The organism is Bacillus sp. FSL R9-9410 (assembly GCF_038050385.1).
Lineage (GTDB): Bacteria > Bacillota > Bacilli > Bacillales > Bacillaceae_G > Bacillus_A > Bacillus_A cereus_U.
Genome location: NZ_JBBOTV010000001.1, coordinates 3802192 through 3859862 on the forward strand (window position 1 = coordinate 3802192; position 57671 = coordinate 3859862).

The window sequence follows — 57671 nt, forward strand, 5'->3', positions numbered from 1 at the left end:
AAGAAGCACATTTCATATGTACTAAAACTTATTCACATTAATTTAAAACAATCCATTTAAATAAAAAGAAGATGCTCTACAGATTTTTAAGTTTATCACAAATCATTTTTTGGATAGTGCTTGAATAAAAAATACGAAACTAAACATATAGGAGCTAAAACAACTCGAAGGATATTTCACATGGTGAACTACGTGGCAACACCCTTCACTCTACAATAGTTTGCTAAAGTAATCAAGTGAATTGTATTGATTTAACACACAATTCACTATTTAGGTACTCTCATTTCCCTATAAATATATATTTACAAACAAAGAAACGTAGCGAAAATGCTACGTTTCTTTGTTCATCGTTTCGGTGTATGTTTATGATTCTTTAAAAAAGGAAGCGGGAATTGCTTACGAAAATGCTCTTTAATCATATACTCTACGCCGTTCTCAGTATTAGAACGTGTAATCCAGTCTGCGGCTTGCTTTAACTCTACAGGAGCGTTCCCCATTGCTACCCCAAGGCCAACATTTTCAATTACCTCTAAGTCTTCTATGCTATCTCCAATCGCAACCATTTCACTAAGGTTAATATTTAAATGCTCCCCAAGTAATTGTAAACCGCGTAGTTTTGATACATTTTGAGGGAGAATTTCTATATGCCTCGCATCACACTCGATGTACTCTACATCTTGAAATGCCTTTCTTAACGTATTCATCCCTCTTTCTTTTTCACCTTTCGTATGGAAAACGATATCAATTTTTGGTGCAGCTACTGGATGATCACGCAGTGCATCCCCTAGCGAATCTACAAATTGAACCGGATAAAATAATGGATCTGCGCTTGATAATACAGTACGCGCAATTAAGTTTGGTGTATTTCTCTCACGATTCCCAATTGAATATCTTTCATGAGAAATGCGAACATTACAATCAAAATGCTCTAACACTTGCACAATATTAAAGGTTTTCTCTTCAGATAATCTCCTTTGAGCGAACGGCTTATCTAACGTTGCTGAAATGAAAGCTCCACCGTGTGTAACTAATATAGAATCTAATTTTAACGCCTTCGCTATTTTATGAGCAGATTGAAAATTACGATTCGTAAATAATGTAACGTATACATCTTTTCTTTTCACAAAGTCAATTGTCTCCCGTAACCCTTTAGCAATTTTTCCGTTGTTGTATAGTAGTGTCCCATCTATATTAAGAGCTAGTAAGCGATAAATCATGTCGCACTCCCCCTCTTCGCTGTTGTACTCTATCCATAATTTATGAAATAAATGTAGTAAATAGAACGAGTTAGAATTACTACTGTAAATTTGGTTTACTATATACATATACGACGGGCAAAGGAGATAGTACAATGCAGGCACCACCTTCTTTTTATGAAGGCGATACGTTAGAGGTCGCAAAGAAGTTACTCGGACATAAACTCGTTCATATTGTAGACGGCATAAAGCGAAGCGGAATTATTGTAGAAGTAGAAGCATACAAAGGTCCAGATGATAAGGCCGCTCATAGTTACGGAGGAAGACGGACTAATCGAACAGAAGTAATGTTCGGCGCACCAGGACATGCTTACGTATATTTAATTTACGGTATGTATCATTGCTTTAACGTAATTACAGCATCAATCGGCACCCCGCAAGGAGTTCTTATTCGTGCTCTTGAACCTGTAGACGGAATCGAAGACATGACACTAGCGCGCTACAACAAAACTGACATTACGAAAGCTCAGTATAAAAACTTAACAAATGGCCCCGGAAAACTATGCCGCGCACTCGGAATCACTTTAGAAGAGCGCGGCGTATCACTTCAAAATGATACGTTACATATTGAATTAGTTCCTGAAGAAGGCCATTTATCATCCACACATAACATACTAGCTGGTCCTCGTATTAATATTGATTATGCAGAAGAAGCCGTTCACTATCCATGGCGGTTTTATTATGAAAAGCATCCGTTTGTTTCAAAGTAAAGGAACTATCCTATAAGTTGGTTTCACTGACTTATAGGATAGCTCTTTTTTTGCATAAAAAAATCGCCCCACCCTGTATATTTACAAACGATCAAACCAATAGAAATACGAAGGCGGTTTCGTATTTCATCACACATCGAAAAGCCGAAATCCGGGATTGGATTTCGGTTTTGTATAGATAGAAGGAACCATTTTCTCTCCAAAATTCCCAAATGCAGTTCACCTCCGAAGAGGAACCTAAAAAAATATTAATTTTTTTATGAATTTTTTAATGCATTGTAATTATCTAAATTGAATTTCGACATAATGAAAGTTCCTGTTGGAGTTAAAAGTTGAGAAATAGATTGTATGACATGAGGTAATTGCGCTGGCTCAATAGGATGTGATAGTAGGATGTACTGGAATTTTTCATCTGTAAATAACTCGTGTAACTTGTCATACTCACTAGAAGTTGTAGGACCTACCCTATTTGCAAGAGCTGCCGCTTTTTCATTAACTTCTGCACCGAATGTGGAAACTGCCGGGTAACGCCTTTTCATTTCTAATAAAGTTGCACCACATCCAGCTCCTATATGAAGAATATTTACTTGATCAGGCGCAAATCGATCGACAATTGCTAGTAAATCATAATGAATGTATAAACTTTCACCATAAAATCCCCATTTTTCATACAATTTTATATTATTTGCATGTAAAACTATGGAAAAGTTAACACTGTCTTCTCTCCACGATACACTTCCATAGTGATGAATAAATGTATCTTTACATAAATACAATTTATATCCCTTTTCAAACATTCTTAACGACAAATCATCATCTTCATAATTCCCTGGTGTAAATCGTTCATCTAATACTCCAACTTCATCTAACACTGATTTTTTTATAAGCATACAAAATCCTATTAATTTCATACGTTCTTCCCATTTATTTTTATCACTTTGATTATATAAAGTTGCAAAATTCTGCATCCCTTGCATATCCTTATAAAAGGTTTGTATAGCAGTATAGTAAGCAGCATTATTAGTGACGGGTCCTACAGCTCCAGTATCTTCGTTTTCATACAAACACCGAATTAAGTTCCTTAACCAATTTTTAGTTACGACCACATCATTATTTAATAATAGAATATTATCACCTTTTGCCTTTTTAATTCCCTGGTTGCATCCCTTTGGAAAACCCATATTTTCTGCATTTTCCACTAGTATAATATCCAATTGTTTTTGTAACCATTCTACAGTACCATCTGTTGATGCATTGTCCACAACTATTAACTCATACTCTTGTTCCACTGTATAAGTTCTAATACTTTGGATGCATTCTTTTGTGTATTGTAATTGATTATGAGTTAATATAATTATACTTGTGAGCATGAATCAGACTCCTCTCAGCAACCGAAATAATTATCTAGTATTATTAAATACTATTTTTTGAATAAACCATCAAAATATTTTCTATTATATTCAATACTTGGATTATTAGGTATGAACTGTGCAGCTTGTTCGTTGTGATAAATTGCCTTTTCATATTCTTTTATTCGATCATAACAAATACATAGTTGAATATGCGGCAACCATGTATGACACTCTTCCCGGACAAATGGAGAATCTTTTGACCTTGGTCCGTCAATTGCGGCATGGTACCAATATATTGCTTTGGCATATTCACTTTGTTGCAAAAATACACGTCCTAAGTGGCAACAAAGTTCTCCTCTAGGTGTGTCATACATAAATGATTGTAAACACGAATGTATAGATTTTTTTAAGTCCCCCAGCTCTAAGTAACATTCGGCTCTTTTTAAACAAGCTTGAATATTATCTTCAACCCAACCCTTTTCTTCATCTAAAAACCTTGAATACCACTTAACAGCCTTATCATATAATCTGTGATCCTTACATTCATTTGCATAATAGTACACATCGCGGGGGCTAAACTCTTTTCCACTCTCAAGATGTTTTTCATATATTTTTAAATTACGATTAGTATATGCTTTTTCTTTTTTATGACTTACCCCTACATCACTATTTATAAGATTTCCATACACCTCTAAATATTCATGAACAAATCCATACCATTGAAAATTTTTACTTCTGTTGACTAATCGATATCTCCTTAAAGAATGCGTTGGATTTCCTTCTATATCAAAAGTTAAATAATATTTCATAGATACTGCATCCGTACTACGATCTAATGTATGTTTTAACTGTAGCAATTTCTTTCCATCATCCGTACCTATTATGTCATCTGCGTCTAGCCAAAGAATATATTCTTTTGTAGCTTTAGAAAATGCAAAATTTCGTGCCGCTGAAAAATCTTCAATCCATTGAAAATCATAAACTTTCGCATCGTACTTCTTCACAATCTCTTTTGTAGCATCTGTTGAACCTGTATCTACAATAATAATTTCATCCACAACACTTTTGACCGATTCTAAGCATTTTGATATAGCCTGTTCTTCATCTTTTACAATCATGCATAAACTAATAGTAATTGAGTTTTCCATCATATCCCCCCTACCCTTTTGATGTATATGTTTGGAGAGAAATTTATATTTCTTTTGCTTCAAAATTGGGGTTTCATTTTACAAATTAAACATAATGAGGCCTGCAGTGAAATTAGAGAGGGGAATTTCACGAGAAGATTGCGAACCAATGATAAAAACCGAAGCCTGAACAAGACTTCGGTTCTTTATATAGAGAATACATAATTTCGATTCCTTTTTACTCCGCACCTTCCGCGGCCGCAATATCATTCTCTAAGTTTTCTCTTGATAATTCAGCTGCCATAAAATCAGCTGTTTCAGGAAGTGCTAAATGCATATGAGCTTTTTGACAAATTTGTATCGTACAGTTTTCTACAACATAGTCGAAAACATGTCCGCCCCCGCTTCTTTCATCATCAATGTAATGTAAGTGGAAACCAGCTACACCAATACCTTGCGCGTAATCTGGTGTCCAAAATCCAGCTAGCGTACCTTCTGTATCTTTAAATGAAAAGATCGGTTGTGATTTCGTCACTTCAACGAGCGGCGTATACGGTTTTTCTTGTCTTGGAACAGTTCTCGTTCTTACTTCACGGAACGTACCATCCATTCGAATCGCATAAAATAAGTTTTTACTTGGCATTAATTCATGTAATAACGCTTCCACTTCTTCACGATTCATCGGACGCTCTACCGTATAACTCATTTCTTTTTCAAAAAACGTTACAGTCGCAAAAGGTGTTGTTTCTTCCAGGTCTACTTTTTCCGCTGAACCGTCTGAACGTAAATGATAAAATTCATTATCAAATGCGATCATTTCACCATCTAATTGATCAAATGTGCCGATGCCGAAATCACCACGTTCTTTTAGTTCCTCAAAGTTAATAACACCATCATATATACCATCTAATAGTGCAAGCATTGTAGATGTTTGATATACTTCATTATTCGTTTTCGTTCTTTTTGCATCAATATCAATTAATTGCGCAACAGTCATCTCACTCATGCCCCCATTAGTTTAATTGGTTTGGTAATAGTTTCTCGCTTAATTTAATGTTGTCACGATAGTCAATTGGAATATCAATAATGACAGGACCGTCTGCTGCTAATGCTTCTCTCAATACACCCTCTAATTCGTCTGGTGTATTGACACGAAGACCTAACGCCCCGAAACTTTCTGCATATTTCACAAGATCAACATCGCCAAACTCTGTAGCTGATGTTCTACCGTATTTCATCATTTGTTGGAACGCAACCATATCATATGTACCGTCTCTCCAAACGAGATGTACAACCGGTGCATTTAAACGTACCGCTGTTTCTAACTCCATCGAAGAGAATAAGAAACCACCATCACCTGACACTGAAACAACTTTTTTACCCGGCTCAACTAAAGTAGCGGCAATTGCCCAAGGAAGTGCAACACCTAACGTTTGCATACCGTTACTAAATAATAGTCTGCGTGGTTCATAAGAACGGAAACATCTTGCCATCCAAATATAATGGGAACCGATGTCACACGTAACAGTTGTATCGTCATCAATTAAAGAGCGAAGTGTACGAATGACTTGAAGTGGATGCGTAACACCTTCTGAAGCACGGTTTGGAACTTCTGCTTGCTCTGATAATTTTGCGCGTAATCGCTCTAAAACTGCTTCTGATTTCGTATTTAATACAAGCTTCGGTAATTTCTCCGCAATGCCATTTACAGTTAAAGCGATATCACCAATTAATTCACGCTCTGGTTGGTAATCATGATCGATATCCGCTTGGTGGTCATCAAGATGAATAATCGTTCTGTCTCCAAGTTTATTCCAGAATTTCGGATCATACTCAATTGGGTCATAACCGATAGAAATAACAAGATCCGCTTCCTCTAGTAAAATATCACCTGGTTGGTTACGGAATAATCCAACGCGGCCGAAGAAATGCTCTTCTAACTCACGTGAAATCGCGCCAGCTGCTTGATATGTTTCAACAACAGGAAGTTCTGTATCAGCAATTAATTCACGAACCGCTTTCGTTACTTCATTCGTGCTCGCTCTCATACCGAGTAAAATAACTGGTAATTTCGCTGATTTTATTTTTTCTACTACATATGTAATCTCATGTGTGGGAGCGATTCCAAGCTGTGGCTTAGAAAGCGCACCGATAGACTCTACAGTCGTTTCCGCAGTCATAACGTCTTGCGGAAGACTTACTAAAGTTGCTCCCGGATTTGTAGAAGTCGCACTTCGAAACGCATTACTTAATGCTTCTGGCACATTATCTGGATGCTCTACTTCTACGCTATATTTTGTGATTGGTTCGAATAGTGCAGCATTATCCATAGATTGATGCGTACGTTTTAAGCGATCAGTACGCGGAACTGCACCAGCTAAAGCAACAACGGGATCACTCTCCGCATTCGCAGTAACAAGACCTGTCGCTAAATTTGATGTCCCTGGTCCTGAAGTTACAAGACATACGCCCGGTTTCCCTGTTAATCTACCAATAGCAGCTGCCATAAAAGCTGCGTTTTGTTCATGACGACAAACAATTAACTCTGGTCCTCTTTCTTGCAGTACATCAAATACAGAGTCAATCTTCGCTCCTGGAATACCGAAAACATGTGTAACACCCTGTTTAATTAAACAATCAACAACAAGATCTGCTCCTTTTGTTTTTGTTTTCACGTCGTTTGCTTTTACACCTGTACTCAAACTAATCATCCCTTTATTTCATAATGTGTGTAATAAAGATTTTTAATTTCACCTAGTTAATTAACGTGGTGAAGTATCGTTTATCATTATATTACAAATGCATTATTTTTCCAACGATATGAATTTGACAGTTTTTTGACAACCTCTAAGGAATACGCTTACAAACCTTTGTTTATCCTAAAATAATATTTTTATATCTCCTCTAAAAATGCACGAAAAAATTCCATCTAATCACAGTATTAATAAGATTATAGTACCTTGCAAAGGACACTACTAAATGATATATTTGTAAATATTGGAATTCCCGATAATTGGAACGCACCTTATAATTCGTATCCCCCTTTTCAAAAGATAGGATTCTCAGCTGTAATTCATCATTTTATAAAGGAAAGTGATTGTTATGAACAAAAGTGAATTTTTGGAACAACTTAGTTCTTCCCTGCGGAATATGCCTAGTTTAGAAAAGAAAGATATTATTTCAGAGTATGAAACTCATTTTATCAGTGCTAAACAGGATGGGAAATCTGAAGAAGAAATTTCCAGGAAACTAGGAGACCCTAAAACTATTGCTAACGAACTTAATGTTTCCTATGCAATACAAAACGCGGACAATAAACGAAGCTTCAAAAATATGATAACCGCACTATTTTCTGTTATGAGCTTAAGTGTTTTAAAATTTGCCTTTATCATTATCGCCTTTTTCGTACTACTCTTTTTATTACCGATTCTTCTAGCACTTATCATTGCCACTCCATTCTTAATCATTTCACCTATTTTATTAATAGGGTTAGGATTTTTTAACGGGTTTCATCAAATCAGTTATTCCGATGTTTACAATGTGTTCATCGCTTTTTGCAGCGGTTTACTCATATCCGTCATATCTTACCAAATGGTAAAACATCTATACGCAACTTTAGTAAAGTATTTGAAATGGAATATAGCTATTTTACAAAGATAATAATGAATATAAAAGGAGATTAAAATGAAGAAGTATACTTTATATCTACTCATGTTACTTACAATTTTATTTCTATCAGCTTGTTCAAACAGTGCACAACCTAAGGAAGAAAACGATGTGCAATCTATTAAAGATGTAACGATAAAAATTCCAGAAACTATATTCACTTCCTCAAAAAAGAATGAAACGATTAACGAAGACGAAATGAAACAAAATATAAAAACTTATTTAGATTATAGCGGAGAGTTAGAGGAAAACATCGTTCCACTTTCATCATCTATGTCTGACGAGAATGTCACGGAATCCGACCGAGAGAAATTAAAGCAACTAGTAGATTTAGCGCAACAAAATGATGCGAATTTCCATGATTTTATTAGTAACAATACGATCCCTGATGATTACAAAAAACCTTCGAAAGAAATGTATGAATTCATTTCAGCATCTACGGCACTTTCAGTAGAACTAGAGCACGAATTAGACAAAATCGCGCAAGATGGTAACTTATTCAAAACTGATTTTTCTTTTACAAAACGCTTTGAGAAAGTTAATGGTAGAAAGCAAAAAGAAATTGAAAAGTTTTTGAAGGAAAAACATATTAGAACTGAGTATTTCAACAAGTAATGATATATGTAAAAGAGAAATTGAAAGATACATCATATATCCCCTTCAAAATAGTCACTAACACATGGCTATTTTGAAGGGGATTTTTTTGTGGAAGGACTATCAAATTTCCTACACACAAAAAAACGCCCCATACTAGGAGCGTCTTCCACTATTAAGCTTGTTGTTGCGCGCTATATAATTCTTCAAGTGGCTGCATAATGATTTTGTTAACGTCAGTGATAACGATGTTTAAACGTTGCTCAGTTTCCATTAACTTTGTGATTTTAGCATCTTGTTGAATGCGAGCTACAACTTCTTGTGCTTTTTGGTTATCTTCTCCAGTGATTTCTTGGCCTTGCATCATTTTTTGTTGTAAGCCAAGTTGCATCGTACGGAACTCTTCAAATAAGTTCTTTGACTCTGCATCTCCTTGTACTGCTGCGTAGCTTGCTTTTAATGTTTGGAAATCTTCGTTTTCAGCGATTGCTTTTTGTAATTCATATGCAACATCATGAATGTTTTTTGTCATTTTATTTTTCCTCCTTTAGAAGGCTAGCACTTTTCATGCGCACTGCCTTTTACGTGCCTTTACATAGGCACCTCTTCTTACCATATCAAACTATGCAAGAGATGTGAAGAAATTTCACTTTATTTCTATGTATTCGCTTTTATTACCTAAGGAACAGAAGTAACAACCCTTGCATAAGTCCAATCATTCCGCCTAATAATGCACCTAAATACGTAATCATTTTCAATTCATTTTTTGTTATGGACAAGACAAGATCTTCTAGTCTCTCTGTTGAAAATGTAGATACTTCTTGCTGGACAATTTCCGCAAGGTGTAGATTGTTTAGTATGCTCGCTACATTTTCTGTTCCCCACTTCAAGCCTTTCGTTACTGCGCTTGGAACTACTTTTTCAATAACTGTTTCTCGAACTGGTTCACATACTTGCTGCACAGACTGATTTAAAAATCTACTCACCGTTTCCTTTACTTTAACAGCTGACAATATGGAACTCACAATCATTTCTTTCTCTACAAACGTTTCTAATTCTTGTACGTCTCTTCCTTTTAACTTTTCCCATTCTTTTTGCAGTACATCAGTTAAAAGCCGCTCTGTTTCGTCTTGTCCTAAAAACTTAATTACTTCCGGCTGCACACGATCCACTAAACTTACATTTCCTAAAAACATACCGACTAAATTAAGCAGCGTTCCGCGAGAAGCGAAAAAGTCATCGATCATTTTTGAAAGGCGTGCCTTTCCTTCTTCACTTTCAAAAAAGCGAATTCCTCTTTTCAAAATAAAAGATGCTACATTTGGAATCGCATTCTCTACTTTTTCATGAACAGAATGAGGTAAAGCCTGTTCCCATGTATATGTATAGTACTCTGCTAAAAATGCATGAATTTTTTCTGTAATAACATGTTCGATTTTTTGAGTCGCCTCTTCTTCTACATGTGTTAAATTCCATTTTTCTAACATATCCCGTAACGATTGTTCATTCGTAATTACTTTATCAACTTCCACTTGTGTCCAGCGAATTAAACTGGCTTGAAACTCTTCATTTGTTAATTTCTTTCCGATTCCTTCTGGTGTTAACAAATGTTCTACAACCATTTTCCCTAATTGAACAGCAAGCTCATCACGACGCTTCGGAATTAACCCTGGCGTAAATGGAACTTGAAACTTCCCAATATAAATAGGACGATGAGGACGGAATAACATTTTTATTGCTAAATGATTCGTGTACCCTCCAATAATCGCCCCGAGTCCTGTCGTTGTTAGCATATTCAACCATATATTCATCATAATCAACCTTTCACTTCTCCAAAACTATAGCATATCATCATACGGACAAAAGTATAATGGTATAAAAACGTATTTGCAATATATAGCTTCGTCTATTATGCAAACATCTTATTACTAAAGGAGTGATTTCGTTGGTTCTTGGTCTTTTAACTTCTAAATTTCATCACGAGCAAATGTATTACACCGAAATCGCTAAGCGAGCTCGTCTTTATCATAACGTCGTTGCCCAATTCACACCGTTTAGCATTGATTCAAAGACAGATCTTGTTTCTGGTCTTATTTACGATACAGATACAGGAAATTGGATAGATCAAACCTTTCCCATTCCTTCATATATATATGATCGCTGTCATTTCAAGGAGGATAAAGAATTCCAACAAGCAAAATCGATTATTCATTCATTACGCAAACGTTCCTCGACTACTTTTTTAAATAACACTCTTATTAATCCAAGTGATTTACACAATCTTTTTCTTACTAATAAACGTCTTTCCCCTTACATCCCAAAAATAAAAAAAGGAACGGTCCAAGGAATTTTCAAATTACTACTAGAAACAAGAGATATTGTTATACGCCCTCTCAATATACACTCTAATGAAAATTTATATCGAGTCACTTACAAACATAAAACATTTCATATCGACACAATAAATGAACAGCATTGTACTTCTACTCAATTCAAACGGACAGATGAATTTATATCATGGTGCAAATCGAACGTACACTCATCCCATTATATGATCCATCCAATGTTACAACCTCCAAATCAACTATCATATCCAATTCATATTCGGACCATTATGCAAAAAAACAAAGAACAGAATTGGGAAGTACTCGGTCAATTCATACAAAAGTCTTCATTCCCAGCGCAATTTTTACTTTCAGTAACAGAGCGGTCCATGTTACATCCATTTTCCAAAATTAAATATTTACTTTCTTCAACTGGTGTTCAATTATTGAAAGATGCTTTACATGATGTTGTAAATGAAGTGTTTAAAACACTCGATCAGTCCTATTCGTCATTATTTGAATTAGAGCTTTCTACCATTATGGATCAAAAAGGTGCCATTTGGCTTATGTACGTCAATACGATGCCGTCTTACGAAGTTTATACTAGGTACAACGACGAACTGGCTGAACAAATTTTTCATGGTCCATTAAAGTTTAGCCGATTTACACCATAACGAAAGGAGGAAATCCCCGTTGAAAGAGCACATATATACATTAAGTATTTCAGATGAGAATCCAAATAGTATTACTTTACCTTACGTTTTTTCTATTACACCACCAATTACATCCCTTTCCTTTGGCTTACGTTATATTACATGTGAGAATATTAAAATTCATTATTCATTCACTCGAGAAATCATTATTGGAGAACAAATTGCAGCTAAACTTTTACTACCGCATTCAGCAACAATCCATGCCTTCATACAAAATCAAACCATTGTTTTCGGTCCATTAATCGGGATTTTCACAACTGGCTTTAACGATGATTCTAATTCTCCTTTAGGAAATCGTTCCATCTCTCTCGGTGAGCTACTAACACCACCATTCACATTGCAGCCATTTGTATTTGTCTTTGGCATTCAACATATAAACTGGGAAGAGGAAACCATTGAAGGGTACTTCTTTCAAGAAAGCAAATGGGTAAAAAACAAAGTCCCTTTACCAAATGTCATTTACGACCGTTTACCAAATCGGCAAGCAGAAAATTACAAACCTATCGTAAGAGCAAAAAAACGATTAGAAAGCGACTATGCGATTCCGTGGTTTAATCCGGGATTTTTCAATAAATGGGAAGTGCATCAACTTTTAATGAAAGAAGATTCAATTAAACAATTCTTACCACATACAGAAGTATTTCAACATTTTGAACAAGTAGAACGACTTCTCGGTACGTATAAGTACATTTATATGAAACCAATACATGGTAGCTTCGGAAGAAATATTCATCAAATACTCTATTCTCAAACTGATAATTGCTACTATTGTCGTTATCGTGAAAATGAACAAAACAAACTAAGAAAGTATCAATCATTAGAAGCCCTTCTTAACCATGTGTTAAAAGGACATGATTTAAAAAAGTTTATCGTACAACAAGGTATCTCACTGCTCCGCTTCGAAGGGCAACCCGTCGATTTTCGCATTCACACAAATAAAAACCATTTTGGTAATTGGGTAGTCAGTGCAATCGTCGCAAAAATCGCCGGCAAAGGGAGCTTAACAACTCATGTAAATAGCGGTGGTGATACGAAATTACTTCAGGAACTGTTTCCTGATTCAACAAAGCAAGTTCAAATTGAAAATAAACTAAAACAAACAGCCTTACAAATCAGTTATGCACTCGACCAACAAGTAACCGGGAACATAGGAGAAATTGGTTTTGACATCGGTTTAGACAACGCTGAAAATCCGTGGCTATTTGAAGCAAATTCTAAACCGGGGCGAACTGTATTCCAAGATGAAAAGTTAAAAGAACAAAGTGAACTTACGCGCCAATTATTTTATGAATATGCCATCTATTTAACTGAACATTCTTTGTGCGGTCCGAAAGAAAAAACATCTCAAATCCAATCGAATACTGCACCTAACACCGGGAATATCCCGTCCCCTATGATTAACTCGCAAATACAAAAACTTCCACCTCACTCATAAGGTGGAAGTTTTCTATTTATCCCGCTATTCGCCGGGCAGTAAAACTCCCACCTCAAAATTCGGCTGGAGCAAAGAAGTTAGGCGGGAGCCCTGCTGCCCGTAAACGCCCGATTGGTGAAGGCTGATAATCAGTGGGGGATGAACAAAACCCCCACTGATTAAAGTTTCACTTTATACAAACTTCACTACAACTTCCGTTTCCACATTACATACTCCGCAATAAAAAATATGATTGCAGTACTCATTTGAATTATTATGTGTTAAACCGTCTACCGCACTTAATAATTCCTGATCCATATATGCACTGTAATCATCTATGTAATCTACAGCTTTCCCATAATCTTGGAGTATTCCTTGGCAATTTTGACAAGAATATGTTTGTGATTCTAGCGCGTTGCAAAGCGGGCAAATTCCCATCGTGATTCCTCCATACGTTGTCGTTTAAAAGCCTGTAAAAAACCCTCTTTTTTTAGATGGAAGAGAGCATCTAGCCGTTCTTAGACGCGGTTATTTCCTTTTCCTGCCCCATCCTGGGTTAAAACAGAACTATGCAGTTGCTACCGATTTAATTTTCATTTTACTAAGCTGGAATTTTTCTCATTTTAATTATATTTTCGTTTAAAAACCTCTTTTTTTAGATGGAAGAGAGCATCTAGCCGTGCGTAGACACGGTCAGTTCCTTTTTCTGCCCCATCCCGAGTTAAAACAGAACTATTCAGTTGCTACCGTTTAATTTTCATTTTACTAAGCTCGAATTTTTCTCACTTTAATTATATTTTCGTTTAAAAGCCTCTTTTTTCAGATGGGAGAGGGCATCTAGCCCTGCGTAGGCACGGTCAGTTCCTTTTCCTGCCCCATCCCGGATTAAAACAGAACTATGCAGTTGATACCGATTTAATTTTCATTTTACTAAGCTTTAATTTGTCTCACTTTAACAAATCATAAGTTAAGTAAGCCAAGCTTGTTATACAAAGAAAAAACACATATGATTTCGCTATTAGTTTAGCCTTCTTTCTTAAAAATACAACGATTATTCTTATTTCATAATTTACGAAATGATGAAATATTTTTTACAAAATTTACAAATTATTATTTTGTATATCTTTCTAGGTAACATCCATACTATGAGTACAAACTTAATTACCGATGGATTAGCGCCAACGGGGCGATAATCTGGTTCAAATCCAGCTAGTCCAACCAAAAAAACTTTTATAACTCTAAGGAGGATATATTCCTATGGCAAACCAAAGTTCTTACAATCAATTAGTAGTACCAGGTGCAACAGCAGCAATCGATCAAATGAAGTACGAAATCGCTCAAGAATTTGGTGTACAATTAGGAGCAGATTCTACGGCTCGCGCTAACGGTTCTGTTGGTGGAGAAATTACAAAACGTTTAGTTGCAATGGCTGAGCAAAGCCTTGGCGGATTCCAAAAATAAATATATATGGCAAAAAGGTCTCAGGGCATATGCCCTGAGACCTTCCTTAATTTACTGCAACATTTGTAAAAACTTCTTCGTTCGTTCTTCTTTTGGATTTGTAAATACATCTTCCGGTGTACCTTGTTCGACAACGACACCGCCATCCATGAAAATAACACGGTTCGCAATTTGATGAGCAAAGCGCATTTCATGCGTTACAATGACCATCGTCATTCCTTCTTTAGCAAGTTCTTTCATAACCTTTAAAACTTCTTGAACTAGCTCAGGATCAAGTGCTGACGTTGGCTCATCAAATAGTAAAACTTCAGGCTCCATCGCAAGCGCACGAGCGATTCCAACGCGCTGTTGTTGTCCACCTGATAATTGGAACGGATATAAGTCTACTTTATCCGCAAGACCAACTTTTTCAAGGACATAGTTTGCTTTTTTCTTCGCTTCTTCTTTCCCCATCTTTTTCACTGTAACGAGCCCTTCCATTACATTTTGAAGTGCTGTTAAATGAGGAAATAGATTATGTTGCTGGAATACCATACCTGTTTGCGTACGAAGATTTACAATATCTTTCTTCAATACTTTTTTAGAGAAATCGAGCTCTTTATTGCCGATGCGAATGTTACCAGCGTTCGGCGTTTCTAACACGTTGAGGCAACGTAAGAATGTCGTTTTACCCGACCCAGATGGCCCGATAATAACAACTACTTCACCCTTCTCAACTGATAAGTCTATATGTTTTAGTACGGTATTATCTCCGAAACTTTTTTGTAAATGTTGAATTGAAATCATAAAAACAAAAACTCCTTTTATGAAAGGGTTATTTTAGAGTATAACGTTCTGAACGTTTTTCTAATATTTGTTGCACGATAGATAATAAGAAGCAAATTACCCAATAAATTAGACCTGCTTCGAAATAAACAATTAAAAACTCATAGTTCATTGCCGCAATTTCCTGCGCTTTTCGGAACATTTCTGTTACTAAAATTAACGACGCTAATGACGTATCCTTCAATAAACTAATAAATGTATTCGAAAGCGGCGGAATAGATACACGCGTTGCTTGCGGTAAAATAACACGTTTTAATGCTTGCGGATATGTCATCCCAATTGTATAAGCTGCTTCCCACTGTCCTTTCGGAATAGAAAGAATAGAAGCACGAATAATTTCAGATGCATATGCACCGACATTTAATGAAAAACCAACAATTGCTGCTGTATATGGCTCAACCTCAATATTAAGAGTTGGAAGACCATAGAAAATAATAAATAACTGTACAAGAAGTGGCGTTCCGCGAATGATAGATACATAGATACGAGCAATCCATTGTAAAATACGACTACCTGAAATACGCGCGAGCGCTGTTAACGTCGCAAGTATAATACCGATAATAAATGTAATAAGCGTTAACGGAATTGTCGTAAAGACAGCTTCCTTCAGCATAGGCGAGAAGGAAGTTTGCATAATATCTATCCATGTAGACAATCGATCTGAGACAACTGCACTACTTAGAAACATTTTCACCGAACCATTTTTTCGTTATTTTGTCATACGTACCATCTTTTTTCATATCTTCTAACGCTTTATTTACTTCTTGTACAAGTTTGTCGCTACCTTTACGGAATAAGAATCCACTTTGTGATGCTTCTTTTTCTGTATCTACAATTTTAATTTTTGCATCTTTTTTCATTTCTAAATAGTTTAACACTGATAATTTATCATTGATTGTGAAATCAACGCGGCCAGAACTTAATAATTCAGCTGCTTGGCTAAATCCTTCTACACCCTCGATGTTCGCACCGTTTTTCTTAGCGATATCTGCGTAGTTACTCGTTAAAGATTGTGCTCCTTTTAATCCTTTTACATCAGCAAATGTAGCAGGCTTATCTTTATCTTTTGCGATAACTAATGCTGCTGAAGAAGAAATGTATGGACTAGAGAAGTCATATTTCTTTTGGCGATCTTCACGAATACCAACTTCGTTCGCAACCATATCGAAACGTTTTGCATCTACTCCTGCAAGTAAACTATCCCATTGTGTTTCTTTAAATACAGGTTTTACACCTAAACGTTTTGCAACTTCTTCTGCTAATTCAACGTCAAATCCAGTTAATTTATCCTTTGAATCGTGGAACGTAAATGGTGGATATGTACCTTCTGTACCAATTACAAGCTCACCGCTTTGTTTTATCTTCTGTAACGCATCTTGACTAGCTGTATCTTTTTTCTCTTCTTTGCCGCAGCCCGCTACAATCCCAATCGCTAATGTAGTTACTGCAAGCACTGAAAATATTTTTTTCATGATAGTAGTCCTCCAAGTATTCTGATAGGAATTTAAAAACTATATTGATTGTATGCAATTTCGAACAATTTTTCAATGAAAATGTTCTTATTTAGTTTATCCTTTTTCTTCATAATCAAACAAAATGGAAAAATACCGCTACATACAAAAAATAAGTAACATTTTTTAATATAGCATTTATAAAGAAAAAGGTAAAACAATACTTACTTATTTATAAGTTTTTCAGCCGGTGAAATATATTAACTTCTGAGCGGACAATCCAATCAAAAAAAGAACTTGCGAAAATCGCAAGTTCTTCTAAAAATTAAGCGCTCTGGTTTCCTTCCATTTGCGTTTTGTACATATCGTAATAACGCCCGCGCTTTTTCATTAATTCGTCATGCGATCCTTTTTCCAAAATCGTTCCTCTATCGAGCACAATAATTTGATCAGCGCTCTTAATTGTTGAAAGGCGATGAGCGATAATAAACGTCGTTCGTCCTTTCTTCACAACTTCTAGCGCTTGTTGAATCATCGCTTCTGTTTCGGTATCAATGCTGGAAGTCGCTTCATCTAAAATTAAAATAGCAGGATCAAAAGCAAGTGCCCTAGCAAACGATATAAGCTGACGCTCTCCGGTTGAAAGCGTACTTCCTTTCTCCGTAATTTTTTCATCTATATTGTTTGCAAACCTTTCAGCACCAACATCACGTAACGCCTTTATGATGCGATCTTTTGAAATTTTTTCATTTTCTAAGCTTACATTGGATGCCACTGTCCCGCTAAATAAAAACGGATCTTGCAGTACGATCCCCATATGTTTACGTGTTGCTTGTTTCGGCATCTCTGTTACATCGTGACCATCAATCGTAAGCTTCCCTTTTTGAAATTCATAAAACTGAAAGAGCACATTCATAATGGAACTTTTTCCTGATCCAGTATGGCCGACAAGTGCCACTGTCTCCCCTTGTTTCGCTTCAAAAGAAATATTTTTTAACACTTCATCTTTTCCATTGTAAGAAAACGAAACATTATCGAATTTCACATTTCCGGTTAAGCGAGGCATACGTTCTTCTTCTACTGCCTCTCCCTTTTCCTCTAGCAATTCAAAGACACGCTCTGATGCAACACGCGATTGCTCTAAGTTAGCAAGTTGGTTCACCATGTTCGTAATTGGCGAGAATAACCTCGTTAAATAATCGACGAAAGCATAAAGTATCCCGAGTGAAACGATGCCCGAAGCGCTTAATGAAGCACCACCGAAATACCAAATTACACCTGTAAAAGCGATGTTTCTTAATACAGACACTAAATTATGCGAAGTTGCTGCATTTAAATTTAAAATTTTATTTTGATATTTAAAATAATCGCCATTGAGCTCTTCAAATTCCTTCTTCGTTTCACGCTCTTGACGAAATGCTTGAATAATTGGCATCCCTTGAATCGATTCATTCACCGTTCCGTTAATATCCGATAAACGTGAACGCATTTTATGATTGTATACAGACGCATACTTTCTATACATAATCGCCCAAACAATTAAAATTGGGATGATAAGTAAACATAGCGCCGCCAGTTTTACATCAAGTAAAAATAACGCAGCGAAAATCCCGATAATATAAATAATGCTAGAGACGAATGTCGCAAGTACCGTTACATATAAATCACGAATTGCCTCTGTATCATTCGTTACACGCGATACAATTTTCCCTGCTGGTAAATGGTCAAAATAACGAATTGGCAACGTTTGAATATGGGAAAAGACGTCTTCCCTCATAATTTGAATAATTTTGTTTGCCGCCTTCTGTAAGAAGAACTGCTTTCCGTATGCAAATAATGATACGACTACTAATAAAGCGAAATAACCACCGCCAAGTAATAGTAAACGATTTATTTCCGGTTTATAAAACGCAAATACTTCTTCTTTCGTTAAGGCTTTCGTTTTATACACTTGCACTGCCTTACCACTTTGTACTGTAAGCACATCGCCCTTAACAGAACGACTTCCTTCAAGCGTTATTTTATTCGGCACAAAATAGTACTGAAAACCAACTTGAATCACTCGGACTTCTTTCCCTTTTTTCTCACCTTCTTCGAAGCGATCACTTCGCTTATACAAGGCGCCATTATATGAAACTGCATCCTCACTCTTTTCTGTTTCATACCAAGGTCTCTCTATTCCAACGATATGCTCATCAATCATCGTTTTTGCGACGAAAGGACCCGCGAGTTCTGCAATAACAAAAACAAATAGCATCGCCATCGCTGCAAAGATTGGCCTCTTCACTTTCATCGCATATTGAAACAATCGTTTTGAAACACTCATATTTTCACCCCGCTATCCGTACTTTCACTTTCACCTTGTTGTCTGTCGAGCTGCTCAGCATACCAGCCCCCATTTCGAACGAGTGCTTCATGCGAACCTTCTTCAATAACTTCACCGTTATCCATAACGAGAATCCAATCAGCATGCTGCACCGCTGACAAGCGATGCGTCGTTATAATCGTCGTCTTCCCGCTTCTTTCTGTTCGTATATTTTCAATAATTGCTGCTTCTGTACGAGCATCAACAGCTGATAAAGAATCGTCCAAAATTAAAATTTCTGGATTTTGAATAACAGCCCTCGCAATAGAAATCCTTTGCTTTTGTCCACCTGATAAAGAAACACCTTTTTCCCCAACGAGCGTTTCTAAACCTTCTGGTAAAAACTCTAAATCCTTTTTAAACGCAGCTATTTCAATCGCTTTTTCAAGTTCTTCTTCAGTCGCTTCTCTGTTTCCGAATAAAATATTTTCCTTCGCTGTTTTTGAGAATAAAATGTGTTCCTGAGGTACATACCCAATCCAGCTAAGTACGTTATCATTCGGAATTTTATCGAGCTTCACATCAGAAACTGCAATATCCCCTTCTCCAAGTGGATATTGACGAAGAAGCTGACGAACGAGCGTCGTTTTCCCGCTTCCTGTTTTCCCAACAACTCCAAGTGTGTCTCCCTGTTTTAATGAGAACGAAACATTTTTTAAATTTGTTTCAATTGATGAAGGATATGAAAAAGTAACGTTATCAAATTGAATGTAATCTGGCTCTTTTACAACCTTTGGATCTTTCGGATTCTTTACATCTGGTTCATAAGCTAACGTTTCATTTACACGATCTAACGAAGCATTTCCTCTTTGCATAACATTAATCAATTCACCAATTGCAAACATCGGCCAAATCATCATCCCTAAATAGACGTTAAAAGAAACAAGCTCCCCAAGTGTCACTTTTGACTGAAATACGAGATATGCACCGTACACTAAACCAATTAAATAACTAAGACCGACGAGCATTTTCACAGTCGGCTGGAATAGCGCATCAATTCTTGCTACTCTCATATTTTTCTCGTATACGTCATCTCCTAAATGATGAAACCTTTCTTGATCAGCATTCTCCTGTACATACGCACGAATAACGCGTACACCCGCAATTGATTCCAGCACTTTATCGTTCATATCTCCGAACGCATCTTGTGCGACTGTAAATCGTTCATGCAATTTCTTTCCGTATCTATTCATCGCAAACGCCATAATCGGAAGCGGTATAAGCGCAGCAAATGTTAGCTGCCAACTAATTGAAAAGCCCATCATACAAACGATTGTAAGCATATATAGACTAGAATCAACGAGCGTTAATATACCAAAACCTGCTGTCATGGAAATTGCTTTTAAATCATTTGTCGCTCTCGCCATTAAATCGCCAGTACGATTTTTTTGATAAAACGTCGGTGTCATCTTAAGTAAATGCCCCATAAATTTTGAACGCATCGTTTTCTCAAGTACGAACGCACCGCCAAATAGTTGGTGCTGCCAAATGAAAGTAAGTACATACCCACCAATCGTTACCCCAAATAAAATAAAAATATATTGCATAATTGCCTCGTTCGTTAAGGCTCCTGTTTTAATATTATCAATTGTAATTCCTAACACTTTCGGAGGAATTACCTCTATCACGTTTACAATTAAAAGTACCCCAATTGCGATACTATACCTTTTCCAATGCTCCCTAAAAAACCAGCTTAACTTTAGTAATACTGAAAACAATATAACCTCTCCTTTCTCGTTCTCATTTGACCCTCATTTTTTATCCGCTATCCAAATCCATCACATTTACATTTCGTAAGCCATACAATTTCATCACATTTTTCCACCTTCCAAATTCTGATTTTTTATAGTAACAAGGAAAATAAAGTAAAAATTTAATCAGTGGGGTTTTGTTCATTCCCCACTGATTATTAGCCCACACCAATCGGGCGTTTACGGGCAGCCCGACTCCCGTCCCAACTTCTTTGCTCCAGCTGAATTTTGAGGCGGGAGTCTTACTGCCCGCAAATAGCGGGATAAACAAAAAAAAGCATACCGCCGCTTGACGATATGCAATAGAATGCATAAAAGCGTACGTTACGATATACGCAACGTACGCTTCTCATAGGACAAAAAGGTCCTATATATCCGCACGGGTTGCGTAATGATATGAATGTTTTCCGCCATTTAACAGAGCTAAGCCCATTACATTTACGATTACAATCATTACGCACACCCCCTTCATTTATTTTCCATTTATAATCTTACAACTTTATTGAGTATTCTGTCAATTATTTTTTTCGCTTTAGAATAAAATAATCTTTTATCACAAAAAATGAAGGTGATGCATTCTACTTATAATTCAGTTTAAAATAAGAGAATCTTCTGTAAGAAAGGGCATACAAAATAAAAAAATAATAAGAAACCGTTTTCACAAACATTTCATTTGAAAAATATTATCAAACCACCTACAATCACCTTATACTCACTCTTACAAGTTGCTATTTTAGGAGGACTAATCATGACAACTAGCAATACGTACAAATTTTATTTAAACGGAGAATGGAGAGAAAGCTCTTCTGGTCAAACAATCGACATTCCATCTCCATACTTACACGAAGTAATTGGGCAAGTACAAGCAATTACTCAAGGAGAAGTGGATGAAGCAATTGCATCTGCAAAAGAAGCTCAAAAATCATGGGCTGAAGCTTCTCTACAAGATCGCGCAAAATATTTATATAAATGGGCTGATGAGCTCGTAAATATGCAAGATGAAATTGCCGATATCATTATGAAAGAAGTCGGTAAAGGATATAAAGATGCGAAAAAAGAAGTTGTTCGTACAGCTGACTTCATTCGTTACACTATTGAAGAAGCTCTTCATATGCACGGAGAAAGCATGATGGGCGATAGCTTCCCTGGCGGAACGAAATCTAAACTTGCGATTATCCAACGCGCACCACTTGGTGTTGTATTAGCAATCGCACCATTTAACTACCCAGTAAACTTATCTGCTGCAAAACTTGCACCAGCACTTATTATGGGTAACGCTGTTATCTTCAAACCAGCAACTCAAGGTGCAATTAGCGGTGTTAAAATGGTTGAAGCACTTCATAAAGCTGGCCTTCCAAAAGGTCTTGTAAACGTAGCTACAGGACGCGGTTCTGTAATTGGTGACTACTTAGTAGAACATCCTGGTATCAATATGGTATCGTTCACAGGTGGTACAAACACAGGTAAACATTTAGCGAAAAAAGCTGCAATGATTCCACTTGTATTAGAACTTGGTGGTAAAGACCCTGGTATCGTTCGTGAAGATGCTGACTTACAAGATGCTGCAAACCATATCGTAAGCGGTGCATTCTCTTACTCTGGTCAACGTTGTACAGCTATTAAACGTGTACTTGTACACGAAAATGTAGCAGACGAGCTTGTTGGCTTATTAAAAGAGCAAGTAGCTAAATTATCAGTTGGATCTCCAGAACAAGACAGCACAATCGTCCCATTAATCGACGACAAATCTGCTGACTTCGTTCAAGGTTTAGTTGATGACGCTGTAGAAAAAGGTGCAACAATCGTTATCGGTAACAAACGTGAGCGCAACTTAATTTATCCAACATTAATCGACCACGTAACAGAAGAAATGAAAGTTGCTTGGGAAGAGCCATTCGGCCCAATCCTTCCAATCATCCGTGTTTCTTCTGACGAACAAGCGATTGAAATTGCTAACAAATCAGACTTCGGTCTGCAAGCAAGTGTCTTCACGAAAGACATTAACAAAGCGTTTGCAATTGCTAACAAAATCGACACTGGTTCTGTTCAAATTAACGGACGCACAGAGCGCGGCCCTGACCACTTCCCATTCATCGGTGTAAAAGGTTCAGGTATGGGCGCACAAGGTATTCATAAGAGCCTTGAGTCTATGACACGTGAAAAAGTAACTGTATTAAACTTAGTTTAATCTTATATGTAGAAGCTGATCTAATTTTAGATCAGCTTCTTTTTAGTTCAAAACCGTATCCATCACCAATAACGAACTCTTCCCTATAATCTGATTATTACCATATCCATTGACGTATAAAAATACATTTGTTACTCTTAAGTACGTTAATTTAATATTTAAATCCTCATTCGTATCTCGGTGAGGTAGAGGTTGCAATCATTAAAAGTATCATTTCAGGAGATGTAGTGGCATTGATGAAGGAATGAGAAAGGAATGGTTGCCGAAGTAAGACGTGCCCACCATGCGCACTTGCTGGGTCTGCATTTAATAAGTGCAGAACTGTCACAAACGTTTCGTTTGTGGAGAGCTATCGAGAGGTATGTCGTGGGTTTCTTATAAGATAGAAAGCATGTAGCGGCAAATTACGTGCTTTTTTTGTTTTGTTTGGAACTTCTCTTCCTTACCAGGAAGACATACATATCTCCTCGCTTGACTTGGTTATACTAACTTTGGAGGTATTTTCTATGCAACAAAAAAAATGGGGCTTTTGGGTACTAACAGCTTTCGTTGTCGGCAACATGGTTGGCGCTGGTATTTTCATGGTGCCAAGTACGTTGGCACAAACAGCTAGCCCTCTCGGTGTCACTTTAGCTTGGTTAACAACAGGGTTTGGTGTTTTAATGCTAGCTCTTGTTTTCGGTAATTTAGCAATTCGTCGTCCTGATTTAACGACAGGACCACAAAGTCATGCATATGCTTTATTCTCAACACCAAAAAGAAAGAAAATGGCTGGTTTCAGCATAGTATGGGGATATTGGGTTGCAAACTGGGCAAGTAACGTTGCCATCATTACATCTTTCGCGGGATATTTATCGCTCTTCTTCCCGGTTATGAAAGATACACGACTATTGTTTTCAATCGGCTCTTTCAATATAGAAGTTGGAAAACTACTTACATTTACTATTTGTTCTATTTTACTATGGGGCACTCATTTAATTTTAACAAACGGTGTAAGCGGAGCTGGGAAACTAAACTTCTTAGCAACAACAACGAAAGTAACTGGATTCCTTCTATTCATCATTGTTACGTTATTTGCGTTCGAAGCTTCTAAATTTGGACAATGGTACACACCGATGATTGATAAAGAAGGCGTATCACACGGTCTCCTTTCACAAGTAAATTTAGCTGCTCTTACAACACTTTGGGCATTTATCGGAATTGAATCAGCCGTTCTTTTATCAAACCGAGCTACTTCTCCCAAAACGGTAAAACGTGCAACAGTTGCCGGTTTACTAATAACAGTTGCAATTTATTTAGGAATTACAATTTTAACAATGGGTGTACTTCACGTTGATAAATTACAAGCTTCTGAACGTCCATTAGCAGATGCATTAAATGCTGCAATGGGTCACGGCGGCGGGAAACTTATGGCATTACTTGCTCTTACTTCCCTATTCGGTTCAATATTAGGCTGGATTTTATTAAGCTCAGAAGTACCTTATCAAGCAGCAAAAGAAGGTTTCTTCCCTTCCTTCTTCGCAAAAACAAATAAAAAAGGAAGTCCGATTCATTCACTACGATTAACAAACATTATGTCGCAAGTGTTCTTATTCTCAACATTATCAGGAACAATTGCGGAAGCTTATACATTCGTTATTACAGTATCAACTTTAGCCTATCTCATTCCATATCTCGTTTCACCAATCTTCCAGTTAAAGCTAGTCGCAACTGGTGAAACATACAAAAATGAAATGCGGGCAAGAATTACGGATGGCATAGTCGCAGCAATCGCACTTTGCTATGCACTATGGGTTATTAAAACAGGTGCATCCGATATAAAAACATTCCTTCTCGGGATTGGTTTATTCGTAATTGGCTTTGCCTTCTATCCATTAATGAATCGTGATCAGAAAAAAAATAACGAAAAGAAAAACGAGCAAGTTGCATAACGCAATTTGCTCGTTTTTTGCTTAATAAAACATATATAATAGAAAAAAGAGGTGAAAAACATGTCAATCGAATCACTATGGAGCTCTCGCTTTCAACAACATATTCAAAATGCCATCACATACTTTGCACGTATGATTAACGGTTTGCTATATAGCTTCATCTTCGTCTCATGTGTAGGTGCATATTATTACGCAAAGTTTCTTAAAACGGATCCTTCTAAAGGAATATCTTTATTACTCATCACGCTCGTACTAACACTCATTATAGCGAGATGCCAAGTTCGCACATTTATTCAAAAACCTGACGCTGTCTATTTACTAGCACTAGAAGAGAAATTAACATCTTATTTCAAAAAATCTCTTCTATATAATTACATCATTCAGCTTTTCCCGCTTGTATTTATGTTCCTTATTATCGTACCGCTTGCACTGCAATCATTACAATTAACCGTACCTTTTTTATGTACAATCTTTATAATTTTAATGATTCTAAAGGGCTGGAACATATACATACATTGGATATGGCGTGATAGTTATGAAAAAAACATATGGCTTATCATTCGTATTGCTTGTAACGCCCTTATCATTTACATGCTATTTTATACTGCAAATGTGATTGTATTAGGCGGATTACTCTTACTTCTCGCTTTCCTACTTCTATATACGAAGAAACAACCAATAAAACGAATACCGTGGGAATACATAATCGAACAAGAAGAAAAAATGGACATACGATTTTATCAATTCGCTAGCATCTTCACTGATGTTCCGCAGCTAAAAAAACAAGTAAACGGCAGAAAATGGCTTACAAATTGGATCGAACCTTTACTACATAAAAAACAAGCTACTTTCTTCTATTTGCATACACTATCGTTTTTACGAGGGAATGATTATTTTGGTATATATATTCGCTTAAGTATTATTGGTTCCTTCATCGTATACTTCGTACCGAATATATACGCAAAAGGCGCTATCGCTTACTGCGTCCTATATATGATCTCTATGCAGCTTCGTTCGCTGTGGAAGTATTTTTCGGGAAATATTATTGTGGCATTATATCCGATTGCTACTGAAGAAAGAATGAATCAATTTCTCAGCTTAATTTTCACATTACTAAGTATTCAACTCATTGTATTTTCAAGTGTTATACTCATTGCTACAGGACAATTACTACATAGTTTGATCATTGCAGTCATTGGGATGCTCTGGGTTAAATTTATTATCGTACCGAAAACGAAGAAGAGGATTTCTTCATTTTAACGAAAAAGAGGCTGTACATAACAGCCTCTTTTCTCGTCCTAAAATTTCTAATCACTTTTCGTAGGCATTTCTCATATAGTGAAAATGACTATACAATTCCTATCCATACGTTAAATAATGATTTCGCACATATAAATAAAAAAGATAGGAGCTCTATTATGCACAACAATCCGCCTGCAACGCCCCAAAACAACTCAGAAGAAAATAGCCGTGACATTAAATTGCAAACATTACGAGTCATCGGACTCATCGTCCTTATTAGTGGTTATATCCTCGTCGCTCTCTCAGAAGTAGGTGAGCTGAAAACCTTATTAACAAGTCCGAATGCCAACCCTGACTTAGCTGAAGTTGATCCGTTTTAAACTTAGAGATAAAAGGAGAAATTATTTAATTTCTCCCTTTATCTCTCTTCTTCATGATTAGCACCGGCGCCATAATCAAAATAATAATCCATCGCTCGGTCTAGCCACTCTTCTTCCTCTTCAGTAAATGGGGATGGTGGGATTTCTCCCTCTCCTTCTCCACCTATTCCTTCCAGCTCTTTAACCATCTCTTCATTCATAAGCGAAACTGTAGAACAAACTGCCTCATTGGCTATTGTCATCCACCAGCCCATTAACTGTTGCACTTCGGGATCATCCACTGGTCTCCCCACTAATTCTTTTACACCTTTCGTATAACGAATAAAATCTTTGTCCCCCTCTACTAAAACTTCTTTTGAATGATCAAATAAAACCTCGGTTACTTCATCCGAAGTATGCTGCTCAAACCATTTCCGGTTATCTCTCTCCCATTCTATACTTCTAATTAAGTGCATGAGAAATCCGCTATCTATGTCCTCTTTTTCTTCTAACAAATTTAATGTGCGATTAATAGCCTCAAGGACTGTCTCAATATGTTCTCTCTTATCTTCGAAAGCCTTTTTTTGTATTTCCAAACTTTCATGTAAGTCTATGTCAAAAGTAGGGCTATTAATTATTTCACTTATTTTCTCCAAACTATAACCTAAAAATTTAAAACTTACGATTTGCTGTAAAGTAAGTTCATCCTGCTTCGTATATAAACGATGGCCGGAACTAGGATTTTTTACAGGCTTTAGTAATCCAATTTCATCATAATAGTGTAACGTTCTAATAGAAGTTCCTGTCTTTTCTGAGAACTCGCCAATAGAATAATGCTGTTTTTTGTTCATCTTATATTGCTCCCTAAATGGTGTTATCGTCCTTCTACGCTTTCATCATACTACCTCACGTAACTGTAGGTGCAAGGAAAATTCATTATTTAATACATCTATATTATTTACCCAATATGAGAAACTTTCCTCTCATCCTCATACTGCTCTTTCCCTATCGCCCTCATAAATAATAAAATACTGCTCATACCAACTATGAAATAGAGCACACTCATTCCCCAAGAGGCAATAAATGAACCTAACATAACACCTAATGCACCATTCATTTTCGCCACTTGAAAGACCATTCCGTTAATCGCCATATAAGAACCTCGCGCCTCATTTGGCACCATATCTGCCATTATGGATTGACGAACCGGTACATACATCATCTCTCCTACAGTTTGGAAAAGCCCTGCGATTAATAAAATCCATAAACTATTGCTCGTTCCGAGTATGGTAAATCCAATTGTATAAATGAATAAGCCTACATATAAAATCTTTAAATCGTTGAAGCTCTTCAACATTTTAATAACAAGCGCCGAAAATAATACAATTAAAATTGTATTCTCTGTAGATATCCAGCTCAGCATTCGAATACCTGTTAAATCAAACGTAAAACCATTTCCGAAGAAAAAGTGAATCGTTTCAAATTCCTTCTGCAAACGTATCCCTAAATAATTATTAATTTGAAACTCTAAAGATAATGTACATATACTTGCTGCACAAAAAATTAAAAACGCTCGGTCTTTCATCACGACTTTATAACTATCTGCCATATCTTTTAATACATTTTTCTTCTCCACTGTTTTTCGTGCTACATACACTTCTTCCATATATACAGCCATCACATATAAAGTAATGATTGCAACAACCGTTAATACGATAAACAATTGTAATCTATAGTTTTCAAATAGTAACCCACCAAATATTGCTCCAATCGCAATTGATAAGTTAATAGCCCAGTAGTTAATGCTGTACATCACTTTTCGATTTTCAGGTGTACTCACATCTATTAACATCGCTTCCGTCGCTGGATTCATAAGTCCAGATCCTAAACTATTCACTAACATAAACACAAATGTTAGCCATGGTGAATCTACATAATCTGAGTTTGCAATTCCCATACAAGCAATGGAAACGACTTGTATACTTTGGCCGATAATCATTACTTTTTTACGACCGAGCCGATCTCCAACATACCCACCATATAAACCGATAATTAATGCAGCTAGCACATTGACGAGTAATAAAGCACCAGCAATCGCACTACCTAATTTTATTGAAAAATAAATCGCCATAAATGGAAAAATCATTGTGGATACAGTGCGTGTTAAAAACGAAGTTATAATTCTAATTTTTATATTTCGGTGCATACTCCAAAATCCCATTGTTTCCCCCTCCTTATGCTTATTCATTTTACTTTGAAAAAGAGGAAGAAAAAGGTTAGAATATTCTAAAGAGCTTCCCCTTTTATCCCGCATTAACGGGCAGTAAGACCCCCACTGATTAAAGTTTCACTTTATTATAGAAGGAAGTGTACATATGAAAATTATGGACTATTACATTAGACTAAGGCTACATGCACAAGATCAACAACATATACGAAATAGCTTACAAGAATTAGCGGATGTTTTATATTGCAGTACGAAAAACGTAAAAATTTTATTAAAGAAAATGAGCGAGGAACAATTCATTAAGTGGACGCCGGGGCGTGGTCGCGGAAATAAAACAGAAATTGTATTTGTACATAGTTTCCTAGAAGCAATTGAATCCTATACAGATGAACTGTTAGCGCAAGAAAAGTTAAAGGATGTTTTTCTTCTTTTAAAGGAACCCCTACCCCTTGCACTTCAAAAAAAGATAGAAAATAAACTACATCATCATTTTGGATACAAACCTTCAAATGATATGTACGATATATTGAAGATTCCTATATCAAGAAAGATATTCCCATTAGATCCGGCTTTTGTGGCTGTAACTACGGAGAGCCATCTTACGAGTCAAATTTTTGATACGTTAGTCGTTTATAATGATGTTACTGAAAAAATGGAACCACACATTGCACATACGTGGGAATTAAGTGCAGACGGGCTTACGTGGACCTTTTATTTACGAAAGGATATACATTTTCATAACGAAACAGTTTTAACTTCTAAAGATGTACAATTTTCATTTGAAAGACTACAACAAGTTCAATCTCCTTTCGAATGGTTAACAGAAGAAATTGTTCAAATTGAAACACCATCACCACTGCAAATACGATTTCATTTAGCAAAACCTAACGTTTTTTTCTTACGTTATGTGAGTTCCATGCAACTCGCAATTTTACCGCATGATGCAGTTATTCAAAATCATCACTACATAGGTACTGGACCTTTTAAACTTACTCATTACTCTGAAGACAATATCGTACTCGAAGCGTTCACCCATTATTTTAAAGAGCGTGCGTTATTAGACCGTATTGAATTTTGGGGTATTCCTGATCATTTGCAAATAGATGCTGATTATGAACTACCAAATGAAGAGGAAAATGAAAGGCATGATATACAAATAGAAGAAATAGGTTGTATTTATGCTAGCTTCAACTTTACAAAACCTGGTCCCCACCACGACATTTATTTTCGTAAAGCTTGGAGAGAAATATATGACGTTAAAACGATACTTCGTAATATAGAGGGGCGACGAACCATTGCTGCATCAAGCTTTTTTCCAGAAAGAAGCCGCCAAGTTCCTAACAGGTCCTACTCTTTAGAAAAAGCGAAGGATTATTTAAAAAAGAGCACCTATAATGGAGAAACGATACATATTTATTTCTTCGCATTTAAAGATAGTGCAAATGATGCACATTTCCTAAAAGAACGCTGCGAACAATTAGGAGTACACGTAGAACTTCACCCATTTCTCGTTTCAGATTATATGGATCGTTCTATTGATAAACATGCGGATATTATTTTCATGGGGGAAGTATTTGCTACCGATCATGAAATTGCATTTTTAAATGTATTTAAAAATAAAAGTTGCTTCGTAAATCGATTCATGGACCCACACTATGCAAAACAAATTAATTGTTTACTTGATACCTTTTTATTAGAAGACAATAAAGAAAAACGGTATAAGCTCATGTATGAGATTGAAGAGTTTTTACAAGCTGAAAACATCATTTTATTTAACTATCACGTTTTGAAAAGAAAAACATATCCTTCTTCTTTAAAAAACGTAACAATTGATTCATTCGGTTGGGCAAATTTTGCAAAGTTATGGATACAGCCATCCCCGCGTTAAAATGTGAAGTTTTTTATAAAAGGAGAAGAACCATGAAAAGCAACCTAGAAAAAAGGCTTTCCTATCTATACACAGGTGAGTTATTTTCAGTCATTACCTTTATTTTCACAAGTTACTTACTTAATTATGCTTATCCTACATTATATTTATATTCCCTATATTCTTTTGGGGTCTCATTTCTTCTTTTAGAGTTTCTCTTACTACAAGGAACTTTTTACTGGTACGTAAAGTGGAAAAGACTAAAAAAAGAAAAAACATCTGTTACACCTATTTGGATTATTCAATATTTAAAAATACTAAAAAAAATAAATATCGGATTGATTATCGCAGGACTTATTATGTTTATTATCGATTTTTTAATTTGGTATCCCCACTTACCTTTAGGCGGGCTATCATTCGCTCTATTTGTTTATGTTTTTGCATTATTTGAGTATATTAACTATTACCATGTTCAGCTTTCATATGATAATATCTCTGATATTAAATATTTGATAAAATCAAAGAAACTAAAACAGTCCTGTATGAGTAAAGATTTTCAACGTATTTCATAAAAGGTTAAATTCCGCTTATGAAGACTTTAAGCTAAGAAAAACTAAGCAATTTTTATGAATGCAAGAGAAGGTACTACCTCCTTAGTAGTACCTTCTTTTACATGTTTAAAGATGAACCTTCTACGTATAGAGATGCAAACTATTATTAAATTACTTCAGCCAAATGATTCTTCAAGTCCATCAAAAACTTCTCAATATCCGGATTTTTCACCACATCATAACACGCAAAGCTCTTTAACGGACTCATACCAATAAACTTCTGCACACGATGTAAATGACTAAGCGCTGACTCTAAACTTTCTCCTTCAAAGAACTTCGTCTTATCTCCAAATGCTTTTTCAGGTGCATTCCAAGTTGTAGAGAACATATAATGCTTCTCTTTTAATAAACCACCTGTTCCATATTCATCTGCACCTTCAAAGAACAAACCGTATTCATATACTTCATCCATATAAGTTTTAAATAATCCCGGTACACTAAACCAGTAAATTGGTGTTTGATAAATAACAACATCCGCCCATAAAAACTTTTCTTGCTCTTCCTTAATACTGTATCCATCTTGAATCGTTGTTGTTTTCACATGATGATTTTCACTTAGTAAACTTATCATGCAATCAGCTAGCGTTTTATTTAATCGACCTTCCTTTGAACCGTATTTTTCATGCCCATTTATAATGAATATATTTTTCATAACTTTTCTCTCCCTTATTTTACTCTTCAGCTATTAATCCAAGTTGCTGTTTCAGCGTAAGATTATCTTCTAAATGCCAATCTTCCGTTATCTTTCCGTCTTTCACATGCAAAATATCAATTGCAAAAAAACGAATGTTTTTACCATTATGAGTTCCTGTAAAAGAAAGACGAGCTGTTACTTTATCACTAACCACTAATAAATCTTCAACTTCACAATGTATGTCTGGAACTACTTTACGAAAGTTTTGCGCTGCAAGCTTTAATCCTTCAGTGCCTTGTGGTCGACCTTTCGGCAGTGTATTATCGAAAAAATTTTCAGTAACCGTTTGCGGAATAAGTTCCTCCCTACCTGTATCCCAAAATGCATAAAAGCGCTGGGCTGCATGAACCATTTCTGTCACTTCTTTTTTGCTTAGTGAAGGATCGATTGTCATTGTTTTTGGCTTCGGCATTTCCTTCAATAATTGGATTTCAGTTTTTTCCTCCCCACTACACGCTACAAGCACAATACAAATGACAAAAAAACTAAGTAACGCAAATAACCTTTTCATACCCATGGAAATCACCTCCTCCTGCTGCAAACCCTTTGTATTTCGTATTGCTATTGTATATGCATTAACTTCCTTTATGGAAGTAGAGATATTTTTTTCATATAGTTACCAAAAAGATAGTTTTGTGATACGATAAAGCAAATTCATTCAAAAAATTTTATGGAGGCTATTTCCATGACCAATATAGATCCAGTTATATTAACGAAAGGTTTACCTGGCATCCCATGTCCTATCGCTAAAACTCTTGACGTAATTAGTACAAAATGGACATTTTTAATCATTCGCGACCTTCTTATCGAAGGGATATTACGATTTAGTGATTTACAAAAATCAATGGACGGGATTAGTCCGAAAACATTGTCGCTTCGACTAAAAGAATTAGAAGCACAAGGGATTATAACGAGAAAAGTATATCCAGAAGTTCCGCCTCGTGTAGAGTACACTTTAACGGATAAAGGAAAGCAATTAGAGGGGATATTTATTGAATTAAAGCGGTTTGGATTGAGCTTATAAACGAAAAGCCCCTTACCATAAAAATAGTAAGAGGCTTTTCGTTATTCACTACATTACTTCGCAAAACTTTGAGCTAGCTGTTTCTCTCTCCACATAAATGTAATGCCGAGACCAACGATTAAAACAACACCTGAAAATGCATATGGATAATTAATGTTTATATCAAATAATATTCCGCCCATCGCTGGTCCTGCGATATTTCCTAAACTCGTATACGTTGAGTTCATACCAGCAACGAATCCTTGCTCTTTTCCAGCTGCTTTTGATAAAAATGTCGTTAAAGCTGGACGAAGTAAATCAAATGCTAAGAAAATAAAACAAGTAACGAGAAGTACACTCCAATAATTAAAGACTACAGTTGAAACGAATGCTAATACTGCACCTACAATTAAACATATTTGAATTAATACTTTCTCACCGAACATGTCAACCAATTTGCCAAACATAAATACTTGCACAACTACCCCAAAGATGGAGCTAATCGTAATAATTGCAGCAATATCTTTCGGTGTGAAACCAAATTTATGATCAGAAAACAGACTAAACACAGTTTCATATGCCGATAATCCGAATGCGAGTACAAATACAATAATAAATGCGATTGCATACATTGGATTTAATGATTTCTTTAAATCCCCGATAAAGCTTGATTCCTTCGTATTAGCAGAAATCTCTGCAATTTGCTCTTTCGTTAACGGTTCTTTTAAAATAAAGATGGAAATCACACATGCTATAAAGGCAATCACTGCTGCCACAAAGAACGGCACACGTATACCGTATTCTGCAATAAACCCTCCAATTCCAGGCCCTATAATAAATCCGGTACTAATAGCGGCTGAAAGATATCCCATCGCTTTTGGACGTTCTTGAATAGAAGTAATATCAGCAACATATGCCGTAACACCCGGCATAATAAACGCGGCACTAATTCCGCCTAACACCCTCGCTGCATAAAGCATCCACACATCTGTACCTAATCCAAAAAGAAGCTCTGAAACACCAAAAATAAATAATCCAATGATTATCATTTTCTTCCTACCGTAAATGTCGACCCAACGACCCGTAATAGGTGAAGTAATAAGCTGCGCCATTGCAAATACTGCAACAAGATAGCCCATCGTCTTTCCTGTTAAATTCATATCATTCATAAAGGATGGCATAACCGGAATGATTAATCCAATCCCTAAAAAAGCGATAAATATATTACTCAAAAGAATGATCAATACCATCTTTTGTTCTTTTATCGGTTTCTTCAATTTTTAACACCTCTTCCCGTAAGTTCCTCTCAAAAATAATGCCCAAGAAACTTTTTCTTTATCCTGCTATTTGTGGGCTAATAATGAGTGACGATGCCCTCACTCATTAGAATTTCACTCTATCCTTCCACACATACATCAATACAGGGTGAATGACTATCATTCAGTTTCCCGCAGAAATGAACCTACCTTTTCAGACAGGTTCATCTTACTATTTCTTTATATGTAGTGCATGTGTTAAGAAACCTAGTACTTCTGCCTTTTGTAGCTCAACCTGCTCATCATCTTTATGATCATATAAATAAACTTGTTCAGCCGCTGATTCAACAAGAGCGATAAATAACTTCGCTGTTCTCTCTGCATGAACCGAATCACGAATTTCACCAGCTTCTTTCGCCTTACTTAAAAATTCACTTAGCCACATATAAAGAGGCTCATACACAGCTTCCCATTCTTTTATATGTTCAGTAGATGCAAGACCCGCATACATTAAAGCTTGTATTTCACGATATTCAGCTATAAAGTTAAACACTGCATCTATTACCTGCTCAACCTTACTTGAAAAAGGTGAATCGTTCTGTACTTTTTCTTTCACTGCAAGTATCATCTTCTCAACCATCACTTCTGCTATTGCAGGCATAACAGATAACTTAGAAGGAAAATATAAATAGAACGTTCCTTGCGCAATGCCAGCCAATTTCACGATATCAGAAATCTTCGTTTTTTCAACGCCCTTTTCCTGAAATACTTCAATAGCTGCATAGACAATTTTTTCTTTTTTATTCATCATCTAAACCCTTTCACACGCGTATTGAATGACTGTCACTCATTTTATAAAATAACTAGCTGTACTGTCAATTATAGTGCACTTTTCATAATAAAAATCTCCCAACAAATCGTTAGGAGATTCAACTTTAATATCATTTTCTTATGAAAGAGCCTTTAATCCCGTAACTCCACATACGATAAGAGCTACACTAATCAAACGTGCCTTACTTTTCGATTCACCAAACAGAAACATATTTAATAAAACTGCGCCTGCTGTTCCAATGCCAATCCAAACCGCATAAGCCACACTTACTTGTAAGAACAAGAAAGATGTGTATAAAAATGCGAAGGAAGTTGCAAATCCACCTATATAAATCGCTCCATTTGCTAACGTCTTATCTTTACTATACATTTTAAGGCCTATCACACCGACTATTTCACTAATTGCAGCACAAAATACGAAAATCCAACCCATTTTTAAGCAGCTCCTTCCATAGTTTCTTCCGCGGTTTCTTCTTTATTATCAGCCAATTTTAAACCGATAACGCCCGCTACGACCATTACGATAAAGAATAGTTTTCCTACACTGAAACTGCCGCCGAAAAGGAATACATCCATTAAGAAAGTACCTACCGTACCAGCTCCGGCAAACACAGCATATACAGTCCCTGTTGCAAGATGTTCGCACGCTTTCGATAGGAAGTAAAAATCAACAGCGATAACTCCTACAATAATGACCCAATGCCACCAAGTATGAGCTGTATTAAAACCAAACACCCAAAAGACTTCAAAAATACATGTTAATATGACATATAACCAAGCTTTATTTTTCATATCTCTCACCTTCTATTATTTACTGACTGACCGTCAGTCATTTTTAATTTAAAAAATATAATCTCACGCTAACTACTATTTAAAAAACCAATATCATCCTCATTTATCCTTATATTTGTTCCGTTATTAAGCTAACTACATATAAAAGTTGCTTATCTACACCCTTTCATAGAAAAATGACTGAATGTCATTCATAAATATTCTACATGACCAATCGATAAAGTGTCAACACCCGGATTCTATTAACCCAAAAATATTTTAAATTTCTTAAATCCACATGCATATTTCTTAATAATCTGTCAATAATGATAGTAACATAATATTTTCTCCATTCCCCCCTTGGAGATCCCTTGAATCGAGCAGTTGCTTTTAGCTAACTGCTCTTTTTTAATTTATCGGCACATTATAATAAAATACTCATAGATAAATTCCAAAACAAAGACCTGTACTCCCTTTTCAACATGCAACAAAGAACGAAATATTTTGTACGCTATTTACTTTCCAACGAGTCTTTGTATGCAATAATTTTATTTTCAAGCATCTTCTCTGTAATTACTAAGTTTTCTCTTTGAGTTTGAATAGATTTTTTATGATTTTCTAAAAGTTGTAAACGAGCTTCGGTTGTATGTTCCCCTTCTGTATATAATCTAGCGTATTCTCTTATTTTCGCTATCGGCATTTGCGTTTGTTTTAATTTCATTACAAACTGCAACCACTTTATATGCGATTCTTCATACAGTCGATTTCCATTTATATCGCGATTTGCAATTAATATGTTCTCTTTTTCATAATAACGTAATGTATGTGTGCTCACTCCTAATAATTTAGCTACCTGGCTAATTGTGTACATACTCATACTCCCTCCACATGCCATTTACCATCATATATTTAACTGCTTTATAAAAAACATTTGACTTAGAGTATACTCTAACAAATAGAATCTAACCATACTAAATTAATTTGAACTTAGGGGGATTTTATATGAAATATACTGTTATTACTGGTGCAAGTTCCGGAATTGGCTATGAATCAGCTTTAGCCTTTGCATCTCGCGGAAAAAATTTAATACTTGTAGCTCGAAGACAAGAAGCATTAGACGGATTAAAATTAAAAATTAACGAAATGCATCCAGAGTTGGATGTTGTCATTCGAAGAACTGATTTATCCGTCACTGAAGAAGTTTATAAATTTTATGAAAGTCTACAAAGTTTTCAAATTGAAACGTGGATTAACAACGCAGGTTTTGGTAATTTCGCCTCAATTGCTGAACAAAATTTAAATAAAATAGAGACGATGTTGCATGTAAATATAGAAGCACTAACAATACTATCTTCCCTTTTCGTTCGAGATTATTCAATGACCGAAGGAACACAGCTTATTAACGTTTCATCCGGCGGTGGATACACGATTGTTGCCAATGCTGTTACGTACTGTGCTACGAAATTTTATGTAAGTGCATTTACAGAAGGACTATCTCACGAACTGAAAGAACAAGGTGCAAAACTACAAGCAAAAGTTTTAGCTCCTGCTGCAACTGAAACAGAATTTGCGAAACGTTCATTTAATATTGATGAGTTCCAATATGATGGTGTTGTACCGAAATTTCATACTGCAAAACAAATGGCACAATTTATGCTCGACCTTTATGATAGCGATAAAGTTGTAGGGCTGGTCGATGGTTCTACGTATAACTTTGAGCTTAGAGATCCGCTTTATAATTTTGCAGTAAGACAAACGAATTCAAATTCTTAACAACATCTCATTTCTGACTAAAATATAGATACCCACTATTTCTTAAATAATAGTGGGCCTTTTTTCTCTCTAAAAATTTCACCCAACATACCGTATCATCGCCACCTCATCACAATAATCAACTTTTGGACAATGTCTACAATCAATCCATACTTTCTCTGGTAATGATTCTTTATTCACAAAATCAAATCCACACTTTTGAAAAAAATCCGTTTCATATGTTAAAGAAATTACTCTATTCACTTTTATTTTTGCTGCCTCATTCATTACATGATTCACTAACATACGCCCTATCCCTTTTCCTGCATATGTATGCGAAACTACTAACGATCGTACTTCTGCAAGATCCTCTCCTAACACATGTAAACCAGCAACTCCAATAACATTCTCTTCTTCTTTCATGACATATAAACATTGTAAATATTGATAGAGAGACAAAAGAGCACGCGGCAAAACAACTCCTTCTTTTGCATACATTTCAATGAGATTATAAATTTCTTTCACATCACTTGTAACCGCATTAAAGATTTTCATATTATATCCCCTTGCCCCCAGTGTTAATATTTATAACATTAAATGAATTTTAATTCATAATTCCATATAATAATACATCTCTCTTTTCTCTCCGTCAATCACTTTTCTGAATTTTATATAAACAAAAAACCAAGCAACTTAATCGATGCTCGGTTCCTCATTTCGTATCGGCAATACCGTCGAATATTTAATTTCACGAAGTGCTAAACTCGTCTGTATCCGTGTAATACCAAGCTTGTTCAACTTTCTGATAAACTGCTCCAGTTCTTTACGATCACGATTCGCAACCTTTAATAAATAATCATACTCTCCTGTTAAACAGTGACATTCTAACACTTCAGGCATAGATTCTAATTCTCGTTCTAACACTTCAAGTTTTTCCGACTGATGAATATTCGTACTCATAAATATGAAGCATAGTAAATCAAAACCAAGCTTTTCTTGATTTAAAATTGCTACTTGCTTATCAATAAAACCTTCCCCATCTAACCTTTTTATTCTTGCATGCATAGCAGCTGGTGATAAATTAACGCGGCGTGCTAACTCTGCATTACTTACTTGTGACTCTTTCTGCAATATATCTAAAATTTTCACATCCAAATCATCAAGCACTTTAATAACAGATGACTCCATCAAAATCCCCCCTTTTTTCTTACCGATGATTATTCGAAAAAACACCTCACACCTTACACAAAACTGAACATCTTTCTATAAATTATATTTACAACAAAACATTTTATTGTTTTTTAACCATTATACAAAAGAATATATTACATAATAAAGAAAAATGCTAAAATTATTTACAATTCATATTAATTTACGGCAAAGGGGATTTTGACATGCCTTATTTTTACGTCTTTTTACTATTATTAACAAGCTTATTATGGGGAGGAAATTTCGTCGTTGGGAAATCACTCGTCGATCATGCATCTCCGATGACACTGACAAGTTTAAGATGGCTAATTGCGATCATTTGTTTATTACCAATGGTATGGTTTAAAGAGAAGAAAATTATTCCACCACGCTCTGCAATACTTCCGTTAATACTTATGGGAATTTCAGGAGTCGTTCTTTTTAACATTTTTCAATTTTTAGCACTAGAAAAAACATCCGCAACAAATGTAGGGCTTATTTCTACATTGAACGCCATTTCGATTGCATTATTTTCTGTGCTATTTCTAAAAGAAAAAGTAAATACACTTCAAATTCTTTCTATGATTCTTTCATTTTTCGGGGTTATGCTCGTCCTTTTAAAAGGAAATTTCGCACTTTTATTTTCACTACATTTTAATAGCGGAGATTTATGGATGATGGCGGCAGTATGTATTTGGGGTATTTATTCTGTTTGTAGTAAATGGGCGACAAAAACAGTTACACCGCTAATGGCGACGTTATATTCTGGTATTTTCGGCGTCATTTTATTGCTTCCATTTAACATAGGCAACTTCACTGTTTCCAATATCAATTCTTCCTTCATAACATCACTTTTATATACAGGACTCGTTTCAACGGTCCTTTGTATGGTATTTTGGAACATTGGTGTACAGAAATTAGGAGCTACTACATCGGGTATTTTTCTAAATTTCAATCCAATTTTCACAGCTATTTTAGCATTTATTTTCCTTGGAGAAGAACTAACATGGATTCAAATTTTCGGGACAATTATCGTCGTTACAGGGTGCTATTTATTCTCTCATTTTAAAACTGTTTCTCCTCAGACGACTAGAGCTTTAGTACGAAAGCATTCTTAATGAAAAAGCATCGCCACCAGAGTGGCGATGTTTTTATTTACCTTTCATTTCTTTCACATACTGTTTTTCTTCTTCTGGCGATAAACGTTCTGTTGCCTTTCCGGTATCACCACCTTGAATTTCCCACAAAAAGTTATGTTCCTCAACCGTCTGTGAAAAATCCCCTTTCTCCCAGCGCTCTAAAGTAGAAAGTAGCTTTGATTTATATTTAAAATTAGTACTGCTTTCTACTGCGTTCTTCGCACTACTAATTTCCTTATTTGTCATTTCGATAAATCCCCATTTCTCAGAGGATTTCACTTTTTGATGTACCATCCTATGCATTGTAGAAATAATTTCATCTTCACTAACTTGTGGCTTCTCTTCCTTTACTTTCTTCTCCTGTTGATCCATTACTTTTTGTACTTTAAGGCTCTTCTCCTCCTCCTCTATATAATTAAGAAACTTAGTAGCACCGAATACAGCTCCTATCGCAATTACAATCATTGTAATTGTCCCTATTATCCATTTTTTCATATTATGTACTCCCCATTCCCCCTAATAATTACATAAACAAATGGAATCGCCTGCATATAGTCGATTCCATTTGTTTCCTTATTTTATTTTAAGCCTTCATCGCTTCTCGTACAATGTAACTGTCCACATATTGTTTAAATTTCACGATTTTTCCATTTCCAAGCTGCCATACATGAACAAATTCCGCCTCAAATGATTTTCCCGTTTCTTTATAAACCCCTGAATAAACACCTTCAGCAATAATTACATCTTTTCCGTTTACTTCATGGTACGTATTTACACTCGCTTTATAATCATCCCATTCTGATCCTAAACGACTAAATACATTTTCCATTATAGCTTCTGTACCTATATACGTTCCGCCGTACGGAAAACCTTCTGCCTCTGTCCATTCCACTTTTTCAGAAAATGCTTCTGCTAAATGTTTTGCATTCGAAGAAGCTGATCCTTCATACGTGCTTTGAATAATTTCTAAATTTGTTTTTTGCTTCATTATTTTTTCGCCCCAAACGCGTTTGCCGCTAAAATAAGTCCAATTTCTAACGCTTTAACGCGCGGGAATCGTTCCTTTATTGCCGTTTGAATTTCTTCACTTGAAGGATTTCCTGCAAGAGCTTCATCAAATGCTACTAAATATTTACGAGTATGCTTAATCGCGTCTGCTGTATTTGGTACGTCATAATCACGATGACCCGCTACAACAATTTCAGGGTGAAAATTTTCAAGTTCACTTAATGTTTCTAACCATTTATGACGAGCTTCAGCATCTGTTTCTAACGTCCATACGAAAGTATTGTTATAAACGATATCGCCTGTAACAACGGCTTTTAATGATGGAATCCATACATAACTATTATTCGGTGTATCACCTTGCAAACCACCTTTAATGATTAAATCATTTCCCTCTAAAATCAATTTCTCTTCTGTTAATTCATCTGGAACAATTGGTTGATGAGGAACATTATGCCCAATAGATGGTTTCCACTGTTCCACTTTCTTCTCAAATGTATTACGAATATCTTCAACAGTATTCCGTAACGCAACAATCTTTGCTTCTGGAAATGCTTCATGTAATACATTTAATCCAAAATAGTGATCTGGATGGAAATGAGTCACATAAATATGAGTTAAATTCTTTCCTGTTTCAATAATTTGAGCTGCTAAACGGTGCGCATCACTTAATAAAAATTGTGCATCGATAAGAATTGCATCTTTTTCTCCGTATACAATTGTGGATGTAACTTGAAATGCTTGCTCAGATCCTGTAAAAACCTCTAAATGTAATTTTGACATGTTATTTCCTCCACTTTTTATTTACTCTTTTATATTCCTTTATTCTTTAAGCTTTATTCTAGTTGTAACTATTTTAGTTACAACTAGAATAAAAAAATATACGAATCATTTTATTACTAATCGACTTGTTGTAACCATTATAGTTACAACAAGTCGTCAAGTCAACACTTAAAAAATGAAATTTACTTCGTTTTCATTACTTTCTCTTTTAAGAAACGATCGACATATCCTTCTGCTTTTACAACGAATAAATACGCACCCATTGATAATAATGCAAGATCTAATTCATATCCCGGATTCTTTCCATCTCCTAATAATCCTGCTGCTCCATTTACCTTTACGATAGCTCCAGCTAAAATAAGGGCGAATAACAATCCTACATATCGTACACCTAAACCGATAATTAATAATATACCACCTACTAATTCAACTGTCGCTACGCCATATGCAAGAGCACCTGGTAAACCGATGCTTGTAAACCATCCTGCTACGTTATCTATACCTGATTGAAACTTTGCTAAACCGTGTGCAAAGAACGTAACTCCTAACACGATACGAATAATTAAATTCCCAATATATTGATTCATTTTGAAATCCCCTTTTTGTTTTGTTATGGTGAACATTTATTCACAAGACAAAACAATACGGTATTTCTTTTCATTCGTCAAATGCTTTTTTTAAAGAAAACAAAAAACATTATCCGTTTTACGAATAATGTCTTTTATAAAATAGCGCAAATTCAAGCTTTTACTCTATCACACAGAAAAAGTTGAAACTTTTTTCCAGCACCAATATAAGGCAATAACGGCACGTCCTCTTCCACAACCATTCCGACAACATTCACTTTCCCATCTTCAGGTAAATCATTCATAACAATTTGCATTTCTCCAGCATATCTACCATACAATTCATTATCCATTGTGATGCTACCTTTCTTTCTTGAAATTGTATTCATCTGCTGTAAAATCACTTTATTTTCTTCTCGTGATTCTACCGAGCGAATGACATCACGAGCTGGATCTAGTCTATTTGTATGCACTTTCTCTACCACTTTCAATGCTTCCATTTCATTTGTAAATGGCTCATATCGCACCGGAATAATCCCATTACTCGCACTCGCGATTTCTTGTACACTTTCTAGACTCGCGCTTATGTCTCCAATTAGCACTTTATCGACGTCACACTCTTGCATAAGTTCTAAATACGCTTCAAGCGGCCGCATATAGCGGTGTTTTTCTAACGTCGGTAAACCTTCATATAACGGACCACGTTTTTCACCATCTCCCGGAATAAATGCCATCGTTTTTATTCCGCACTCATGTAAATACTTATTTTGTTTTTGTAAAAACGACTTTGCTAGTCCTGTTTCCGGACGCGGATAAAAATTATGCCACGCTTCTACACGATCTACTCGTATATTTTCCGCAAGTAACTCTTTCCAAAATGATTCTGTGATCGTACTCGCGTTTAACGCTACCTTCATCCTATGTGATACACTCGCAATTTCTTTTGACATAATGCCGTAATCCATTCGTAAACCAGTAATGCCCCACTCCAATAATTCTTCCACATTTTCATACGTTATTCCTAAATGATGTAACGATTTTGGAGAGACATCAACCATTAACTCCATTTCATTTTCGAGAGCTTGTTTCCCAAGTATTTGAATTAACTCCTTATACGTTTTCGGATCATCTTCTGGAATGTGAAGAGATGTAAAAATAGATGAAAATCCGTTTTCTTTCGCTAGTTTTAACCATCCTTCTTGTTTCTCTACTCGCTCTTTTGAAAGATAAATTGAAACTCCTATCATATAAATCTCTCCTTCTATTAATATAAAAAAAGAGAAAGGAATCCCTTTCTCTATATGTTTTCTGCCATTTCTTCTTTAAAGCCAAAGAAGTACGTAAAGATGAATCCGAACGTATATGCAACTACTAATCCAAGGAAATATAATAAATACTTATTATCAGCAATTAACGGAATTAATGATAATCCTGATACACCGATTCCGAGTGAAGCCGTTTTCATAACTGCTTGGAATGCACCACCGACAGCTGCGCCTAAACAAGCAGTAAGAAACGGTTTCCCAAGTGGTAATGTAACCCCGTATAATAACGGTTCGCCAATTCCTAAAAAACCAACTGGTAATGCGCCTTTAATCACATTACGAAGTCGTTTATTTTTTGTTTTTACATAAATCGCAATCGCTGCTCCTACTTGCCCAGCACCTGCCATTGCCAATACTGGTAATAAAGGCGTTACGTGCGTTTGATTAATAAATTCCATATGAATCGGTGTTAAACCGTGATGCAATCCGACCATAACGAGAGGTAAAAATGTTCCGGCAAGTACAGCTCCGGCAAATGCTCCGCCAATATTTAAGATAGCATTAATTCCGCTTGTAATTCCTTCAGATAAGAAACCTGCAACTGGTTGAATTGCTAACATCGTTACTATACTTACCACTAATACAGTAATGAGTGGTGTCACGATAATATCAACTGCATTTGGCACTGCTTTTCGAACTTGTCTTTCAACTACAACCATAAGCCATGCTGCAAAAATAACTGCAAATAATCCGCCCCGTCCGGGTACGAGTGCTTCACCGAATAATTTTACATTCGCCATCGCTGGGTTGAAAATTAAAATACCTGCAATTGCCCCAAGAACTGGTGTCCCGCCAAATTCTTTCGCTGTATTCCAGCCGACTAAAATGCCTAAGAATGTAAAGATACCCCCGCCAATTAAAAGTAACATTTGCAGCCATGTTGCATTCGGGTCAGCACCTGCATTTTTCGCAAAGTTAGCAACCCCATTTATAATTCCTGATGCGACAAGACCAGGTATTAACGGAATGAAAATACTTCCTATTTTTCTTAAAAAGTTTTTCACTGGTGTATTATTTTTCTTCTTTATCCCTGACTTTATCTCTTGGCCGAGATCTTCAAGGTGATGATCTGCCACTTCACCAATTCTGAGCCCTGTTAAAACTTCCATTTCAGCTGCTACTTTATTTACCGTTCCTGGACCAACGACAACTTGAAGTGTTTCATCTTCAATGACCCCCATAACACCTTCAACCTTTTTCAAAAGGTCCATGTTCACTTTACTTTCATCATGAAGCGTTAATCTCAGCCTCGTCATACAATGAGCAATGCCACGAATATTTTTTACTCCCCCAAGTTGCTCCGTAATCCTACTCGCCATTATCTCTTCTTTCTTCATAACAGAATCCCCCTCCCCAGAGTTTAAAGTGCCTTCTTCACAAATCCTTTCGCACATTTTAATTTTTCTAGTGCTTCCCCATATTCACACTGTAGTAATATCATAACGATTGCAGCTTTCACATTTCGATCTGCTCTTTCATAATACTCTGTAGCTACTTCATAACTAGCGCCTGTCGCTTCCACAATAATTCGTTTTGAACGTTCTACCAATTTTTCATTTGTAGATTGAACATCTACCATTAAGTTTTTATATACTTTCCCTACACCAATCATAGACGCTGTAGAAATCATATTCAGTACTAGTTTTTGCGCTGTGCCAGCCTTCAAACGCGTTGAGCCTGTTAATATTTCTGCGCCTGTTTCCACTTCCACATTTAGTTTTGCATATTTACTTATTTCAGCATTTTTATTACAGGAAATACTCGCCGTACTCGCTCCCACGCTACTTGCGTATTTCAATCCGCCAATTACATAAGGTGTTCTACCACTTGCTGCAATTCCAATAACCGTATCTTTCTCGTTTAATCCAATACTTTTTAAATCTTCTTCTGCTAACTCTTCACGATCTTCAGCACCTTCTACCGCTTTAGTAAACGCTTTCAATCCACCTGCTATAAATCCTTGCACCATTTTATCATCTGTTCCAAATGTCGGGGGACATTCCACTGCGTCTAAAATACCTAAACGACCACTCGTACCAGCCCCAATATAAATTAATCGTCCATCTTCTTCAAAAGACTTAATAACAATTTGTACAACCTTTTCAATTTCTTCTATTTCATTTTCAACTGCTAACGCAACAGTTCGATCTTCTTCATTCATACTTTGTAAAACTTCTTTTATACTCATCTCATCTAAATTCATCGTCTTCTCATTGCGATGTTCTGTAGATAAATTTTCTAACATATTGTCACCTTCTTTGAAATTTAATTTCATACTTTTATTATAACTTTAAGAAATTAAAAATCAATATTACTCTCTTATTTTATGAAATTTTATTTCTTTTCATGACAAATTTATGTCCAGCCACACAAAAAAGATGGGTTGCCCCATCTTTTCACTTTAACTTCCGTAACCGCAGAGCTTCTTCTCTCGTCTCCATAAATTGATCTATCACATTATTACCAATACGGTTAAAAGTAATAACGTATAAAGCATCAATCATATTCAGTTGCGTCATTCGTGAAGCAATACTTGCAATGCGATGATCTTGCTCTACATCCGGCATACAAAGGCGAATGTCTGCCGCTTTATATAAAGGAGATGATTGGTCTAGCTTCGTAATCGCAACAACTGTAGCCCCTCGCTTCTTCGCATATTGCGCCATTTCGAGCACATCTTTCGTCCGCCCAGAAGTTGAAATCGCCACAAATATATCTCCCTCTTTTAAATTCGTGACGAGTGGCAACATCATATGAAAATCAGATAGCATCATCGCTGTAAATCCAAGCCTAGTAAATTTATAAGCTCCATCCATCGCCGGTGTAGCTGATCCACCTACACCATAAAATATGATCTTATTAGCATTTACAATACTATCTGCAGCTTTCTCAAGTTCCTTCTTATCTATCGCAGTAACACTCGCCTCAATTGCAGCTTTATTCACATATGTAACTTTATTAAACAAATCGTACGGTCCATCTTCTGTATTCATCACTGAAAAGTCGTTAATATTATAATCAGCAATTGTTAATTCACGAACGAGTGCTATCTTAAATGCTTTAAAGCTTCCAATACCGATTGTTTTACAAAAACGTACAACACTCGCCTCACTCGATCCCGCATTTGTAGACACTTCTTTTGTCGTTAAATTTGGAACGATCTCTGCGTTCTCCATTATGTACATGGCAACCTTCTTTTCAGCTGGTGAAAATTGATCCATATTATTTTCAATTTTAAATAGTAATGTTGAAGCTTTCACTATTTAACCTCCACTTCTTACGGTTGCGTTTATTCTCTAATATCTTTTGCATCATAAAGGTAAAAACCATCATCACCAGGCGGATGGTGAACAATTACAGTTCGATCCCCTTTTTTATATGCAGTTATTTCACCTTCAGATTGCTGTTTTTCCCATCCATCTATCCAAATTGCAAAGTCAGGTACAAAAGCAGTGTACTTATGTTCTCCCGGATTATCACCTTCTACATGGGAAGAAAAAATAGAAACAGGAAAATCTTTCACTTTTGATTCTTTCCCTACAATAAAAGGAGTATAACTACACCTATAACTTTCCCCTTTGTAACCTTCAACCGCATCCCTCTCCTTGTCATATCACATAAGTAGATTTTATCATAATTACAATCCATTCACGCTACATGACTATTGCTTTTTGCGATAAAAAAAGAGCTTATCTACGTCAGATAAGCTCTTTCCCTCTATACAAAATACTTCTTTAAAAGTGGCGGCGTAATAATTGTCGTCAATATAACAACAATAACAATCGCTGTGAAATTTTCTTTCGCTAATAGATTCGCCGTAAGTCCATTTGCTGCGATAATAAGCGCTACTTCTCCGCGCGACACCATCCCCGCACCAATACTAATAGAAGATTGTAAATTAAACCCTGTTAATCTTGCTCCTAAACCTGATCCGATTAACTTTGTGAATATTGCAATGAGCGTCATAATAATAATGAACCAAAGCTGGCTTCCGATACCTTGAAATGTAATTTCCATTCCGATACTTACGAAGAACACTGGTACAAATATCGCATAAGCAATCGGTTCAATTTTATGTTCTACTTCATGCTTATACTCTGTTTGAGAAATTGCGATTCCTGCTGCAAAAGCTCCAATAATACCTGCGATTCCCATCATTTCACTGTAATACGAAAAAGAGAAACAAATAATAAGAGCTGCACTAATTAATGCTTCCGATACACGAAGTGGGACAAGCATTTTCATAATCCACGGAACAACTTTCCATGCAATAAAAACGATACTTACAAAGAAAATAAGTTTCTTTGCAATGACAAGTGTTATATTCACATCTTGAGTTCCTAAAAAACTCATTACAAATGCTAATAAAATAACGACTATCACATCATCAAATACGGCAGCACCTAAAATCGTAGTACTTTCTCTCGTATTCATCTTCCCTAAATCTCGTAACGTTTGCACTGTAATACTAACCGATGTTGCGCAAAGTAATAACCCTATAAAAATTGCATGAGATTGCATTAATCCAAACAACAACCCTGCCACATATCCACCGATGAAAGGGAAAATAATTCCACCAGCCGCTACTGCAAATGATGATTTTAAATTCCGATTTAACTCTTCTAAATCTGTTTCAAGTCCCGCCATAAACATAAGTAGCAAAACACCAATCTCGCTAAGCTCATCAATAAGTTCTGAACTATTAATAATACCAAGCACAGCAGGACCGATAATAATACCAACGATTAATTTACCAAGTACAGAAGGCTGACCAAGCCTAACACTAATATCACCAGCTAATTTCGTACAAAGTAAAATGATAACAAGTTCGAAATAAAATAACATAACATCTTCTCCTACTATATGAAGTAAATCTTTTTGTTAACCTGCATCTATTTCTGCACATAGTTTCTCCTTAAAACCAGCATTTTATTTGTTAAAGTTTCATTTGACGGAATGTTCAAAATTAAAAAGGAGTCAATCTAGAAATTTCAAAAAACTGCATACCATAACTGTACCCTCGTTCACTTACGTACTCTTTTCCAATGGGTTCACACTATTCGGTTCCCCTCTTAGTCATTTAGCTACTGAAAAAACAAATGATGAGAAAGAAGCATAACAAAATAGCTCGCCTATAATAAAGGCGAGCTATTTTCATGTTCTATTATGTTTTTTCGTTAACGATTGTAAAATGATAAAGTGAAGCTTTAACCAGTGGGGTGTTTTGTCCCTCACCAATCGGGATTTTACGGGCAGTTGTCTCCCCACTACCTTCCTCGTATTCACCAATTTTTGAGGCGGGGATCTTACTGCCCGTTAATAGCGGGAAAAATATACCGATGCAAGTTCGTACATAACCTGTAACTTTTGTATACTTCTTCTCCCTTACTTCGCCTCTTTCTTTTTCTTCTTCCATGCATTCAAACTATCAAAGAAAAAGTTAATAAATAGCGTTCCTAATCCCGCTAATACAAATGTCATTAAAAATAGAACCCATATACTTTTATCTTTTAATAAATAATATCCTACAAGGAGCACAACGGCGATCCATACATATTCAAGAATTCTTTTTAGCTTTTTCTCTTCCAAATTATTCGCTCCCTTTTGTTATACTACTTTTAGTATAACAAAAAAGAAGCCTATCATGATAAGCTTCTTTTTCTTATACCTTATTTGTTGATGCTTTTTTCAACCAGTGAAATAGCGTGCTCTAACGTACGATTCATCGTTTCTACCTGTGCATCTTTTACTTTCACATCTTTTAATACAGATTCTGCAACTGTAATTTTTTGACTCAATGATCTCACTGAACCGTCAGTTACATTTGCAGCTTGTGCTTTTTTCACTACTGCTTTTGCAGATTCAATATTGATTTGTAATTTTTCTTTCGGTGTTTTTGGCTGTTCTTCTGCCACTTTTGATTGTACAAATGTTTGGTTTGCTGTTTTTAGTTCATTATACGTTTGAACAACTTGTTCTCCTGTACTTGCTATATTCTCAAACACTTTCTTTGCATTGTCATAGTTTTTTTGTAATTCTTTGAAAGCTTCTTGTGAATATTGGCCTGGTTTTTCACCAAATTCATAAGTACCTGCCAATACTTCTTTCACTTTTCCAATCTCTTCATATAACGTATTTACTTGCTCTAATTTTGTACGATTAGAAAACTCGTTATACGCTGCTACTACTTCTGAAGAACTTAATGCTTTACTATATAATTTTGCTAACGCAATTTGTCCATTTAACGGAATACCGCCATTTCCGTTGCTATCTGGATCTGCACCAAGTGCAAATGGCACGTTCGGATGATACACTTTCCCACTAGCTGGCTGACTATTTACTTTTTTACCATCTACATAAATTGCTACTTCACTTCCATTATACGTTCCTGTTAAATGATACGTTTTGTTTGCTTCTAATTGAACGCCAACACGTTTATAGCTTCCGCCAATATGAGCCCATAATTCTACATAACCACTTCCTGTAGACTCAAAACCAATTCCACCACTCTCTGTATTTTGCAAAATACCTTGTCCGCGAATTTCATTCATTGAAAATACAGTTTCTAACGTAAATGAATTTGCTGCTTTTTCTTTTTGTGCTGCTGAAAATGGAAGATACCCAAATGTATTTGCTTGTCCATTTAATTTCATTACATTTGTTTTTAAAGCTTTATCATATGCAATAGATACATTCCCTTTCACATCACCTTTTGTTCCAAACGGTGAGTTGTCTTTAAATGTACCATCTAAGAAATTCACATCAAAAACGTCTGCCTTTGGCACTTTTACATTCGGATCAATATTATCTTTTTTCGTTGTGATTTCTGCCGTTAACGGTTGCACGCTTTCATTGCCAAACGAATCAATTGCAACTACTTCAAGTGTGTATGCTTTCCCGCCATCTAATCCTGCCAGTGTAAATGTAAGTTCTTTTGGAACTGGATCACGATAAAACTCTGAGAATGCTAATAACTTATTTTTAATCTCACCCGTTTGTTTATCCTTCGCTTGTACGCGATAAGAATGAACAAGAAGGTTATCCACCGCTTGCGGGAATGTCACTGTTGCTGCGTTTTCCGTTACATTTGATACTGACAATTTCGCATCTTTCGCAAAAGATGGCTTTTCTTTATCACGATCTTCTACATGCGTAAATGTTTCTTTCTTTGATGGCAACTGAATTTTCCACGGCTCGCCTGTCCAAGAATTTGTATGGAAATCACGGCGATTAATTGTTACTTCTTTATCATCCACTTCTACTAATAAACCTTGGCTTAATGTACTAGCCCCTGGCGGGATATTTCCTTGCACTTTACCGCCTTCAACTTCCATATAGCTTACAGAAGATGTTCCAACAGATGTAAAATCTTTTTGATGAATCGATCTTGGATCATCTAACGGATAATGTGAATGACCTGAAAACGTAATTACTTGTGGGTATTCTTTTAATACCGCATTAACTTTCGCACTATCTTTCGTTCCCCATTCTTGGCTACCGTACACTGTATCTTTAATATGTTGATGTAAAAATACAAAAATCGGTTTTTCTGGATCATCTTTTTGTGCCTTTGCCATTTCTTCTTTTAACCAATTAATTTGCTTGTCCGAATAATAGCCATGTGTTGTCCCATCCTCTGGAGACATAACAAGGAAATGATACCCTTTTACCACCTTATGATAATAAACCGATTCCATTCCTGTCTTTTCTAAGAAACGCTTCTGTGCTCCCTCTACAGATAAGCCGTTCCAATAATCATGATTACCTAGAGAATTCATTCGTACCGCATCTTTATTTGCATTTTCGTTATACACTTGCATGAAACGATCATATTGCTTTACTGAACCCGAATCAGTAAAATCACCTACAATGACAAACGCATCTTGCTTTGGTGCAAGCGTATTAAATTGCTCAATCGCTCTTTTCCAGCGGAACGTATCATCTGTTCCACTATCTTTAATATGCACATCACTTACAACTGGGAAAACGATTTTCTTCTCACTTGGTGCCTTTTCTTGCTTTTTCTCTTCCGCTTTAACCGACGTACTCCACGGAAATGATACGAATGCCAATACAAACACCATTAATAATCCAATAAGACCTTTTACTTTTCGTAAAGCAGTTCTTTCCACGTGAATCCTCCTCATAATAATTGATTAATTACAAGGGTTATTGTAACGAAAACATATTAACTCCGTTTAAATGATAAATTAATTTTATTAGACTTTTGTAAATATACAGTTAATCAATCGTTAACTCCAACATTACTTGTATTATTGTAAACAACCAAATTTTGTCTAAAAGAGTATGATCATTCTTTTCTAATGTCCCTTTACATATAATCTTTTCTATATAATAAAAACTACTATAAGGTTTTAAGCTTATTAGACAATCATAATTTTTAATTTTTTCGGCCATTCTTAACACATCGGCCATGCTTTTACATTTAATAATAGTAAAAGAAAAACTTGCAAAGGAGGGGTTCGTTTGAAAAACAAAAAAAATATCGGCTGTTTCGCTCCCTTATCTATCATTTGCCCAGACCCTTGTCCACCATCCCCTCCTCCGAATCCCAATTGTGAACTAGTAACAAATGAATTTGCTGGGAACTTCCTCATAACTAATGACACCATTCTCTCTACTAAAGATGCATCACAATCGATGATACTGTGGCAAAGTGATGGGATACTACTTATATCAGGTACTGTCTCGGTTTACAATAGTACTAGTAGCACCGAAGTAATTACAATTCAAATCGTCGGAGCAGTAACCAATATTTTCACTGTATTTCCTGGTAATACAATATCTTATATGGGTAAAGATTTACAATCCGTCAGTATTATTAATATACAAAGTAATCCTTCTCTATATTTAGAAGGCAAGTACTGTTGCCAATTTACATGTTGCTTATAAAATAAATATTTCATTACTCCCTCTATTCAAAAAAGCATACCATTTAAGGTATGCCTTTTTATGAAATTGAGTAACGTACTGTAATACAAAACTCTCCTTGATTAACAGTCGTTCCCGTCGTTGTAATTCGAACAGTAGTAAAGTGCCTCACTGTGAAAGTACCACTACTTTGCGGTTGTACAGTAATCGTATCGACTACTGTAGCACCTACTAAAAAATCCACTGTAATCGGATTTGCACCTGTATCATATTTTACATAACCTGAACCGTATATTTCTTGTGTAAGATTATTCGTATAGACAATTTGAGTACCCGCACCTGTAATTGACCAGTCTGTACATACTTGATCTTGCACAAGTGTTTTATTAGAACAACAAGACAAACTGGAGCTTCTCATTCCCATTTCGATCCTCTCCTATTCTGCTATGAAAGTGGATAACGTGTTGTAATACAAAATTCTCCTTGATACGTTCCAGCAGGTGTTGCAGGTAATACAACTTGTATACTATCAAAGCGGCGATACGTAAAAGCAATACTCGTTCCTGGGTTTAACGTTTGTGTATCAATTGTATTCCCAGCAGAATCAAGTGCTTCTACGGTAATCGCGCCTGGTCCAACATCATATTTAACAAAACCAGTACCAATTACGTTTTGGTTAATATTATTTGTATAGAGAACATTATCAATTGCTGTTGCAACTACAGTAGCAGACCACGGACTACACACTTTATCTTGCACATAATTTTTATCTGGACAACACGTTAAAACTGTTCCTGAGCACTCACAAGACATAGATGTTTCCCCTCTCTCTTTTTTATTCCTTATATGTGTATGTCCTTCAGAGTCTTTTGCCTGTACTATTCATCCATTTCCAAAAAATAATAACACCTTAGTGCTACTAACTAAATAGATTCAGTTTTGTTTCGTTTTTTCATAAATTTATAAATAAAGATACTACCTATAACAATAAGAACGACCACTAATATAGGTAACATATATTGTCCAACAACACCCGCTGCTTTTTCCCAATGCGGACCTAATTTCATTCCAAAATAAATATACAAAGTCGTTAACGGGAACATTGCTACAAATGTATATATGCTAAATTTCCATATGTTCATTTTCGCCATACCACATGGAATGGAAATAAGCGTTCGAACTCCCGGGACGAAGCGTCCAACAAATGCTACAACCGGTCCATATTTCTCAAAGAAATCATCTGCTTTTTGAATTTGTTCTTCTTTAATGAAGAAATATTTACCGTATTTCACCAATACAGGGCGCCCGCCGTAATAACCGAGCGCGTATAAAGTTAATGGTCCTGTCGTTCCGCCAAGTGTTCCGGCTAGCACCGCAAGCCAAAAATTCATATCTCCCTCGTATACCCAATACCCAACAAGCGGCAAAACAACCTCTGCTGGAATAAACTCAAAAGTTAAAGCTAACACAACTCCAAAATAAGAAAACTGCTTTAAATACTGGATTATATCTAAAATAATTTGCTCCATACTTTTAACCCCTATCCTATATTTACATTATGCTTTTCTTGCAATTGAACTGGTGCCATCTTTACGATTCGATTCAAAATGAATAACACAATTCCAATATCATCTAAAATACCAATAAACGGCAAGAAATCTGGAATGAAGTCGAGTGGCATAGCAACATACCCAACTAAAAAAGCAACAGATAATATTTTCTTCTTTATGGAAACCTCTTTTGAAGTGAAAAAGTCAAATAGGAATGGAACAAAACGGCGGACATGAAATACAACTCTTAATCTACTAATAAGTTTTTTCATTTTCTATCTCCTCTCTTTGTATACAAAAAGGACCCTACCAAATATGGTAAGGGTCCTAAAAAGACAATAAGGGGCCTTTACCATTGCTGGTAAAGGTCTCACTAACAACGAAACGTTGCCAATAAAGCCGAGGGTTTCTCCCTGTAATGACGACTTTACTGTAATAAGTTACTCCCCTTTAGATACACAATTTTATACAATCACATTAAGATATTTGGAGGGGATTGTCAATATTTTTTTCATTTCCCATTCAGATTATTACATTATAAAAGACGCTATTCTGTATTCTCTGTTGAAACAATTTGGAGCTTAAAACGATCTGGGTCATAGAAATTTATTCTTACTTCTTCACCATGGCAATCTTCCACAAATGATATATGATAAAACTCTAACTTTTTCTTTATCCGCCCGATATCTGAGATTCTTAAAAATATCTCCGTAGCTGATGATGTGACAGTCTCTCTATACTCTCCCAGTCCCCTGTTTACAACAAAACAAATTCTCGTTGAACCAATATCATACCAAACACCTGTTACACGTAATTGTGGTCTCTCCTTACTCGGTTTAAATCCTAGAATTCCTTCATAAAAATATAATGTTTCCTTTAAGTTTTTAGATTCTAATACAATACATGTTGTAATACTTCCCATCCGCACTCCCCCTGTCTCTATTAGTTTTCTATATGAGTCATAATTTACAATTATGTACGAATACAATACATAGTGATGAATATTTCATTTATAAAGGAGGAGTGTAACATGGATAAATTCATGCAATCCTACATACCTTATCATGGTCCAAACGATCCTTGCCCTCCAATTGGAAAGAAATATTACTCAACTCCCCCCCACTTATATATGGGCTTTCAACCAACTAATTTACCCCAATTCACACCAAAAGAAGCTTTAAGAAAAGGGACTTTATGGCCTGCTTTTTATGATTATTATGAAAATCCTTACAAAAAAGGACGGTGAATAAAAACGTGACACAAACATTGCCTGATGAATATTACAAATGGATTGAAGAACTGCAAGAATTAGACTTTGTATTAGTTGAACTTACTCTCTATTTAGATACGCATCCCGACGATACTGCAGCTATAAATCAATTCAACGATTTTTCTTATAAACGAAGAGTATTAAAACAAAAAATTGAAGAAAAATACGGACCACTTCAGCAGTTTGGAAACAGTTATTCTAACGCTCCATGGGAATGGAGCAAAGGCCCTTGGCCATGGCAAATATAAAGTGAAACTTTAATCAGTGGGGGTTTTGTTCATCCCCACTGATTATTAGTTAAACCAATCGGGCTTTTACGGGCAGTTGATCTCCCACCTAACCTCTTTGCTTCAACCGAATTTTGAGATGAGAGTCTTACTGCCCGTTAACGCGGGATAAAGGAGAGAAACTATGTGGATTTATGAAAAGAAATTACAATATCCTGTTAAAGTGAGTACTTGTAATCCAGCACTCGCAAAGTTATTAGTTGAACAGTACGGTGGTGCGGACGGTGAATTAGCCGCTGCTCTTCGCTACTTAAATCAACGTTATACAATTCCTGATAAAGTCGTTGGCTTACTAACCGATATTGGTACAGAAGAGTTCGCACATTTAGAAATGATTGCCACAATGATTTATAAATTAACAAAAGATGCAACACCTGAACAAATGAAAGCTGCCGGATTAGACGCGCATTATGCGAATCATGACAGCGCCTTGTTTTACCATAATGCAGGTGGTGTTCCTTTTACTGCCACTTACATTCAAGCGAAAGGAGATCCTATCGCAGATTTATACGAGGATATTGCAGCTGAAGAAAAAGCACGAGCGACTTATCAATGGCTAATTGATTTATCAGACGATCCCGATATAAATGATAGCTTACGCTTTTTACGCGAACGAGAAATCGTCCATTCTCAACGTTTCCGCGAAGCTGTAGAAATTTTAAAAGAAGAACGTGATAGGCAAATTTATTTTTAATACACATATCCTAGCGATATGTGTTTTTTTACGTTAAAAGTAAAATTCTTCCTCATTAACATATAAATAGTATATTTATTCAGTTTTACGCATTATTTTAAAATATTTTTAAAATTCCCTCTTGCTTTCTAGTCATCAGACCTTTAAAATAATAACAGTTACTCGACAAATTATTTGAATTTTCGACAAAAAACACTCATTAGGAGGATTTTCTTTATATGCGTACAACTTTAAAACCAGCGCAAATACTTTCGATTAGTTTACTACTATTCGCAGTTTTCTTCGGTGCTGGCAATATGATTTTCCCGCCTCTTCTCGGTCTTTCTTCCGGAGAAAATATGTGGGTTTCCATTACAGGATTTATTATTACAGACGTCGGTTTATCTTTACTTGCTATCGTGGCTGTTGCCCTTGCCGGTGGTAGCTTTAATACTTTAGCGAACCGTGTTCATCCAAAATTCGCAGCAGTATTCGCTATCATTATTTATCTTTCAATCGGCCCACTATTTGTTATTCCACGAACTGGAACTGTATCTTATGAAATTGGGATTGCACCACTTTTCCCAGACCAATGGTACTCTATGTTAGTCTTTAGTGCGATTTTCTTTACAGTCGTCTACTTCTTATCATTAAATCCATCCAAATTAGTAGATCATATCGGAAAAATATTAACGCCAATTTTACTTGGAATTATTGCAATTATGGCAACAAAGGCGCTTCTTTCACCAGGATCGTTCGCAGAACCTGTTGGTGACTATAAAGAAATCCCATTTTTCAAAGGATTTCTCGAAGGCTTTTTAACATTAGATGCAATCGGTGCTCTCGTATTATCAACAATTGTTGTAAATGCAATTCGCCAAAACGGTATACAAGATAAGAAATCCATTGCAAAATATACAATTATTTGCGGAAGCATTGCGGCTCTTTTCTTAACAATTGTTTACTTCTTACTAGGTTATATCGGCGCTTCAAACGGAAACTTAGGACAATTTGAAAATGGCGGTCAACTATTAGCAACTATTATGTATCAATTCTTTGGGACAAGCGGGAATGTTTTATTAAGTATCGCAATTATAGCTGCTTGTTTAACGACTGCAATCGGTGTTGTAAGTGCATTCGCCAACTATTTCACAACAGTACTAACAAATGTTTCATATAAGAAGCTTGTACTATACGTTTGTATCTTTAGCTTCGTTATTTCAAACTTAGGATTAAGTTTATTAATCAAAAT

61 protein-coding genes, 1 pseudogene and 1 riboswitch (1 of these 63 running past the window's edge) are annotated in these 57671 nt (G+C 35.9%); of the genes and pseudogenes, 20 read left to right on the plus strand and 42 right to left on the minus strand.

All coding sequences use genetic code 11. The features are described 5' to 3' along the window. Window positions 1-344: 344 nt before the first annotated feature. A complete protein-coding gene (locus MKX77_RS19795; protein WP_215555374.1) occupies window positions 345-1217 on the minus strand; it encodes a Cof-type HAD-IIB family hydrolase in 873 nt (290 codons plus the stop codon). Window positions 1218-1351: 134 nt separating this feature from the next. Here MKX77_RS19795 and MKX77_RS19800 point away from each other — a divergent pair, with 134 nt between their 5' ends. Further along, window positions 1352-1966 (plus strand): DNA-3-methyladenine glycosylase, encoded by a 615-nt coding sequence (locus MKX77_RS19800; RefSeq protein WP_341307574.1) that lies wholly within the window; start codon window positions 1352-1354, stop codon window positions 1964-1966. Between the two features lie 257 nt (window positions 1967-2223). Here the strand turns inward: MKX77_RS19800 and MKX77_RS19805 are convergent, their stop codons facing one another. The 4 genes from MKX77_RS19805 to alsS all read right to left on the minus strand — a co-directional run bounded on the left by MKX77_RS19805 (window position 2224) and on the right by alsS (window position 7147). Next, window positions 2224-3336 (minus strand): glycosyltransferase, encoded by a 1113-nt coding sequence (locus MKX77_RS19805; protein ID WP_341307575.1) that lies wholly within the window; start codon window positions 3334-3336, stop codon window positions 2224-2226. Between the two features lie 50 nt (window positions 3337-3386). Continuing rightward, window positions 3387-4466, minus strand: coding sequence for a tetratricopeptide repeat-containing glycosyltransferase family 2 protein (locus MKX77_RS19810; RefSeq protein WP_341307576.1), 1080 nt, complete (start codon window positions 4464-4466; stop codon window positions 3387-3389). Window positions 4467-4683: 217 nt separating this feature from the next. Continuing rightward, window positions 4684-5442, minus strand: coding sequence for an alpha-acetolactate decarboxylase (gene alsD / locus MKX77_RS19815; RefSeq protein WP_341307577.1), 759 nt, complete (start codon window positions 5440-5442; stop codon window positions 4684-4686). Window positions 5443-5458: 16 nt separating this feature from the next. After that, a complete protein-coding gene (gene alsS / locus MKX77_RS19820) occupies window positions 5459-7147 on the minus strand; it encodes an acetolactate synthase AlsS (RefSeq protein WP_341307578.1) in 1689 nt (562 codons plus the stop codon). Window positions 7148-7547: 400 nt separating this feature from the next. Here alsS and MKX77_RS19825 point away from each other — a divergent pair, with 400 nt between their 5' ends. Both MKX77_RS19825 and MKX77_RS19830 read left to right on the plus strand, forming a co-directional pair. Continuing rightward, a complete protein-coding gene (locus MKX77_RS19825; protein WP_341307579.1) occupies window positions 7548-8105 on the plus strand; it encodes an HAAS signaling domain-containing protein in 558 nt (185 codons plus the stop codon). A 24-nt stretch (window positions 8106-8129) separates the two neighbouring features. Then, window positions 8130-8726 (plus strand): NDxxF motif lipoprotein, encoded by a 597-nt coding sequence (locus MKX77_RS19830; RefSeq protein WP_341307580.1) that lies wholly within the window; start codon window positions 8130-8132, stop codon window positions 8724-8726. Between the two features lie 154 nt (window positions 8727-8880). Here MKX77_RS19830 and MKX77_RS19835 read toward each other — a convergent pair whose 3' ends face one another. Both MKX77_RS19835 and MKX77_RS19840 read right to left on the minus strand, forming a co-directional pair. Continuing rightward, complete coding sequence (locus MKX77_RS19835) at window positions 8881-9237, minus strand: YlbF/YmcA family competence regulator (protein WP_341307581.1); 357 nt, start codon at window positions 9235-9237, stop codon at window positions 8881-8883. 142 nt (window positions 9238-9379) lie between these two features. Next, window positions 9380-10525, minus strand: coding sequence for a DUF445 domain-containing protein (locus MKX77_RS19840; RefSeq protein WP_341307582.1), 1146 nt, complete (start codon window positions 10523-10525; stop codon window positions 9380-9382). 125 nt (window positions 10526-10650) lie between these two features. Here MKX77_RS19840 and MKX77_RS19845 point away from each other — a divergent pair, with 125 nt between their 5' ends. Continuing rightward, complete coding sequence (locus MKX77_RS19845; RefSeq protein ID WP_341307583.1) at window positions 10651-11703, plus strand: YheC/YheD family protein; 1053 nt, start codon at window positions 10651-10653, stop codon at window positions 11701-11703. Window positions 11704-11722: 19 nt separating this feature from the next. Beyond that, window positions 11723-13177, plus strand: a complete 1455-nt coding sequence (locus tag MKX77_RS19850) for a YheC/YheD family endospore coat-associated protein (protein WP_341307584.1) — start codon at window positions 11723-11725, stop codon at window positions 13175-13177. Window positions 13178-13348: 171 nt separating this feature from the next. Here MKX77_RS19850 and MKX77_RS19855 read toward each other — a convergent pair whose 3' ends face one another. Next, entirely contained in the window at window positions 13349-13594 is a 246-nt protein-coding gene (locus MKX77_RS19855) for a hypothetical protein (protein ID WP_002159132.1), read from the minus strand. 819 nt (window positions 13595-14413) lie between these two features. Between MKX77_RS19855 and sasP the strand changes: the two genes are divergently transcribed. After that, on the plus strand, window positions 14414-14617 hold the full coding sequence (gene sasP, locus MKX77_RS19860) for a small acid-soluble spore protein, SasP family (RefSeq protein ID WP_000013349.1): 204 nt from the start codon (window positions 14414-14416) through the stop codon (window positions 14615-14617). A 51-nt stretch (window positions 14618-14668) separates the two neighbouring features. Here sasP and MKX77_RS19865 read toward each other — a convergent pair whose 3' ends face one another. From MKX77_RS19865 to MKX77_RS19885, 5 genes are all read right to left on the minus strand, one after another. Continuing rightward, window positions 14669-15403, minus strand: a complete 735-nt coding sequence (locus MKX77_RS19865; RefSeq protein WP_215555365.1) for an amino acid ABC transporter ATP-binding protein — start codon at window positions 15401-15403, stop codon at window positions 14669-14671. 28 nt (window positions 15404-15431) lie between these two features. Then, window positions 15432-16130, minus strand: coding sequence for an amino acid ABC transporter permease (locus MKX77_RS19870; RefSeq protein ID WP_002114865.1), 699 nt, complete (start codon window positions 16128-16130; stop codon window positions 15432-15434). After that, the gene (locus MKX77_RS19875) at window positions 16117-16914 is read right to left on the minus strand and encodes an amino acid ABC transporter substrate-binding protein (RefSeq protein WP_070127976.1); all 798 of its coding nucleotides are present in this window, start codon (window positions 16912-16914) and stop codon (window positions 16117-16119) included. The genes MKX77_RS19870 and MKX77_RS19875 overlap by 14 nt, the downstream gene beginning before the upstream one ends. 304 nt (window positions 16915-17218) lie before the next feature. Further along, window positions 17219-19219, minus strand: coding sequence for an ABC transporter ATP-binding protein (locus MKX77_RS19880; RefSeq protein ID WP_341307585.1), 2001 nt, complete (start codon window positions 19217-19219; stop codon window positions 17219-17221). Then, window positions 19216-20976 carry an ABC transporter ATP-binding protein gene (locus MKX77_RS19885; protein WP_341307586.1) on the minus strand — a complete coding sequence of 587 codons (1761 nt, stop codon included), beginning with the start codon at window positions 20974-20976 and terminating at the stop codon, window positions 19216-19218. Before MKX77_RS19885 ends, MKX77_RS19880 begins: the two co-directional genes overlap by 4 nt. Before the next feature lie 781 nt (window positions 20977-21757). Here MKX77_RS19885 and gapN point away from each other — a divergent pair. From gapN to MKX77_RS19905, 4 genes are all read left to right on the plus strand, one after another. After that, entirely contained in the window at window positions 21758-23197 is a 1440-nt protein-coding gene (gene gapN, locus MKX77_RS19890; protein WP_341307587.1) for an NADP-dependent glyceraldehyde-3-phosphate dehydrogenase, read from the plus strand. 178 nt (window positions 23198-23375) lie between these two features. Next, a riboswitch (Lysine riboswitch) is annotated at window positions 23376-23557 on the plus strand. Between the two features lie 146 nt (window positions 23558-23703). Continuing rightward, the gene (locus tag MKX77_RS19895) at window positions 23704-25128 is read left to right on the plus strand and encodes an amino acid permease (protein WP_341307588.1); all 1425 of its coding nucleotides are present in this window, start codon (window positions 23704-23706) and stop codon (window positions 25126-25128) included. A 60-nt stretch (window positions 25129-25188) separates the two neighbouring features. Then, complete coding sequence (locus MKX77_RS19900; RefSeq protein ID WP_341307589.1) at window positions 25189-26388, plus strand: ABC transporter permease; 1200 nt, start codon at window positions 25189-25191, stop codon at window positions 26386-26388. Between the two features lie 158 nt (window positions 26389-26546). Then, a complete protein-coding gene (locus MKX77_RS19905; RefSeq protein WP_215555359.1) occupies window positions 26547-26750 on the plus strand; it encodes a hypothetical protein in 204 nt (67 codons plus the stop codon). A gap of 38 nt (window positions 26751-26788) precedes the next feature. Here MKX77_RS19905 and MKX77_RS19910 read toward each other — a convergent pair whose 3' ends face one another. Together MKX77_RS19910 and MKX77_RS19915 are read right to left on the minus strand one after the other, a co-directional pair. Next, window positions 26789-27580 carry a MerR family transcriptional regulator gene (locus MKX77_RS19910; RefSeq protein ID WP_341307590.1) on the minus strand — a complete coding sequence of 264 codons (792 nt, stop codon included), beginning with the start codon at window positions 27578-27580 and terminating at the stop codon, window positions 26789-26791. Between the two features lie 107 nt (window positions 27581-27687). Further along, the gene (locus MKX77_RS19915; protein WP_341307591.1) at window positions 27688-28950 is read right to left on the minus strand and encodes an MDR family MFS transporter; all 1263 of its coding nucleotides are present in this window, start codon (window positions 28948-28950) and stop codon (window positions 27688-27690) included. A 154-nt stretch (window positions 28951-29104) separates the two neighbouring features. On the opposite strand from MKX77_RS19915, the gene MKX77_RS19920 reads away from it, so the two are divergent. Both MKX77_RS19920 and MKX77_RS19925 read left to right on the plus strand, forming a co-directional pair. Beyond that, a complete protein-coding gene (locus MKX77_RS19920; RefSeq protein WP_341307592.1) occupies window positions 29105-30844 on the plus strand; it encodes an SgrR family transcriptional regulator in 1740 nt (579 codons plus the stop codon). A 32-nt stretch (window positions 30845-30876) separates the two neighbouring features. Then, a complete protein-coding gene (locus MKX77_RS19925) occupies window positions 30877-31395 on the plus strand; it encodes a general stress protein (protein WP_341307593.1) in 519 nt (172 codons plus the stop codon). Window positions 31396-31540: 145 nt separating this feature from the next. Here MKX77_RS19925 and MKX77_RS19930 read toward each other — a convergent pair whose 3' ends face one another. Next, the gene (locus MKX77_RS19930) at window positions 31541-32086 is read right to left on the minus strand and encodes an NAD(P)H-dependent oxidoreductase (RefSeq protein WP_341307594.1); all 546 of its coding nucleotides are present in this window, start codon (window positions 32084-32086) and stop codon (window positions 31541-31543) included. A gap of 19 nt (window positions 32087-32105) precedes the next feature. Continuing rightward, window positions 32106-32645, minus strand: a complete 540-nt coding sequence (locus MKX77_RS19935; RefSeq protein WP_341307595.1) for an ester cyclase — start codon at window positions 32643-32645, stop codon at window positions 32106-32108. 168 nt (window positions 32646-32813) lie between these two features. Between MKX77_RS19935 and MKX77_RS19940 the strand changes: the two genes are divergently transcribed. Further along, a complete protein-coding gene (locus MKX77_RS19940; protein ID WP_341307596.1) occupies window positions 32814-33152 on the plus strand; it encodes a winged helix-turn-helix transcriptional regulator in 339 nt (112 codons plus the stop codon). Between the two features lie 53 nt (window positions 33153-33205). On the opposite strand, the gene MKX77_RS19945 is transcribed toward MKX77_RS19940, so the two are convergent. The 5 genes from MKX77_RS19945 to MKX77_RS19965 form a co-directional block, all read right to left on the minus strand. Beyond that, window positions 33206-34408 carry an MFS transporter gene (locus tag MKX77_RS19945; protein WP_016119652.1) on the minus strand — a complete coding sequence of 401 codons (1203 nt, stop codon included), beginning with the start codon at window positions 34406-34408 and terminating at the stop codon, window positions 33206-33208. A 211-nt stretch (window positions 34409-34619) separates the two neighbouring features. Then, complete coding sequence (locus MKX77_RS19950; RefSeq protein WP_341307597.1) at window positions 34620-35198, minus strand: TetR family transcriptional regulator; 579 nt, start codon at window positions 35196-35198, stop codon at window positions 34620-34622. 138 nt (window positions 35199-35336) lie between these two features. Then, window positions 35337-35651 carry a DMT family transporter gene (locus tag MKX77_RS19955; protein WP_000539702.1) on the minus strand — a complete coding sequence of 105 codons (315 nt, stop codon included), beginning with the start codon at window positions 35649-35651 and terminating at the stop codon, window positions 35337-35339. 2 nt (window positions 35652-35653) lie between these two features. Further along, window positions 35654-36010: a DMT family transporter gene (locus MKX77_RS19960; RefSeq protein ID WP_002010813.1), complete on the minus strand. Its 357-nt coding sequence runs from the start codon at window positions 36008-36010 to the stop codon at window positions 35654-35656. 490 nt (window positions 36011-36500) lie between these two features. After that, the gene (locus MKX77_RS19965) at window positions 36501-36860 is read right to left on the minus strand and encodes a MerR family transcriptional regulator (protein ID WP_002159148.1); all 360 of its coding nucleotides are present in this window, start codon (window positions 36858-36860) and stop codon (window positions 36501-36503) included. 131 nt (window positions 36861-36991) lie between these two features. On the opposite strand from MKX77_RS19965, the gene MKX77_RS19970 reads away from it, so the two are divergent. Continuing rightward, window positions 36992-37762, plus strand: coding sequence for an SDR family NAD(P)-dependent oxidoreductase (locus tag MKX77_RS19970; protein WP_341307598.1), 771 nt, complete (start codon window positions 36992-36994; stop codon window positions 37760-37762). A 78-nt stretch (window positions 37763-37840) separates the two neighbouring features. Here the strand turns inward: MKX77_RS19970 and MKX77_RS19975 are convergent, their stop codons facing one another. After that, a complete protein-coding gene (locus MKX77_RS19975) occupies window positions 37841-38296 on the minus strand; it encodes an N-acetyltransferase (RefSeq protein WP_341307599.1) in 456 nt (151 codons plus the stop codon). A 138-nt stretch (window positions 38297-38434) separates the two neighbouring features. Continuing rightward, window positions 38435-38929 (minus strand): Lrp/AsnC family transcriptional regulator, encoded by a 495-nt coding sequence (locus MKX77_RS19980; protein WP_016103820.1) that lies wholly within the window; start codon window positions 38927-38929, stop codon window positions 38435-38437. 206 nt (window positions 38930-39135) lie between these two features. On the opposite strand from MKX77_RS19980, the gene MKX77_RS19985 reads away from it, so the two are divergent. Continuing rightward, entirely contained in the window at window positions 39136-40047 is a 912-nt protein-coding gene (locus MKX77_RS19985; RefSeq protein ID WP_016103819.1) for a DMT family transporter, read from the plus strand. A gap of 33 nt (window positions 40048-40080) precedes the next feature. Here the strand turns inward: MKX77_RS19985 and MKX77_RS19990 are convergent, their stop codons facing one another. The 13 genes and pseudogenes from MKX77_RS19990 to MKX77_RS20050 all read right to left on the minus strand — a co-directional run bounded on the left by MKX77_RS19990 (window position 40081) and on the right by MKX77_RS20050 (window position 51879). After that, complete coding sequence (locus MKX77_RS19990; protein ID WP_341307600.1) at window positions 40081-40563, minus strand: PRK06770 family protein; 483 nt, start codon at window positions 40561-40563, stop codon at window positions 40081-40083. 88 nt (window positions 40564-40651) lie between these two features. Then, on the minus strand, window positions 40652-41056 hold the full coding sequence (locus MKX77_RS19995) for a nuclear transport factor 2 family protein (protein WP_341307601.1): 405 nt from the start codon (window positions 41054-41056) through the stop codon (window positions 40652-40654). Then, window positions 41056-41856 (minus strand): MBL fold metallo-hydrolase, encoded by an 801-nt coding sequence (locus tag MKX77_RS20000; protein ID WP_341307602.1) that lies wholly within the window; start codon window positions 41854-41856, stop codon window positions 41056-41058. Before MKX77_RS20000 ends, MKX77_RS19995 begins: the two co-directional genes overlap by 1 nt. Window positions 41857-42038: 182 nt before the next feature. After that, on the minus strand, window positions 42039-42443 hold the full coding sequence (locus MKX77_RS20005; RefSeq protein ID WP_341307603.1) for a DoxX family protein: 405 nt from the start codon (window positions 42441-42443) through the stop codon (window positions 42039-42041). Window positions 42444-42595: 152 nt separating this feature from the next. Beyond that, window positions 42596-43669 carry a DUF871 domain-containing protein gene (locus tag MKX77_RS20010; protein WP_341307604.1) on the minus strand — a complete coding sequence of 358 codons (1074 nt, stop codon included), beginning with the start codon at window positions 43667-43669 and terminating at the stop codon, window positions 42596-42598. A 50-nt stretch (window positions 43670-43719) separates the two neighbouring features. Then, on the minus strand, window positions 43720-45084 hold the full coding sequence (locus MKX77_RS20015; RefSeq protein WP_341307605.1) for a PTS transporter subunit EIIC: 1365 nt from the start codon (window positions 45082-45084) through the stop codon (window positions 43720-43722). 23 nt (window positions 45085-45107) lie between these two features. Beyond that, a complete protein-coding gene (gene murQ, locus MKX77_RS20020) occupies window positions 45108-45992 on the minus strand; it encodes an N-acetylmuramic acid 6-phosphate etherase (protein WP_341307606.1) in 885 nt (294 codons plus the stop codon). Window positions 45993-46143: 151 nt separating this feature from the next. Continuing rightward, on the minus strand, window positions 46144-47007 hold the full coding sequence (locus tag MKX77_RS20025; protein ID WP_341307607.1) for a MurR/RpiR family transcriptional regulator: 864 nt from the start codon (window positions 47005-47007) through the stop codon (window positions 46144-46146). 29 nt (window positions 47008-47036) lie between these two features. Further along, window positions 47037-47338, minus strand: a pseudogene (locus MKX77_RS20030) (outer surface protein). Window positions 47339-47464: 126 nt separating this feature from the next. Continuing rightward, the gene (locus tag MKX77_RS20035; RefSeq protein ID WP_252188747.1) at window positions 47465-48592 is read right to left on the minus strand and encodes a cation:proton antiporter; all 1128 of its coding nucleotides are present in this window, start codon (window positions 48590-48592) and stop codon (window positions 47465-47467) included. A gap of 319 nt (window positions 48593-48911) precedes the next feature. Beyond that, the gene (locus MKX77_RS20040; RefSeq protein WP_341307608.1) at window positions 48912-49163 is read right to left on the minus strand and encodes a hypothetical protein; all 252 of its coding nucleotides are present in this window, start codon (window positions 49161-49163) and stop codon (window positions 48912-48914) included. Then, the gene (locus MKX77_RS20045; protein WP_215555341.1) at window positions 49133-49336 is read right to left on the minus strand and encodes a hypothetical protein; all 204 of its coding nucleotides are present in this window, start codon (window positions 49334-49336) and stop codon (window positions 49133-49135) included. The genes MKX77_RS20040 and MKX77_RS20045 overlap by 31 nt, the downstream gene beginning before the upstream one ends. A gap of 80 nt (window positions 49337-49416) precedes the next feature. Then, window positions 49417-51879, minus strand: coding sequence for an FN3 and LamG domain-containing metallophosphoesterase family protein (locus MKX77_RS20050; RefSeq protein ID WP_341307609.1), 2463 nt, complete (start codon window positions 51877-51879; stop codon window positions 49417-49419). A gap of 373 nt (window positions 51880-52252) precedes the next feature. Between MKX77_RS20050 and MKX77_RS20055 the strand changes: the two genes are divergently transcribed. Continuing rightward, window positions 52253-52660 (plus strand): S-Ena type endospore appendage, encoded by a 408-nt coding sequence (locus MKX77_RS20055; protein WP_341307984.1) that lies wholly within the window; start codon window positions 52253-52255, stop codon window positions 52658-52660. 58 nt (window positions 52661-52718) lie between these two features. Here MKX77_RS20055 and MKX77_RS20060 read toward each other — a convergent pair whose 3' ends face one another. From MKX77_RS20060 to MKX77_RS20080, 5 genes are all read right to left on the minus strand, one after another. Further along, window positions 52719-53063, minus strand: coding sequence for a DUF3992 domain-containing protein (locus MKX77_RS20060; RefSeq protein ID WP_002116437.1), 345 nt, complete (start codon window positions 53061-53063; stop codon window positions 52719-52721). Between the two features lie 20 nt (window positions 53064-53083). After that, the gene (locus tag MKX77_RS20065; protein ID WP_137059469.1) at window positions 53084-53452 is read right to left on the minus strand and encodes a DUF3992 domain-containing protein; all 369 of its coding nucleotides are present in this window, start codon (window positions 53450-53452) and stop codon (window positions 53084-53086) included. A gap of 110 nt (window positions 53453-53562) precedes the next feature. Further along, entirely contained in the window at window positions 53563-54168 is a 606-nt protein-coding gene (locus MKX77_RS20070; protein WP_341307610.1) for a DedA family protein, read from the minus strand. Window positions 54169-54179: 11 nt separating this feature from the next. After that, the gene (locus MKX77_RS20075; protein WP_341307611.1) at window positions 54180-54461 is read right to left on the minus strand and encodes a YkvA family protein; all 282 of its coding nucleotides are present in this window, start codon (window positions 54459-54461) and stop codon (window positions 54180-54182) included. A gap of 275 nt (window positions 54462-54736) precedes the next feature. Beyond that, the gene (locus MKX77_RS20080; RefSeq protein WP_341307612.1) at window positions 54737-55111 is read right to left on the minus strand and encodes a VOC family protein; all 375 of its coding nucleotides are present in this window, start codon (window positions 55109-55111) and stop codon (window positions 54737-54739) included. Window positions 55112-55219: 108 nt separating this feature from the next. On the opposite strand from MKX77_RS20080, the gene MKX77_RS20085 reads away from it, so the two are divergent. The 4 genes from MKX77_RS20085 to brnQ2 all read left to right on the plus strand — a co-directional run. Continuing rightward, window positions 55220-55435, plus strand: coding sequence for a spore coat associated protein CotJA (locus MKX77_RS20085; protein WP_215555336.1), 216 nt, complete (start codon window positions 55220-55222; stop codon window positions 55433-55435). An 8-nt stretch (window positions 55436-55443) separates the two neighbouring features. Next, window positions 55444-55707 carry a spore coat protein CotJB gene (locus tag MKX77_RS20090; protein WP_002140482.1) on the plus strand — a complete coding sequence of 88 codons (264 nt, stop codon included), beginning with the start codon at window positions 55444-55446 and terminating at the stop codon, window positions 55705-55707. Between the two features lie 163 nt (window positions 55708-55870). Continuing rightward, window positions 55871-56440 carry a spore coat protein CotJC gene (cotJC, locus tag MKX77_RS20095; RefSeq protein WP_002010774.1) on the plus strand — a complete coding sequence of 190 codons (570 nt, stop codon included), beginning with the start codon at window positions 55871-55873 and terminating at the stop codon, window positions 56438-56440. Window positions 56441-56658: 218 nt separating this feature from the next. Continuing rightward, window positions 56659-57671, plus strand: partial view of a branched-chain amino acid transport system II carrier protein BrnQ2 gene (brnQ2, locus tag MKX77_RS20100; RefSeq protein ID WP_341307613.1) — the 5' portion only. The gene runs 304 nt beyond the window's last position; only the first 1013 of its 1317 coding nucleotides appear in the window; the start codon lies at window positions 56659-56661; its stop codon lies off the right edge, out of view.

What these genes read in the sequence shown, in the direction of transcription:
- MKX77_RS19795 (WP_215555374.1), bottom strand. Translation starts at nt 1,217, where the DNA reads ATGATTTATCGCTTACTAGCTCTTAATATAGATGGGACACTACTATAC.
- MKX77_RS19800 (WP_341307574.1), top strand. Translation starts at nt 1,352, where the DNA reads ATGCAGGCACCACCTTCTTTTTATGAAGGCGATACGTTAGAGGTCGCA.
- MKX77_RS19805 (WP_341307575.1), bottom strand. Translation starts at nt 3,336, where the DNA reads ATGCTCACAAGTATAATTATATTAACTCATAATCAATTACAATACACA.
- MKX77_RS19810 (WP_341307576.1), bottom strand. Translation starts at nt 4,466, where the DNA reads ATGGAAAACTCAATTACTATTAGTTTATGCATGATTGTAAAAGATGAA.
- alsD (WP_341307577.1), bottom strand. Translation starts at nt 5,442, where the DNA reads ATGACTGTTGCGCAATTAATTGATATTGATGCAAAAAGAACGAAAACG.
- MKX77_RS19825 (WP_341307579.1), top strand. Translation starts at nt 7,548, where the DNA reads ATGAACAAAAGTGAATTTTTGGAACAACTTAGTTCTTCCCTGCGGAAT.
- MKX77_RS19830 (WP_341307580.1), top strand. Translation starts at nt 8,130, where the DNA reads ATGAAGAAGTATACTTTATATCTACTCATGTTACTTACAATTTTATTT.
- MKX77_RS19835 (WP_341307581.1), bottom strand. Translation starts at nt 9,237, where the DNA reads ATGACAAAAAACATTCATGATGTTGCATATGAATTACAAAAAGCAATC.
- MKX77_RS19855 (WP_002159132.1), bottom strand. Translation starts at nt 13,594, where the DNA reads ATGGGAATTTGCCCGCTTTGCAACGCGCTAGAATCACAAACATATTCT.
- sasP (WP_000013349.1), top strand. Translation starts at nt 14,414, where the DNA reads ATGGCAAACCAAAGTTCTTACAATCAATTAGTAGTACCAGGTGCAACA.
- MKX77_RS19865 (WP_215555365.1), bottom strand. Translation starts at nt 15,403, where the DNA reads ATGATTTCAATTCAACATTTACAAAAAAGTTTCGGAGATAATACCGTA.
- MKX77_RS19870 (WP_002114865.1), bottom strand. Translation starts at nt 16,130, where the DNA reads ATGTTTCTAAGTAGTGCAGTTGTCTCAGATCGATTGTCTACATGGATA.
- MKX77_RS19875 (WP_070127976.1), bottom strand. Translation starts at nt 16,914, where the DNA reads ATGAAAAAAATATTTTCAGTGCTTGCAGTAACTACATTAGCGATTGGG.
- MKX77_RS19880 (WP_341307585.1), bottom strand. Translation starts at nt 19,219, where the DNA reads ATGAGTGTTTCAAAACGATTGTTTCAATATGCGATGAAAGTGAAGAGG.
- gapN (WP_341307587.1), top strand. Translation starts at nt 21,758, where the DNA reads ATGACAACTAGCAATACGTACAAATTTTATTTAAACGGAGAATGGAGA.
- MKX77_RS19895 (WP_341307588.1), top strand. Translation starts at nt 23,704, where the DNA reads ATGCAACAAAAAAAATGGGGCTTTTGGGTACTAACAGCTTTCGTTGTC.
- MKX77_RS19900 (WP_341307589.1), top strand. Translation starts at nt 25,189, where the DNA reads ATGTCAATCGAATCACTATGGAGCTCTCGCTTTCAACAACATATTCAA.
- MKX77_RS19905 (WP_215555359.1), top strand. Translation starts at nt 26,547, where the DNA reads ATGCACAACAATCCGCCTGCAACGCCCCAAAACAACTCAGAAGAAAAT.
- MKX77_RS19910 (WP_341307590.1), bottom strand. Translation starts at nt 27,580, where the DNA reads ATGAACAAAAAACAGCATTATTCTATTGGCGAGTTCTCAGAAAAGACA.
- MKX77_RS19915 (WP_341307591.1), bottom strand. Translation starts at nt 28,950, where the DNA reads ATGGGATTTTGGAGTATGCACCGAAATATAAAAATTAGAATTATAACT.
- MKX77_RS19920 (WP_341307592.1), top strand. Translation starts at nt 29,105, where the DNA reads ATGAAAATTATGGACTATTACATTAGACTAAGGCTACATGCACAAGAT.
- MKX77_RS19925 (WP_341307593.1), top strand. Translation starts at nt 30,877, where the DNA reads ATGAAAAGCAACCTAGAAAAAAGGCTTTCCTATCTATACACAGGTGAG.
- MKX77_RS19930 (WP_341307594.1), bottom strand. Translation starts at nt 32,086, where the DNA reads ATGAAAAATATATTCATTATAAATGGGCATGAAAAATACGGTTCAAAG.
- MKX77_RS19935 (WP_341307595.1), bottom strand. Translation starts at nt 32,645, where the DNA reads ATGGGTATGAAAAGGTTATTTGCGTTACTTAGTTTTTTTGTCATTTGT.
- MKX77_RS19940 (WP_341307596.1), top strand. Translation starts at nt 32,814, where the DNA reads ATGACCAATATAGATCCAGTTATATTAACGAAAGGTTTACCTGGCATC.
- MKX77_RS19950 (WP_341307597.1), bottom strand. Translation starts at nt 35,198, where the DNA reads ATGATGAATAAAAAAGAAAAAATTGTCTATGCAGCTATTGAAGTATTT.
- MKX77_RS19955 (WP_000539702.1), bottom strand. Translation starts at nt 35,651, where the DNA reads ATGGGTTGGATTTTCGTATTTTGTGCTGCAATTAGTGAAATAGTCGGT.
- MKX77_RS19960 (WP_002010813.1), bottom strand. Translation starts at nt 36,010, where the DNA reads ATGAAAAATAAAGCTTGGTTATATGTCATATTAACATGTATTTTTGAA.
- MKX77_RS19965 (WP_002159148.1), bottom strand. Translation starts at nt 36,860, where the DNA reads ATGTACACAATTAGCCAGGTAGCTAAATTATTAGGAGTGAGCACACAT.
- MKX77_RS19970 (WP_341307598.1), top strand. Translation starts at nt 36,992, where the DNA reads ATGAAATATACTGTTATTACTGGTGCAAGTTCCGGAATTGGCTATGAA.
- MKX77_RS19975 (WP_341307599.1), bottom strand. Translation starts at nt 38,296, where the DNA reads ATGAAAATCTTTAATGCGGTTACAAGTGATGTGAAAGAAATTTATAAT.
- MKX77_RS19980 (WP_016103820.1), bottom strand. Translation starts at nt 38,929, where the DNA reads ATGGAGTCATCTGTTATTAAAGTGCTTGATGATTTGGATGTGAAAATT.
- MKX77_RS19985 (WP_016103819.1), top strand. Translation starts at nt 39,136, where the DNA reads ATGCCTTATTTTTACGTCTTTTTACTATTATTAACAAGCTTATTATGG.
- MKX77_RS19990 (WP_341307600.1), bottom strand. Translation starts at nt 40,563, where the DNA reads ATGAAAAAATGGATAATAGGGACAATTACAATGATTGTAATTGCGATA.
- MKX77_RS19995 (WP_341307601.1), bottom strand. Translation starts at nt 41,056, where the DNA reads ATGAAGCAAAAAACAAATTTAGAAATTATTCAAAGCACGTATGAAGGA.
- MKX77_RS20000 (WP_341307602.1), bottom strand. Translation starts at nt 41,856, where the DNA reads ATGTCAAAATTACATTTAGAGGTTTTTACAGGATCTGAGCAAGCATTT.
- MKX77_RS20005 (WP_341307603.1), bottom strand. Translation starts at nt 42,443, where the DNA reads ATGAATCAATATATTGGGAATTTAATTATTCGTATCGTGTTAGGAGTT.
- MKX77_RS20010 (WP_341307604.1), bottom strand. Translation starts at nt 43,669, where the DNA reads ATGATAGGAGTTTCAATTTATCTTTCAAAAGAGCGAGTAGAGAAACAA.
- MKX77_RS20015 (WP_341307605.1), bottom strand. Translation starts at nt 45,084, where the DNA reads ATGAAGAAAGAAGAGATAATGGCGAGTAGGATTACGGAGCAACTTGGG.
- murQ (WP_341307606.1), bottom strand. Translation starts at nt 45,992, where the DNA reads ATGTTAGAAAATTTATCTACAGAACATCGCAATGAGAAGACGATGAAT.
- MKX77_RS20035 (WP_252188747.1), bottom strand. Translation starts at nt 48,592, where the DNA reads ATGTTATTTTATTTCGAACTTGTTATCATTTTACTTTGTACGAAATTA.
- MKX77_RS20040 (WP_341307608.1), bottom strand. Translation starts at nt 49,163, where the DNA reads ATGGAAGAAGAAAAAGAAAGAGGCGAAGTAAGGGAGAAGAAGTATACA.
- MKX77_RS20060 (WP_002116437.1), bottom strand. Translation starts at nt 53,063, where the DNA reads ATGGGAATGAGAAGCTCCAGTTTGTCTTGTTGTTCTAATAAAACACTT.
- MKX77_RS20065 (WP_137059469.1), bottom strand. Translation starts at nt 53,452, where the DNA reads ATGTCTTGTGAGTGCTCAGGAACAGTTTTAACGTGTTGTCCAGATAAA.
- MKX77_RS20070 (WP_341307610.1), bottom strand. Translation starts at nt 54,168, where the DNA reads ATGGAGCAAATTATTTTAGATATAATCCAGTATTTAAAGCAGTTTTCT.
- MKX77_RS20075 (WP_341307611.1), bottom strand. Translation starts at nt 54,461, where the DNA reads ATGAAAAAACTTATTAGTAGATTAAGAGTTGTATTTCATGTCCGCCGT.
- MKX77_RS20080 (WP_341307612.1), bottom strand. Translation starts at nt 55,111, where the DNA reads ATGGGAAGTATTACAACATGTATTGTATTAGAATCTAAAAACTTAAAG.
- MKX77_RS20085 (WP_215555336.1), top strand. Translation starts at nt 55,220, where the DNA reads ATGGATAAATTCATGCAATCCTACATACCTTATCATGGTCCAAACGAT.
- cotJC (WP_002010774.1), top strand. Translation starts at nt 55,871, where the DNA reads ATGTGGATTTATGAAAAGAAATTACAATATCCTGTTAAAGTGAGTACT.